The organism is Bacteroides cellulolyticus, assembly GCF_025567135.1.
GTDB lineage: Bacteria > Bacteroidota > Bacteroidia > Bacteroidales > Bacteroidaceae > Phocaeicola > Phocaeicola cellulolyticus.
In genome coordinates, this window is record NZ_JAOQJJ010000004.1 from 1 (window position 1) to 57,671 (window position 57,671).

Genomic DNA, 57,671 nt, shown 5'->3' on the forward strand with positions numbered 1-57,671 from the left:
TTCAGAGACAAGTCGAAATTTTTAATAGACAATCTATGCCGGCTTTACCAGTTCTAATCATACGGGGTTTACTGAATGCTTACTCAATAACAAAGTTGGGTCTAATACTACAGAGACTGATTTCTGGCAAAGGTTTACTATATATTTAGCACCAGTGGGTTCTCTAACGCTTATTGCATCGTATTTTTTCAATAAATCTGAAATTTTAGAAATATCTCCATGAGTTTGCATACTTAAATCCGGTCCTAAGCTCGGAGCGTATGCAATGCGCTTCTTACCTGATTTTACGAAAGGTAAAAAATAGGCATAGTTAAAATCATAACATCGTACATTCCAAATTTGGTCGCTTCCTGATATATAATAATCATAATTGAAGTCTGCATTTTTAAGATCTTCAAAAGTTGTATATTCTTTTGAAGATAATTTCAATTCTTTTTTTAGGAACTCTTCAAATAACCTTTGTTTTTTGATTATTCCCAATACATATCTTGACTGTATAATGAAACGTACACATCTACCGTAAAGCGTCCCTTTCATAAAGATAGGCTTATACATTTCTTTTTGGGATAAACTTCTAAAATTAATAATTTCACAATCGTAGCCTAAATTTTGAACTATATGCTGCAAGGCATAAGCCTGAAGCATAGAACCGTAATTATGGGAAGCGTGAAAAGTTATTATTCCAACTTTTTTCATATAATTAACGTTTGATATGAATAAAATCTTTCAATTTTGGTAATATAGCATTAACAATAAATGAACGTTCTGTTAATGTAAGACCAATAAAATATGTAAAGATTGCTACTGAAATGATAGTAACGAATGTTGAGAGTAAAAATCTAGTCCACCCTTCTATCATATTATAATGGATGAAAAATGGTAAAACTGATGACAGAATCGTTACTGCTGTGATAGGGAAAACAACGCTCGTTACATATTTCCGTAATGACAATCCAATCTGTTTCTTGCAAAATATTAGTCGAAGTACGTCACCCAACAGTATAAACAGAGCTGATACTATTAATGCTGTGACTATTGGATATCCTATTTTTAACAACAAATATGCAACTGGAACAATAAAAAGTAAAGATGAACCGACAATAATCTGATACCATTTTATATTACCAGTAGCCATAAGTGAAGTAATCATAGGCGTTCCAAGAACTCCAAATAAAGCCTCAATAATAATAATGCAAGTAAATAAAGATGCCATTGGAGGTACTTCTACAAGCCATAACTCTAGAATAAAATCAATTTCCATCATTACGGGTAAAGCTATAAATAACAGCAGTAAATATGAAATCTTAGAACTTTCACATAAAAGTTTACACATCGCTCCAGATTCGCAAGCTGCATATCTTTTGGTAATTTGTGGATTCACTGCACTTTGAAATCCACCAGTAAGTCCATTAATTGCCCCTGCAATCTGATTGGCTACTCCCCTAGCAGCATTAGCTACAGGACCACCAAAGATATTCATCAATATATTTACACCTTGGTCCTTTAACAACCATGCTATAGTTCCAAACATATTCCAACCTGTAAATTTAGCCATGGAATTGAAAATTGTCTTGTCCCACTTTAAATGTATTTTACATTCAGGAAACTTTCTGCCACAATAAACTCTATATATTATTGCAATCAGAAACTGGAAAGCAAACATTACAAATCCCCAGAATATAAGACGGTCATAAGGATAAACAATTAGCAATAATACAAGAAATAGTTTCCCGAATGACTCTCCAAGACCAACATAAGCATAAATGTACATATGTTCATGTGATACAATAGATGCGTGATACGGGGTCTGCACTATACCCAATATTGTGGAAAGTACAGATGCTTGATAAACCCAATTTGCAGCGATCATGCGCCAATCCGGTATATTCAAGTAGGTATTTACAAACCAAAGACCTATTGTTTCAGCAGCAATAAGAACTATTGTAGCAAGGCCCAAATGTATAATTAAAGACATATTGAAAGTCCGGTTATAACTTTTCTTATCGTTTCTCCCTAACTCAAAAGTAAGAAAACGTTGAGTGGCTACTGACATAGAGCCATTCAAAAAAGTTAACATAGAAATAACTCCACCTACAACATTGAGAATACCGAAATCAGAAATTCCTAACGCTTCCAGAATTTTTCGCGAAGTATATAACGAAATCAACATAGATACGAAGGTCCTTATATATAAAAATATCGTATTCTTGGCAATCCTTTTATTCGTTTCTGATATCATGAAAAAAGTTTTTCTATCGATTTTGGAGCATCCACTTTATTTTTTGATCTACCACAACTAAATTAAGCGCTATATCAAATGGCAATATATTATAGAGCATACTAAACAAACGGGCTCTTCGGCTCTGAATTGATGGGAACCGCAATTGAGAGTTTCCATTTACTGCTTCATCGACACTACGTTCCAAAATATGCATTTTAGACTCCACCGAATAAATCAAGTTTAGACCTTTTTCTGTCATTGGCAACAATACACTTACACCATCTTGGATTTCTTTAGGTAAAGATTCTCTATTATGCAATCCCCAAAAATCACCAATAGTAATATCAGATAGTCGGTCAGAGCATGCAAAAGGACATTCATAACAACTAGATCTATAAATCATACCTTGCATAAAGCCATTTATATACATATCTCTGTACGGGAATTTCCATAAATTTACTTCATAGTCAAAATCGGTTGACTGCAAAGATAGTATTATATCATTTCCTTTACGAAAAGCAATTTTCTGTATTTCCCGTCCTTTAGCTATATATTTTATATGCTCATGCAGCATTTTTTGTGATGGTACACCATGACAAATCAAATCGATAAGATATAAGTTTTTAACACTTCTTCCAATATAGTTTTTCAATCCTGCTACCTGACATGGCGTCCCGATAAATAATACAGACTTTCCGTTTTTTAAATCTTCTTTTACATTCTTGAATAAACCACGAACATCACTTTGAACATACTTTGACCCTTGGAGTTTATACAGTTCCGATTTATTTTCTATTCTGATATGTCGAACATCAATCCCATTAGCTGTACAACCGTAAACAACACCTTCTGAATCTAGTATATGTGATGATAAAACATAAGCTGCTCCACCAGAAGAACTCAATAAATGTTCCTTTCTATTTTTATTCCAAGCTGCAAATGCTTTCAAAGGAACCAACAATGACTTTTTTGCTGTATCAATGGGACATACTTTTTCGCAGGCATAACACTCTACACAAATAGAGCTATCAACTTGCGGATATAAAAACCCTTTAGCATCTTCAATCATACTAATGCAATGTTTAGGACAAATTTCCGCACAAGCATTACATCCACAACAATCTTTTTTCTTTTTATTTGCAACAGACATTCCTATTAATCTCCTGACAATCAAAAATACAACAAATATATTTATAAAATCACTAAAAATCATTAAACAAGGAATATCTCTCAACATCATTATTATCCTCAAATTCTACCCCTATGACATCCATTATAGTATAAATCATATCATCAGTTCTAAATTTTTTATTAACAGCTTTCTTAATACGTTCGCAATCATCAGGAAAATTAGCTTGATATTTAGGACTTACATACAAAATAAAAGGTATATTACTTCCTGCTTCTACTGATTTTATATCATTATGTCTAGCATGACCTATATAATCTTCTCTACTTTCAAAAATATCTAATGCATGATCGGAAAAATAAAATATCAAAGCCTCCTCTTTTTTAAATATCTTAATTATTTCATTTACAATATAATCATTATACAAAACAGAGTTATCATATTCAGCAATTTTTTTTCTTTTATGTTCTTTTTCATTCAAATAGTCTTGTTCTTTAAAGACATCAAATGATTGAGGATATCTTTTATTAAATTCATGATGAGAACCCATCAAATGAATAAAATAAAAATTATTCTTGCTATTTGATTTATGATTATATTTTTCAATAGGTTCTAATAATAATTCGTCATAATCATTTCTCGTCCATTTAAAACTACCAGAATAACAATCTCCAACAAAAACAACAGTATCACACAATTCTGAATATTTTGTTACAACATTATCATACAAACCCGTTTTACTTTGGTTTGAAATCCAAATTTGATTATAATCATTTCTTCTTAAAATTTCTTGAATAGTCAAACATTTATACCATTTAATACTATCTTTATATTCTTGTTTATAAGTACTCATCAATCCTTGAAAAGCCTCAATCGTATAAAGTCCTGAAGATTTGACATTACTGAATACATAAAGTTCACTATTATTTTCAAGAATAGACAATCGTGGATTTGTATTTTTTTCATAGCCATATAAAGAGCTGTGCGACTTTGAAAATGATTCACCAATTATCATTATAATATTTTTAGGTTTGTGTTTTTTTATTATCTTCAAACTAGGATTAACATAATAGTCTTTAAGGTTAGGTGGTACATCCACATTTAATATTGTATATAACTTAGTAACAGATACTATTCCAAAATTCTTACTGCTTACAAAAATAAAAGACAATATACTGATAAATACTACAGATAACAATATTATATTTACCTTTGTATTTATTACAATTTTTACTTTTAATAATATATTGTATAATGTATAGAAGAAAATAAATACCAACAAAACAACTAATATAAAATCAATAGATATATATGTTTTAATGAATTCATAAACTTCCTCCTTATTTGTTCCTAATATTATACCAAAAACATCAGAATTAAATACAAAATGAAATTTAAAAACACAAACAGAATCAATCAACAGATTAATAGCTAACAACGAATAAACAAAAATTTTATAGAAACATCTTATATATTTAGGCAAAACCAACAATATTATAGTTAAAATATAACATATAAAATAATGATGTAATGCTATAAAAATAGCTTTCGGAAAAGAAACTAATTGTGTATAACCTATAAAATCCACTATAGAAGACATAAAAAATACTGTTATAAAAAAACTTATATACTCAGTAAATGGTTTACACAAAAAAGTAAATATTTTTTCTAAACTTCTTCCTATTTTATCCATAATCATTTTTACCAATCTAATTCATCTTATCCATTTTAATGAATTTAAGCATGTAGTTTTACTTATATATAAAATAATTTTTCTATAAAGAAAAGCTATTACAAAGCATAATAACAAATCTATTATTCCGGTTATAATAATCAACCATACAGGTTGAATATATTCAGGTTTACATATAAAAGTATTAAAAAATGTACGCACAAAAGTATTTGTTACAAATAGATATGCTGACAATTCACCTGTTTTAATAAAGATTTTTTTCAGTATTGTATTTTTCGTTATATATAACAATAATAAGAATGTAAAAACGAACAGACTATATCCTAAAATCCATGTAATGAAAGAATAGTCTATTATAAAACAAACCACAGATAACAATATCATTACAAACACTGAAAGTTTTATTTCATGTTTAGCGAATATTATTCCTAAAATAAATGCAGGAATCCAAGCCGGAGCGTTATAACGTATCAAACTAATATCAGGATTATTCAAATAATAAAACAATTGTATTCCAACCATCAATAAAGCTATTGCAAAAAGCCAAACTGTCGATGATACCTTTGAAAAAAGAAATTTATATAACACATACATCTGAAATATAGCTGAAAAGAACCACCAAGGACCACTTACCCAAAAGACTGTTTCACCATAAAAATTACTTATAAACAATATTCTTGACAAAGCCTTACATAGTACTACTCCTATATGTTCTGATGCTGATGAAAAATCCTCAGTAATAAAAGCTTTTATTATTGCAAGACCGACAAAACAAATCAATATAGGAACAAAAAGTTTCCACAACTTGATTGCATTTTTGAGAATAAAATCATGCTCTAACTCTATACCTTTATATTTTTTAGCTAATCCATAACCACTGACAAAGAAAAAAGCTACTACACCATAATGTCCGTACATGGATATGAAGTTAACGAAAAAATGTAAAAAAGAATTCTGTAATGATGACCATAACATAAGAAAATTGTCTGGACTATATCCAAATTCATTTTCACGTACAACACCATTAAATATATGGAAATAATTATGCAATACTATCGCTATTATTGCAATACCTTTAATAATCAGGGTATCCTCTTTTGTCAAATTAACAGTAAATGACTTCATAATAATTTACCTTTTTCCTCCAAACACCCTCTTCCAGAACGAAGGCTTTTCCTCAACATAATCCTGATACATCTCACGGTAATAACGACGGCTGCTTATTTTGCGCTTTACCATTTCGTAAATGGCTCCCCAGTCGGGAAGATAACCTACATTACGGTCGTCGATAAACAAATCGGCACGCAGCTTGCGGCACGGGCAGGAAGGGTTTTCCTGCGGCAGCTCATCAGGATGGTTGGCATTTACGGCATAGAACTCAAGTCCACGGCTGCGACAATATTCCACCGCATCGTCGAGCAATTTGCCCTCACGCACTGTCCACAGAATCAGGATATGGCGCTCCGCCTGTAACTGTTTCAATGTAGCTATGGCAAAGGGAATCTCCTTACCGATCTCAGGATATCTGTGTTCTACTATTGTTCCATCAAAATCGACCGCTATTATCATAGTATGCTATAATTATTATGATTCTTCTTTTATAGAGTCTAATGACCGGATAATATCAGAATACTCATCTATATTCTCAAAATTTTCCTTACTGATTCCTCCGATAGCTATGGTAAGACCTCCAATAGTGGTAACGAGACATTTATCGCGGGATATACGTATCTGATAGCCTTCAACACCATCAAGTATCCCTGAAGTTATCTTTACCAAAGGATGACCTGTAGAATAATAGTCTATTGGATGCTGCATAAACCTGATGCGATATGGTGACACACGCGACATACGAATAAATGTCTGCATTGATTTATCACGAATAACGGCAGGAAGTCCGGTTCTACGGTCTTTCATCAAATATACACCCGGACATTTACTATTTAAATATGTTTGAATATCGGATACTTCACCCTGAATAAATACTAGTCCTGATATAGTCGGGACTTCTTCTTTTACTACGTGTTTTTTTACTTGTTTGTATTTTACTGTCTTATGAACAAATACATTGAATTTTTGTTCTAATATATGGAGGATATCTTTTACCCTGTAATTCCTCACATAAATGTAACACCAAGACAACATTTTCATTTCCATTTAATATACAATCTCTCTTCCGCACCAGTTTACTGATTCGTTATTAATACGCCATTTGCCCGGCAACAGAAAGAGAATCTGTACTATACAGTGACTTCGATACTCAGTCTATTATATATGTACATCCAAGAAACATCCCCTACATTAATTCATCATAATTTCTTAGAATAAATTTGCTATAATAACATACATTTATCAATAGCACAAAAACATCTTTTAAAAGTTTCTTTTTTTTACATTTATACAAAAAACTTTAAAAAAACAATGTTTTTTATGGGACAAAGATAAGGATTGATATTTATATATCAATACTTTTGGTAACAAAAAATCAAAACGTGCGCATATCTTATCCAAAACGTGCGCACGTTTTACTTAAAACGAGCGTCCGTTTTACTTTAAACGACAGTTCATTTTTTTTAATGTATCAGCATCATGATTTACCGGAGTTTTATCTTATGTTTTCTGAGTCTTTCTTCCATCATATAGTCCGGAATTATTGATTTCATTGTTTCCAACACGGCATTTACGGCACGTTCCCTTATGAAATCGTCTTTTATAAGTATGGATACACACCTTTGAGCAGGAGGAGTGACATTCAGGTGTACAACATTTTCTTTCTGACTGTCTGACAGGAAAGGGATGTGAAGTTCCGGAATAATGGTATAACCGCCGTTGCGGTCAACTATCCTGACCAGTGTTTCTATACTGCCGGCCTCGTAGATGTGGTTCCCTATATCCTTGTTCTTGCAGAAGTTCATCGAACCGTTAGGTACGCAATGTCCTTCCTTCAGTATCCACATCTGTTCGGCAGGCAGGCTTCCGCTTGCTATTATCTTCTGTGCCTGGCTGCACTCCGGAGAGAAATACGCTACAAACTTCTCTATATAGACCGGTATTTCCAATATTCCTTCCCTATCCTCCGGCATGGTGGAGATGGCTATATCGATATTTCCGAAACGAAGTTCACGTACAAGTGAGGCATTTTCTTTCTCGTCGATAGACAGATCTACATCGGGATGCATGTCACGAAATTTATGAATGAAGTCAGGCACCAAGTACGGGGCTATTGTAGGGAGTATTCCTATCCTCAGACTACCAGTCATAGTACTGGTCTCGTCGGATACAAGTTCCTTTATTCTCTGCGATTCGTTCAGTGCTATCTGTGCCTGGCGTATTATCTTCTGCCCTATGGCTGTGGGGGCTACATTCCTTCTGTCGCGGCTGAAAATCTTAACGTCAAGTTCTTCTTCAAGTTTCTGAATCATGGCACTCAGTGTTGGCTGAGTAACACCGCATGCCTCGGCAGCAAGTACGAAATGACGGTACTTGTCGAGTGCCACAATATATTCCATCTGTTGTAAATTCATGATTCTATAGATTTTGTCTATACAAAGATAGAAATAATCTGTTGTCTGCGTAGCGTAAGTAGCGTACTTTTGCATCAGAAACTTAAAACAATTACTACCATGAACGAATTATTAAGAATATGGTAAAGACATACGATCCTAATAAATAATGAAGTAATAACCTAAATAATGATTGATTATGAAAGCAAAACATTTGACTAAAGAAGAATTCCTGAATAAAGTAGCCAATTATGAAACTAACCCTAACGAATGGAAGTTCCTTGGTGAGCGTCCCGCTCTGATAGACTTCTATGCCACATGGTGCGGACCTTGCAAGATGCTGGCTCCGGTACTGGATGAACTGGCAGAGGAATATGACGGAAAGATAGACATATATAAGATAGATGTTGACCAGGAAGAGGAACTGGCAGGACTATTTGCTATACGCAGCGTACCTACACTACTCTTCGTACCTATGACCGGCGCTCCACAGATGGCTCAGGGAGCTATGCCTAAACCTGCATTGAAGGATGCTATACAGAAGGTACTCTTGGGATAATATATTTTAACACAAAACGAAATGTGCCGGAAACAGCTAAAAGGAAAAGCTGCTATCCGGCACATTCTGTTATGTGTTTATCTGAATCAAGCATCAATATGCATGGTCATCATTTTTTATCTCATCCGCAGTAATAGATTTGCGGTCTATAGCACGCCATGCATAAATTATATAAGCCAAAACAAACGGAACAAGAATTGACACATATGCCATGGTCTTGAGAGTGAAGAGGCTGGAGCAGCTGTTTGATATCGTGAGCGAACTCTGCAAATCAGTCAACGACGGATAATATGCCGTATTGTTATATCCTGCAACAAGTAACAAAGAAAGGACTGTCAATACTGTTCCTATACCGGAAAACCATATACCTTTCTTATATGTTGAAATCAGGATGCTCTTGCCAAGACCGTACAACACGCATACTACACCTGCAAGGAACAATACAAGAAGATATGGCATATCAACGAAATTGTTGAAATACTTATAAGGTTCCATCACTATCGTCTGGGTTTCCGGATTTACGGCAAATCCGTCTTTCAGCAATGTGCGTATCACGTATGCCAGGAAAAACAGAAGGAAAGGCACCGCATCGGAAATCAGCTGTCGGCGGCAGCGGTTATTTATCGGTTCATTATCTATATTATTGATGAAATACATTCCTCCAAGAAGTCTTGCCAGGAAGAACACTGCCATTCCGAGCACCAGATTCCATGGCTCGGCAAAGGCGTCAAGCCCGTGCCATCCGTTTGACCATGTGCTGATGACAGGCATACCAAGTTCGGTAAGATTATCCTTTGTTACTTCGAAGTTTGAGCCATAGAAGAATGTTGACACAGCCATTCCGAGTAGCAAAGGTCCCATCACACCGTTCAGCATAAGGAAGTATCTGTATGTACGCTGCCCCAGCAGATTGCCCAGCTTGGACTGAAACTCATATGATACCGCCTGAAGCACGAAAGTGAAAAGTATTATCATCCAAAGCCAGTATGCTCCTCCGAAACTTGTACTATAGAATAATGGGAAGGATGCAAAGAATGCCCCTCCGAAGGTTACAAGCGTAGTAAACGTGAACTCCCACTTTCTGCCTGTAGAGTTTACAAGCATCTTTCTCTCTTCTTCGGTCTGCCCTATACGGTAAATCAAAGAATTGCCTCCCTGCACGAACAGCAGGAACACCAGTATTGCACCCAGCAGTGACACGATGAACCACCAATAGTGCTGTAAGAATATATATGTAGATTCCATATCAAATGTAAATAATATTTATCAAAACAATATAGTGTTATTTCTCCTCCGGACCGTGTTTAATAGCCTTGAGCATTATTCCTATCTCTGCTATCAGAAGAACGGTGAACATGATTAGGAATATGAAGAATGTGGTCTGTACAGAACCGGTCTCTAGTTTGGATATTGCCGCATCAACAGGAAGCATATCCTGAATAGTCCATGGCTGACGTCCCACTTCGGCAACTATCCATCCTGCCTGACTGGCGATATATGCCAGAGGAATACTCCACACTCCCAGCCACAGCAGCCAGTTGTGATAATCCACATTGCATGTCTTCTTCCATGTGAGGAACATCATGACAGCAAACAGAACAATGAAGTACATTCCCAAACCTACCATCACACGGAATGACCAGAACATAAGATCGACGTCTGGCACCAGTGTGGATGTGTCCTTGATATATCCGTAACCGAAATATGGCATATTCTCGTTAAGCAGACTAAGCGATGTTTCCATCTCCTCGGAATTGCCTTCTTTTTTAGCTTTTCTATAATCTGCCAATGCCTTGATTGCCATCTTTCCACGTTCCACCTTTTCATCTACTGAAAGGGCTTTTGTTCCGTCGGCAAGCTGGTATCCGCCTTTCATTATATCGTTTATACCGGGAACAAAGCCGTCTGTACTGTGTGTGGCAAGAACCGAAAGCATTTCAGGTATTTCCACAGGACCCACAACTGTAAGAGGAGCATGCGCACTTCCGTCATAGAGGGCTTCCATTGACGCAAGTTTCATAGGCTGTACCTGAGCCACCTGATATGCCGACTGGTCGCCTGTAGCTGCAGTAACTATAGATGCAAACAGACCTACGGCAGAAGCTACCTTTATGCTTGCCTTGGCAAATTCTTTTTCACGTTTCTTTATAAGATACCAACAGCTTACTCCCACAACAAAAACAGCTCCTAAAATCCAGCTGCTTATAACTGTATGGAAGAACTTTACTACTGCTACAGGCGAGAATGCTACGGACATAAAATCTACCATCTCATTACGCATGGTATCCGGATTGAATTCCATTCCTACAGGATATTGCATCCACGAATTTGCAACCAATATCCACCATGCCGAAATCGTAGCTCCAAGTCCGGTGAGCCATGTAGATGCAAGGTGGAAGCGGCGGCTCACCTTCTCCCATCCGAAGAACATAACGGCAATGAATGTAGCCTCCATAAAGAATGCCAGTATTCCCTCTATCGCCAACGGGGCACCGAATATGTCGCCCACAAACCACGAATAATTACTCCAGTTGGTTCCGAACTGGAACTCAAGAATAAGTCCGGTGGCAACACCGACGGCAAAGTTTATTCCGAAAAGTTTCATCCAGAACTTGGCTGTACGTTTCCAGAACTCATTGCCAGTACGATAATAAACTGTTTCCATTGTTCCCATTATCACGGCCAGACCGAGTGTGAGAGGAACAAACAGCCAGTGATACATGGCCGTCAGGGCAAACTGCGCCCTAGACCAGTCAATCAAAGAAGTGTCAATAGCTTCAATCATAAAATAAAGTTTTATTAAGTTAGTTTGATCAATTATTTCGCATAAGAGTCCGATGCCCGCATAATCAGTTCATTGCCTACATAATCCTGTTTTTCCTCCGCAGTCTTGTCTTTCAGAAAAGAAGGGAAAAAGAACAGTTTGATTATAAAGAACATCACAAACAGTTTCACCAGTATTATGAACCAAAGCACACGCCCTGTAGTCATAGACCTGAAACCGTCTGCATAAAATCTATAAATTCCTATTATATTCATAATTAACAAGCGTATATTTTTATAATGATTACAAAGTAAATGATTTATCGTGAAAAATCAAGGTTTGGTCCACATATTTCTTTGCCAAATCTATCTTTTTTGCCTCTATATTATATAAGGAATAATTTTGCCTCAGAAAAGAATTAAAGATAACAGTAAAAAATGAGACAAAGGGATTTATTCATTATCGCAGTCCTAAGTTCAAGCACAGGACTATATGCTCAGGATAACAAGACCTGGAGCCTGCAAGACTGCATTGACTATGCTCTGGAGAAAAACATACAGCTGCAGCAAAACAAACTTTCGCTGGAAGAGGCTGATGTGGATGTGAAAACTGCAAAGGCATCACTGTTTCCAAGCCTGTCTTTCTCTACAGGACATAATCTGGTAAACCGTCCGTATCAGGAAACAAGTGCAACCGTAAGCGGAACTGAGATTATCACCAGCGACAACAATAACACATACAACGGGAGCTACAGCCTCAGCGCACAATGGACACTGTGGAACGGAGGACAACGACTGAACAACATCAAGCAGCAGAAGACAAACAAAGAAATAGCCGGGTTGTCAGTGGCCGAAACAGAAAACATGCTGCAAGAGGAAATAACGAAACTATTCGTGCAGATTCTATATGCCAACGAATCGGTAGAGATTAACAAAAACACACTGGAAGTGAGCGAAGCTACATACAAGCGTGCAGTAGAGCTGTTTAACGAAGGAAGTCTGTCGAAATCGGATGTAGCCCAACTGGAAGCTCAGGCAAGCAACGACAAGTATCAACTGGTAACAGCGGAAAGCACACTGAGAAATTACAAACTCCAACTAAAACAGCTCTTGGAACTTGACGGTACTACAGAAATGGTTCTTGACATGCCGGAACTGAAAGATGAGGATGTTATGGCTGTTTTGCCCAACCAGATAGACGTTTACAATACAGCACTGACATCAAGACCAGAAATACAGAGCAGCAAGCTGAGTATAGACAATGCCAAGCTTGGTATAAAAACAGCTAAGGCCGGATACCTGCCTACAATAAGCCTGTCGGCCTCAACATCAAGTATGACAAACAATGCCAGCACAAACAACTGGGCAGAACAGATGAAATACGGATGGAACAATATGATTGGTATAAATCTGAGTATTCCTATATTCAACAACAGGCAGACTAAAAGTGCAGTACAGAAAGCGCAGATTACATACAGTTCATCACAATTGGACCTGATAAACAAACAAAAGGAACTTTATTCCACTATAGAAAGTTTATGGCTGGATGCACTGAATGCACAGCAACAATATGAAGCTGCCAACAGCAAGCTACAAAGCTGTCAGACCAGCTTCGATATAGTGAACGAACAGTTTAATCTCGGCATAAAGAATACTGTGGAACTGCTTACTGAAAAAAATAATCTGCTGAGCGCACAGCAGCAGCGTGTTCAGGCCAAATACATGGCTATACTTGACAGAGCGCTACTTGATTTCTATGCAGGAAACGACATAAAGCTTTGACACAGGCAAATTAAATTATAAACAAAAAGAAAATCGGAAAAACAACTAAATATGAAAAAGAAGAAAGTTTTCATCATCGCAGCTGCTATAATAGTGCTGGCTGGAGCAGGACTGTGGATATTCGGTGGAAAAAAATCAAACCAGACAATAAGTTTCGCCACATCAGCTGTACACAAGGGAACCATCAGCAATTCAATTACAGCTACAGGTACTATAGAACCTGTCACTGAAGTAGAAGTTGGTACTCAGGTATCAGGTATCATAGACAAAATTTATGTTGATTATAATTCTGTGGTTAAAGCGGGAGAAGTGATAGCCGAAATGGACCGCGTGACACTTATAAGCGACCTTCAGTCAGCGCAAGCTACATACGACGGTGCAGAAGCAGAATATAATTATCAGGAGAAACTTTACGAAAGAAACAAGACTCTGCACGAGAAACAACTTATCAGCGACACTGAATACGAACAATACGAATATAACTACCGCCGTGCGAAAAGTACATACGACCAGAGTAAGGCAGCACTGGCAAAAGCACAGAGAAATCTGTCATATACTACAATCACATCGCCTATCGACGGTGTAGTGACAAGCCGCGAAGTGGAAGCCGGACAGACTGTGGCTTCAGGTTTCGAGACTCCGACTCTTTTCACAATAGCAGCCGACCTTACAAAGATGCAGGTAGTGGCAGATGTAGATGAAGCTGACATAGCAGGAGTAAAGGACAGTGCAAGAGTTACATTTACGGTAGATGCCTATCCGAATGACGTGTTCGAAGGAAGAGTAAAGCAGATCCGTCTGGGAAGTACAAACAGTACAAGCTCATCTACAAGTACTACATCTGAAACCGTTGTGACATACGAGGTTGTAATCACTGCAGATAATCCTGACCTGAAACTGAAACCAAGACTGACAGCAAACGTGACAATCTTCACAGATACACGCGAGAATGTTCTTGTAGTTCCGAACAAGGCCCTCCGATTTACACCTGACAAGAAGCTGGCAGGAGGAAAGACAATAAATGACTGCAACTCGCCAAAGAAAGTATGGACAATGGATGCTACATCACTGACTGCACACCCTGTCAAGACCGGTATGAGCGACGGTTCTAACACTGAAATAGTTTCAGGTATCAGCGAAGGTACTGAAATCATTACAGAAACAATAGTAAAAGGTGAAATGCCGGAAATGGTAGAGACAGGCGGCGAACAGAATCCATTCATGCCAGGCCCTCCGGGAAGAAACAAGAAAAAATAATCTCAACAATAAAGGATTAATCACCATGAGCAAGACAGTAATCGAATTACAGAACATAAAACGAAACTTCCGTGTGGGAGACGAAACAGTGCATGCGCTCAGGGGAGTATCATTCAGCATAAACGAGGGCGAGTTTGTCACCATCATGGGTACATCAGGCTCGGGTAAATCTACTTTGCTGAACACACTTGGATGTCTGGACACACCTACAAGCGGCGAATATTTTCTGGACGGAGTATCTGTGAGAACAATGAGCAAACCTCAGAGGGCTGTACTGAGAAACAGAAAAATCGGTTTCGTATTCCAGAACTACAACCTTCTGCCTAAAACGACTGCAGTAGAAAACGTAGAGTTGCCACTGATGTATAACCCGTCAGTATCGGCAGCCGAAAGACGCAGAAGAGCCATTGAAGCTCTGATAGCCGTAGGACTGGGCGACAGACTGGAGCACAAGTCGAACCAGATGTCCGGAGGACAGATGCAACGTGTAGCAATAGCCAGAGCATTGGTAAACAACCCGGCAGTAATTCTGGCGGACGAAGCTACCGGTAACCTTGACACACGTACATCGTTTGAAATACTTGTACTCTTCCAGAAACTGCATGCCGAAGGAAGGACTATAATATTCGTTACACACAATCCTGAACTGGCAATGTACAGCAGCCGTAACATTCGCCTGCGCGACGGACATGTGATTGAAGATACCGTAAACAACAATATCCTCTCGGCAGCAGAGGCACTTGCCGCACTGCCAAAGAATGATGAGGACTGATGCGGAACAATAAAACATTTTTACAATGAACGGAACAAATCTTTTTAAAATAGCTATCAGAGCACTGTCCAACAACAAGCTTAGGGCATTCCTTACAATGCTTGGCATAATAATAGGTGTAGCGTCGGTGATAGCCATGCTGGCAATAGGACAAGGCTCAAAACGAAGCATTCAGAAACAAATCTCGGAGATGGGTTCGAACATGATCATGATCCATCCGGGAGGTGAAATGCGAGGAGGAGTAAGACAGGACGCTTCATCCATGCAGACTCTGAAACTTGAAAATTACGAAACACTCAGAGACGAATGTGTTTTCCTATCTGATATCAGTCCTAACGTATCTGCAAGCGGACAACTTATATCAGGAGCCAACAACTATCCGTCGTCTGTAAGCGGCGTCAGCATAGGATACCTAAACATCAGACAGCTGAAAATAGAACAAGGCGAAATGTTTACGGAAGAAGATATACGCACAGCAGCAAAAGTTTGCGTAATAGGTTCAACAATCGTTGAAAATCTGTTTCCGGACGGTGCCGACCCTATAGGTAAAGTAATACGATGCAATCAGGTTCCACTCAGGGTTATAGGTATTCTTGAATCAAAGGGATACAACTCAATGGGTATGGACCAGGACGATGTAGTGCTGGCACCCTACTCTACCGTGATGAAACGTCTTCTGGCACAGACATATCTGAGCGGAGTTTTCGCATCGGCACTGACTGAGGACATGACAGAAGAAGCGGTTGACGAAATAACAAATATACTTCGACGTGAACACAAGCTGAAAGAAACCGACGACGACGATTTCACAATAAGAACGCAACAGGAGTTAAGTTCCATGCTTAATACAACTACAGACCTGATGACGACACTTTTGGCCTGCATTGCAGGGATATCACTAGTAGTGGGTGGTATTGGTATTATGAACATCATGTATGTTTCAGTAACCGAACGTACCAGAGAAATCGGTCTGCGAATGTCCGTAGGGGCAAGAGGAATAGACATTCTGTCGCAATTCCTTATAGAATCAGTACTGATAAGTATCACCGGAGGATTGATTGGTGTAATACTGGGATGCGGTGCATCATACATAATAAAGACAGTGGCCAACTGGCCGGTATATGTTCAACCTTGGAGTGTTCTCCTGTCGTTTGCAGTATGTACATTCACCGGTGTTTTCTTCGGATGGTATCCGGCAAAGAAAGCCGCATGTCTTGACCCAATAGAAGCGTTGAGATACGAATAACTTAGAAACAACTTCATTCTATAAATCAGGAACTTCTTTGTTCTTCATAACTTTGGTTTCCTTTTTAGCAGTGCTGCCGGTACTTCGAGAGAAGTACCCCAGTACTGCTTTGGACTGCTTTGGATTATAGAAAGTTTGCAAGACTAATAACATTCTACTATATTTGTAAGAACACAACATAAATCGTAAAAACCTATGACACACACAAATCGCAACAACAGATTGTTGGAAATATCAATACATGCATTCTGCTGGATATTGTTTTTCGGTTTTCCGATAATAATGACGCAAGGTGATAACGGAAGCATAGACTGGAAAGCTTTTATGCGGTTTATCATTGTTCCGGCATCATTATTTGCCATATTCTATATAAACTATTTTCTGTTGATTCCGAAACTACTTTTCAACGAACATAAGAGAAAGTTTCTGGCATTCAATGCTGTTTTGACAATACTACTATCACTTGCCATCAGATGGTGGAATGACATGCATGTTCCTGGCCCTCCACCTGATATGTTCAGACACAACCCGCCTTCACAGATTGTTTTCATGATTAGGGATATAGCCAGCATGATCTTTTCTGCAGGGCTAAGTGTGGCCATAAGGCTAAGTATAAAATGGAACGAAACCGAACTGGCAAGACGTGAGGCCGTGAAAAGCATGACGGAAGCAGAACTTAAAAATCTGAGAAACCAGCTTAATCCTCATTTTCTGCTTAACACTCTGAACAATATTTATGCCCTTGTTGTAATAGATACAGACAAGGCACAACAAGCGATACAGGAGCTTAGCAAACTGTTGAGATATGTACTATACGACAATCAATCGATGTATGTACCTCTGAAAAAGGAAACAGACTTCATCAAAAACTATATCGAACTGATGAGGATACGTGTTTCGGAAGACGTAAACATAGAGACCAATTTCAGGATAAAGGATAACAGCCAGACTCCGGTTGCTCCACTTATCTTCATATCTCTGATAGAAAATGCATTCAAACATGGGATTTCGCCTACGGGAGAAAGTTTCATTAAAATAACCATAGAGGAAAACGAGGAGTACATTACCTGTACCATACAGAACAGCAATCATCCTAAATCGACAACCGACAAGAGCGGTTCAGGTATAGGACTGGAACAGGTCAGCAAAAGACTTGAACTGTTGTACCCCGACAAGCATGAATGGAAATGCTGGCTTAGCGATAACGACAAAGTTTACAATTCATGCATCAAACTAAAAATATAATAAAACTTATCACACTATATAATTATGACTATAAGGTGCGCAATAATAGACGACGAGCCTTTGGCTTTGGGACTGATAGCAGGCTATGTTAAGAAAACGCCATCGCTTGAGTTGTGTGGGACTTATTCAAGTGCAGTACAGGCAATGAACGAACTGCCTAACAATCCGGTTGATCTTCTATTCCTGGATATACAAATGCCGGACCTCAACGGACTGGAATTTTCAAAGATGGTTCCCGAAAGAACAAGGATAGTATTCACTACAGCTTTCGAACAGTATGCGATAGACGGATACAGAGCAAATGCACTCGACTATCTGCTGAAACCTATCAGCTATGCCGATTTCAGTGAGGCGGTGGGTAAGGCTATGGAATGGTTTAATTTGAAACTAAAAGCAGAAAGCGAAAAAACAAACCTTCAACCGGAAAGTTCTGAATATATTTACGTAAAAAGTGATTATAAGTTAATACAAATTGAGCTGGATAAAATACTATATATCGAAGGGCTGAAAGATTATGTGAAAATATATACAGAAGAAAATTCCCGTCCTATATTGTCGCTTATAAGCATGAAAGCACTGGAAGAAAGGCTTCCTGCTGAGCGTTTTTTACGTGTTCACCGTTCGTTCATAGTGCAAAAATCAAAAATAAAGATCATCGATAAAGGGCGTATTGTTTTCGGTAAAGAATACATTCCAATATCGGAAACTTACAAAACAATGCTACAGGATTATGTTAATAAACATATTATATAATAAATAAGTTTCATTTTCAACTTTTTTATTTATTTGCCTGGGAAAAAAGCTTTTATTTTTTTGTTTTTGCCAATAAAAAACATATATTTGCAAGTGAATAAAGAACAGAAGTTGTGAAACTTCTCATTTAAATAGTTTAGTTAAGTCTAGTTTAGTTTTTGTGTTGTGATACTCCTGACAATAGCGATTGGCGGGAGTATCTTTTTTATAGTCATTCTTTCACACCATAAATATAATCAGCCCATATACGCGCCGCAGTTTCAACCATCTTTGCGCAAGGACGCTTTGCATAATATGCGCTGGTACGAGCTTCAGGAGTAGATACTATAGGTTCTTTTTTTGACAATCCCAACAAATCAGAGCAACGTAAGGATCCGGTCTCTTCCTTGAACTTTGCAGCAAGTTCCTGAACCAGGGCGTATGTGGCAGCCTTACTTTCACGATCGGAACCTTTTGTTGCTCCTTTCTCAAGACCTGCCAGCATGAACAGTCCACAGGCCGCTCCACAAGTTTCACGCATACGGCCTATTCCACCGCCAAATGCCGATGCCATTTTTAATGCCTGCTCCTCTGTAAAGCCATACATATCAGCAAAGGCAGCTACTACAGACTGCGAGCAGTTATATCCTTCCTTAAATAGCGAAACAGCCTTTTCTATTCTTTCTTCTTTAGTCATATTCCTATCTGGCTACATTATTAATTATATTTCCTTCGATAAAACTCTTAAGATTTTTCACGGCCAGATCCATAAGTCTTACTCGTGCCTCGTATGTAGCCCAGGCGATATGAGGAGTGATGAAACAATTCTCCAATCCCAACAACGGATTATCTTCACGCGGTGGTTCGTTTACCATTACATCAAGACCAGCTGCCTTGATACGACGTGCTTTCAGAGCCTCAGCCAGATCGTTTTCGTTTACCAATCCTCCACGACCTGTATTAATAAGTATGGCAGATTCCTTCATCAATGAAAGATGATAAGAATTCACAATTTCCGATGTTTCATTATTCAGAGGACAATGCAGGCTGACAATATCAGAGTTTCTGAATATATCGTCTATGGATTCTGCTTTTTCAATTCCTGCAGGCAACAAAGACTGTGGTTTGCTGGTATAAACAGTAACTTTCATACCAAATGCCAGAGCAATACGTGCAGTAGCCGAACCTGTATTACCGTATCCTACAATACCAATTTTTTTGCCGCACAATTCCATAAGCGGACTATTGGTATATGAGAAATCGTTTTTCCTGCTCCATACACCCGAATGAGCTTCGTAGGCATAACGGCCTACACGATGCGTTATGTTGAGTATGTGCGCGAATACCATTTGTGCAACCGACTCTGTACTATATGCAGGGATATTGGTAACTACAATACCAAGTTCCTTTGCTGCTTTTATATCAACCACGTTATATCCTGTAGCAAGTACCCCTACGTATTTCAGTTTTGGTAAAGAATGTAAAGCTGCAGAATCAACCACTGTCTTATTTGTTAAAATGGCATCCGCATCTGCTGCACGCTCCAACAATTGATCAGCAGACGTTCTTTCATATACTTTCAGAGATCCTAATTTTTCAAGATTATCCCATGACAAATCACCCGGATTCATCGTAAATCCATCTAATACTACTATATTCATATCACTAAAAAATTATTGCATAATTAATCCTTAAATCTATCTCCCCAAAGCTGAGTCATTCTGTCCTTGAGTTTGGCTTCAGAAGGGTTGTCCTGAGAATGCCAGATACGCGTATCTTTCAAATCATCTGGTAAGAACTGTTGTTTTACAAAATTTCCCTTATAGGCATGTGCATATTTGTAATCCTTACCATAACCCAACTGCTTCATCAATTTAGTAGGAGCATTCCTCAGATGCAACGGTACAGGAAGGTTTCCTGTCTGACGTACCAGATCTATGGCGTAATTTATCCCTTCGTAAGCAGAGTTACTTTTCGGACTTGTAGCCAGATATACCGTAGCTTCAGCCAACGGAATACGACCTTCAGGCCAACCTATTTTCATTACGGCATCAAAGGCGGCATTAGCCAGCAACAATGCGTTTGGATTGGCCAGACCGATATCTTCGGAAGCAGATATCACAAGGCGTCTTGCTATGAAAGCCGGATCCTCTCCACCTTCCACCATTCGCGCAAGCCAATAGAGAGCACCATCCGGATCACTTCCGCGTATAGACTTGATGAATGCGGATATTATATCATAATGCATTTCACCTTCCTTGTCGTAAGCAAGCGGATTCTGCTGAAGACGTTCCACTACTTTCTCGTCAGTAATCTCTACCGGAGTATCACTGTCTGCCTCTACTACAAGTTCCAATATGTTAAGCAACTTTCTTGCATCACCGCCTGAGTATCTAAGCATGGCATCAGTTTCCTTGAACACCACTTTTCTCTCCTTCAATATAGTATCTTTCTCCACAGCCTTATGAAGGAGCTCCAGCAAGTCTTCCTTTTCCAACGATTTAAGGACATACAGCTGACACCTTGAAAGCAAAGGACGAATAACCTCAAAGGATGGATTTTCAGTAGTAGCACCAATAAGAGTAACTACTCCCCTTTCCACCGCTCCTAACAAAGAATCCTGCTGTGACTTGCTGAAACGATGTATTTCATCAATAAAAAGTATAGGACTCTGCTGCGAAAAGAAACGGTTGTTGCTTGCTTTTTCTATTACGTCACGCACATCCTTCACTCCGGATGTAACGGCACTCAGTGTATAGAACGGCACCTCCAGCCTGTTTGCGATAATCTGTGCAAGTGTAGTCTTTCCTACTCCCGGAGGTCCCCACAATATAAATGAGGATATCCGCCCTGAGTCAATCATTTTACGGAGTACTGCCCCTTGACCTACCAAATGCTTTTGACCTATGTAATCATCCAATGATTTTGGACGTAAACGTTCTGCTAACGGTTGAGACATATATATTTGATTTTTCTACAAAAATACATAATTAGGTTGAAAGATGACAGGTAACTGCATAAAAAAAGGCCCTTTTCACAAAGAGCCTTTTTCAAGTTTTCAATAGGTATTAGTTTTTTTTTCTTAAGGTAAAAAGATTGTTTTCAGGATAACGTCACAAAGATGGGGGGATTTTTTGGATTGACCAAATAAAAAAAGATGTCATAAAACATATTTTGCATTTTTATTTCTTATTCAGTACTATCCAAGGGCTTCTTACCCCACTTTTGTATAGCGACAAAGATAAGAACATTTAACTATAATACCAAAGATTATTATGTTAATTTTAAGATTTATACATAATATTTCCATAAATCAGTATTAACCATGTAAAACATTTTTACTTTACATAAAATATCATCATAATTACCGTGCCACAGTAAACTTTTTAAGTCGAAATGATAAAATTTCTTTCATTACAGAAGATGAATAAGTCAATAAAACACATTATTATATAAAAAGAAATGATTATTTTTGCGCATTATTATAAATAAGGACTATGACTGAAATAAAAGCTACAGAAGGTTCAGAAAAGAAAAGTCTGAACTTCATCGAACAAATCGTAGAGAAAGACTTGAAAGAAGGAAAGAACGACGGCAGAATACAGACACGTTTTCCGCCTGAGCCAAACGGATATCTTCACATAGGACATGCCAAAGCTATATGCATGGACTTCGGTATAGCAAAAAAATACGGAGGTGTATGTAACCTTCGTTTCGACGACACAAATCCTACAAAGGAAGATGTGGAATATGTAGAAGCTATCAAAGAAGACATCCAGTGGTTAGGATTCCAGTGGGGTAACGAATATTATGCTTCGGACTACTTCCAGCAATTATGGGACTTCGCCATCCAACTTATAAAAGAAGGCAAAGCATATATCGACGAACAATCATCTGAAGAAATAGCTGCACAAAAGGGTACTCCAACCCAACCGGGAACTAACAGTCCATACCGCGACCGTCCTATCGAGGAAAATCTTGACCTGTTCATGAAAATGAATAGCGGCGAAATAGAAGAAGGAAAGATGGTTCTGCGTGCAAAAATTGACATGGCAAACCCTAACATGCACTTCCGCGATCCTATCATTTACCGTGTGGTTAAAACTCCTCACCATCGTACAGGAGACAAGTGGAAGGCATATCCTATGTATGACTTCGCTCACGGACAGAGTGACTACTTCGAAGGTGTGACTCACTCACTGTGTACACTGGAATTCGTTGTACACCGTCCGCTATACGACTTGTTTGTTGACTGGGTGAAAGAAGGCAAAGACCTTGATGACCACCGTCCACACCAGTATGAATTCAACAAGTTGAATCTGAGCTACACTCTTATGAGTAAGCGCAATCTTCTGACTTTGGTTAAGGAAGGTCTTGTAAACGGATGGGATGACCCACGTATGCCGACCATCTGCGGTTTCCGCCGTCGTGGTTACTCACCTGAGTCTATCAGAAACTTCGTTGATAAAATCGGATATACCACATACGATGCATTGAATGATTTCGCATTGCTTGAAAGTGCAGTACGCGAAGACTTGAATGCACGTTCTACACGTGTCTCAGCAGTTATCAACCCTGTGAAACTGATTATCACAAACTATCCTGAAGGCAAGGTAGAAGAGATGGAAGCCATAAACAATCCTGAAGATCCAAACTCAGGAACTCACACTATCGAGTTCAGCCGTGAATTGTGGATGGAACGTGAAGACTTCATGGAAGATGCTCCTAAGAAATATTTCCGTATGACTCCTGGACAGGAAGTGAGACTTAAAAATGCTTACATCGTGAAATGTACAGGATGCAAGAAAGATGAAAACGGAAATATCACTGAGGTTTATGCAGAATATGATCCTAACACAAAGAGCGGAATGCCAGAAGCAAACCGTAAGGTAAAAGGTACACTGCACTGGGTAAGCTGCAACCACTGTCTGAAAGCTGAAGTTCGTCTGTACGACCGCTTATGGAAAGTAGAAAATCCACGTGACGAAATGGCTGCCATCCGTGAAGCCAAGAACTGCTCACCTCTTGAAGCAATGAAGGAAATGATCAATCCTAACTCTCTGACAGTACTGAACGAATGTTATGTAGAGAAGTTCCTGGCAGATGCAAAACCATTGGATTATCTGCAGTTCCAGCGTATCGGCTATTTCAATGTAGATAAGGATTCTACTCCTGAACATCTGGTATTCAACAGAACAGTATCACTGAAAGACACTTGGAGTAAAATCAACAAGTAATAGTCAGTTGAGATAAAAATCAAAGAGTAATATCACCACCAAACAGGTAAATGATATTACTCTTTTTTTTATTTTATGCAATCTGCAATATCCTATTTTTCCTTACCGATCCACGTAAGTCGGTGCCATATAGTTTCCAGAGGTCCACGCTTGAAATTTCTAAACCACCAATGAGCAAACAGAACCTGAAGAGTCAAAAACACAATACCTACAAGCAGGCTACATGTTGTTCCGCACACTTTGTGCAATTCAAGTCCGTAGCCGAAATACAGGAAGCTGCCGACTATAGACTGGGAAACATAATCCGTAAGACTCATCCTTCCATATGGAGCTAAAAGTTTCTGAACCTTTCCATCGCAAGTCCAATAAAGCAAAAGGAATGAAGCTACAATACACAGCATAAAGAAAAGGTTATACCACGAATTAAGAATAGTCTGCAACGAAGAAAGCATAAACTTTATCTCTACCTGAGTATAGATAAACTCTTTCAGATAGTACATCAGCAAAGTTGCAGGCAAAGAAAGGCACAATACCTTAATCCAGAAAGTGCGTGATTTTTCAAGCTTCTCTTCCGACGATGCATCAAAATATCCCAGCCTTCCCAACAAAAGTCCTATCATAAACAAAGCGGCAGTCTGGAATACACGTCCGTAACACCACGCCCAGTTAAGACTAGCCAACTGTCCTGTGACGAGATTAACCTTAACCATCTCGCAAAACGATGTTCCGCCAAGCTGCGGATAAACATCACCTAGTGAGAAAATCATCTGTTCCGGATTTTCCATAGGATTAAATGCAGAATATACCACTTTAATCCATTCCACCGGTTGAAGCATAAGGAATAGCGCCATTGCAAAAAGAACCTTATTATTCCAGTGTCTTACCGGGACCAGAACAAAACCAACAATAGCATAAAGCACTAGAATTTCTCCCGGAAAGAAAGCGGCATTAATAAATCCGAAGCCAAGAAGGAGCAGAAGTCGCCACATGTATCTGTTTCTGAAATCCTCCCCTCTTTTCTCCGTACTTCTACTTTGCAGATAAAAAGTAAATCCGAACAATAATGCAAAAATAGCATACGTCTTACCGGCAAAAGTGAAGAACATCATATCCCACAAACTCGTGTCAAGTGCCTTGATTGTTTCGCCAGAAGCTTCAGGAAACGAATAAAAATTAAAATGTTCGATATTATGCAGCAGCATTATCCCCATTACTGCAAATCCGCGCAATGCATCGATAGCAACATTACGTGTTTTTTCATTCTGTGTTTTCATCATATTATTAAACAAATAAAAAATGCCACCCACAAACTTTATAGGTTTATGAATGACATTATAATCTTAAATACTTGTACTCTGAAAATATTATTTTGCAGAATCACCTGTTGCAGGAGCAGCAGCCGCAGCATCAGTCTGAGGAGCAGCAAAACCGGCAGGTGCATTCAAAGGATTAGTACTCTGTTCTTCTACAGCCTGTTTCATGATTACTGAAGAGTTTTCAGCAGAATGAGGTATTACATAAGCAGCTGCAATACTTACAACTACCATGAAAGCAGCAAGTCCCCAAGTAAGTTTTTCAATGAAATCAGTTGTTTTACGCACACCCATAATCTGGTTAGAAGATGCGAAACTAGAAGCCAAGCCTCCACCCTTAGAATTCTGTATCATTACAACAAAGCATAGTAACAATGCTGCAAGTACAATCAATACAATAAATAATAAATACATTTTCTTTTATTTTGATTTAGCGTTAATAATCAATCTCTCAAGGAATCTCATTTGGTCTGCAAAGTAAGCATTTTTTTTTGGATATTTCAAATTTAATTTTTTAATAATTTCCAATGCTTTATCATATCTTTGCTGTTTAACATAAATTTTAGCCAATGTTTCTGTCAGATAATTATCGTCACCGGTTTCATCGGCAGCTTCAGCATTACCATCCATTGCATCATCCACTTGGCCTGCATTATTATCATCATCAATTACTACCAGGTCTTCTTCACTGAATTCATCCTTTTCATTTCCATTACCGACAGCATCCGTCATATTATTACCCGATGAAAGCATTCCTGATTCAGACTTTTCGATAAAATCATCTATCAAGGCCTGACCTTTTAGCGGAAGAGCTGTATTATCAACTTCCTTTCTGCCATTTTCTGCTGAATTCAGCAACAGCAACGACGAATAATCCATAACAGAATCTACAGGTATGGACAGTTCTGACGACAATCCTTTATCATTAGGAATCTCCGAAAGGAAACGGTTTATCAAATCAAGTGTCCTGTCATTAGCCACCTGCTTTTCGGACTCTTTATACTCAGATTTTGGGAAAGAGAAACTATTTCCTTCTACGAAATAAAACAGCACGCTCAAGTCTGCAACATATAATGCACCGCGTCTTAACTCATCTTTAAAAGAAGGATGTTTTATCAGATAAAGATTCTTAATATATAGCAGCCAGGCTGTCTGGAAATACGGATAACGCAATATTATGGAACGTAACTCTTCCAGAGTATCACTCCCCATCAAATCCGGATTATTTATCCACTCATCCAATCTTTGCATTTCCATAACCAAACGAAATTACCAGTTAGCAACTGTAGCATTGAATATCTGCTCCACTATCTCGTCAATCATCTGATTAACCAATTCTTCCTGAACGGCAGACAACTGCTGTGTGGAATTATATTCACGGCTTGCAGAGAACTGCTGCTCGAAATCTTCCGCATGATTAGTATTGTTCACAAATCTAACATTTACAGTCATCTTAAGCTCAGCCATTGTAGAATAACCGTCCGAACCTACACCCTTATTGTATGCGTCATAGTTGGTTATCTCACCGGCCAGCTGCAAGTCACCGTTCTGTCTCACTTGCTTAAGTCGGGTCTGCTGCATATATCTGTCCTGAAGCTCAGTATTGAACATAGATTCCATAGGGCCCCATACGAATGCGGCAGATCTGTTCGGGAAATTCTCGAACGATATAGTCTTTACCTTATCATAATTGATGGAAGATCCGTTAAATTTATAAGAGACAGTACATGCCGCAAGAAAACATAACGACAGTACCAACACAGATACGATATTAAATCTTGTTATTTTATTCAAGTCCATATTCTTTTATTTTTCTATACAATGTTCTTTCTGAAATCTTCAAGTCGTTGGCAGCATTCTTTCTCTTTCCGTTATGTCGTTCCAGAGCCTTTTTTATCATCTCTTTTTCAACATCATCCAGAGAGAGATTTTCTTCCACATAAACCTCAGTGTCCTGATAATCCGAATCCGTATGTTTTACAGATACGTTAGAAACAGGGGTTATAGAAGAAACCTTATTTACCGGCTGAATCTGGCTCACTGGCTGTATCTGGCTCACCTGCGGATATTGCTGAACCTGCGGCATGACCATCGGCACATCGCTAATGACATCAAGTGTAGGATTCTGAAGGAAATGAGAAGCGTTGTCAACCGGATGAGATACATGATGACCTGCAGCTTCACGTTCTGTCATTATCTCATGTACCAGCTTTTTAAGTTCAGTTACATCACGACGCATATCAAACAGCACCTGATAAAGAATTTCTCTCTCGCTTTCAAAACTCTTGTTTCCGGAATGTGCACCCTTGCCTCCGACAAACGCCGGCAGTCTGGAACTGTTTCCCATATCAGGCAGATAAGTTGAAAGAATTTCAGGAGTAATATCCCTGTTGGTTTCTATGATAGAAATCTGTTCAGTAATATTTTTAAGCTGTCGGATGTTTCCCGGCCATGGATACTCCACAAGCATACGCTTAGCCTGTTCGTTAAGCTGTATGGAAGGCATACGGTATTTCTCTGCAAAGTCGGCTGCAAACTTCCTGAACAACAACGCTATATCATCAGGCCTCTCTCTCAAAGGCGGAACCTTAATAGGAACTGTATTCAATCGGTAATACAAATCCTCACGAAAGCGCCCTTCGGCTATGGCATCCGCAAAGTTTACGTTTGTAGCGGCAACAATTCTTACATCTGTCTTCTGAACCTTGGACGAACCTACCTTGATATATTCACCTGATTCAAGGACACGCAATAGTCTTGCCTGGGTTGACAATGGCAATTCTCCAACCTCATCCAGAAATATTGTTCCTCCGTTAGCTTCGGCAAAATAACCGTTTCTGTCGCTTATGGCACCGGTAAAAGCACCTTTCTCGTGTCCGAACAATTCCGAATCAATTGTACCTTCAGGTATAGCCCCACAGTTGACAGCTATATATGGCCCGTGTTTCCTGCGGCTGAACTGATGTATTATCTGAGGAAAACTTTCCTTACCGACTCCACTCTCACCGGTAACCAGTACCGACAAGTCTGTAGGCGCCACCTGCATAGCAATATCAATAGCCCTGTTAAGCCCCTCGGTATTACCTATAATACCAAAGCGTAACTTTATATTTTGAATATCCGACTTTACCATATTATAAAAAATTATCTGCCAAATTTACAAAATCTTTGGAAAGAATCAGTAAATATGGCAGAAAATTACTTTAGAACACTGTACGTATCATCAATCTCACACCCCACTTGTTGGCTGTAGGAAGATGATTATAGTTAAGACGTCTCACATATTCTATATGCAAAAGCTTGAATATATTGTGAATTCCGGCTGTTACCTCAACATACGGTACTTTAGGATCCATCACATAACTAGAATAATTATAATTACCTGTCCTATCATAATGTCCCGGGAACATCATCAGCATATCATCATTCTTGTTCTGCTCAAGGAAAGGATTGTTTTTATCCGTAAGCGTACCCCATAGGCACTTGACACCGATAAACTCACGCCATTTCAGTTTCTTGATCAAAGGTATGCGGTTGAAAAGTTTTCCCTGCATATTCCATGATACATCAAGCGATGCGTAACGGTCGTTCAGGAACTCCATATTATTGATAAGGTTGAATGTTCCGTCCTGTAAAATGTACGACAAGTTTGCAGCCGGCATTATCAGCAATGGGAAAGGAACCTTGTTCCACTGTATTCCACCTTTCAAATGTACGTCAAGATTACCCCACGAACTTAACCAGAAACGCTTATAAGCTGTAGCTTCTGTCATATTATAAGTATAATCACTACCTAAAACACCTTTCAGTCCTAATGTGTGCTGCAAAGTAAACACCGGCGCATCAAGATTGACAGGCAATCGTCTCTGTTTCGTATTTACGAAAGTCTCGCCCGGAGCGTATCTTAATGTTAAAGACGCCTCTGTAACAGTTATGTCGTGAGTATTGAAAGGCGACTGTACCCATTTCTGTCCGGATAACGAACCGTCTGCTATAGCAGTCTGCAATGCACTTTCGCCAGCCATTGTACGATAGAACAATTCGCCACAAGGCTCGTAATTGGCATATCTCAACATTGCTGTTGTCTTAAAACCGAACTCACGCTCACGCTCATACTTGATAGTGGCCTTGCGTTCGTAGTTATACTGATCCACCTGGCAAACCTTCAAGGCTGTAAACACATTATCCTTGTCTGCATTTATAAACTTATCGGACGGCAGCATATTGTCATACTGATAAGTAAACGTCATGGAATGTTTAGGGAACTCTCTTGGAAGATATTCCTTCTTGTCGAACGAATACTCCAACTCTCCCATATATTTCGACTTCTTATCTTTAAATCCGTATGCATAATATCCTTTCAGGAAGATATTAGGATGCAGATTAGCCGTAGTCTGTGCTGATGCACGCAATCGTAATCCGTCGATATAGTTCGATGTTATCATCGTATTTATCGGACCTATATCCACTTTACTGTCCTTGCTTGTCTCCACATAACTTTCAATCAAGGCCTTCAATCCGAACATTATATATTTGAATCCCTTAATCTTTGCCAAATCGTCAAGGAAGCTGCCCATACGTGTTTCCGATTCCGTAAGTTCCTCCTGTCTGTACTTTTTCCAAAACTCATCATCACGCATCATCGCGTTTACATCCTTTATTTCGGAGCCTTTCTTCTTGAACAACTTGTCAGGCAACGGTTCGAAAGAGAAATCAAAGTTACGTGTAGTCCTTCTCACCATGTACGACCCAAGGATTTTTTTCAGATATGACAATTCACAGAGCATATCATCTTCCATCAACGACCATTCACCGGTAGGCAATTCTCCGAACTTCTGGTTGATGATCATATGATCTACGAAATTTATATCAGTCTTTTTCGGAAGATTCATATTACACTGTTTCACCCTATATGTAGAGTCGGCCAAAATGTACAGATGACCTGTGAAACCGAAATCCTGAGAATTGTTCGGCACAAACGTCAAATGGAAACACCTGTCGCGCTCCACATATACTGTATCCATTATGTAATATTTGTAAAACCTTATACCTGCATCCGACACAGGACTGTCAAACGGATACTGCAAAAAGCGGAACCTGTCCTGATAAATATCAATATCCTGAAAAACATCCTTCAATACAGTAGTAAGCATGTCTCCTGTACTGAACAATTCGTTTATACCTCTTGACTCGATACCTTGTATTATAGTCTTTTCAGAATGTGGTTCCTTTCTATAAATCTTCTGCGAAACTGTTTCATCAACAGAAACCGGCAATATACGTTTCTGTGTCACATCACACATTTCCACCTGATCGCGCAGAAACGGATATTTTTTGAAAAGCCACGATTCTTTCAGCGAATCAGGAGTTATATCATTTACGGCAAGTGTTATTTTCTGGTACTTATTATAAAAATAATAGTCTTTATTCTCCAGATTGGTCTTTTCCTTCGAAGCTATAACCTTCTTCATCAATTCCACCGCCGGATTATTCTTTCTGGAATATTTCTCTTTTTTAGGCTTGACCACAACTTCGTCAAGAACCAGATCAGACTTCATGCTTACATTAAGCTCTGTCGTTTTTGACGAAACGGTTATATCCTGCCTGGTGTAGCCGACCATAGAGAATGTCAATTTGTTCCATCCGGAATGATATGGAATTGAATACTTACCGTCAATGTCGGTTATAGTTCCCACCCCCTTGCCATCATAGTATATGTTCAAATATGGGATAGGCTCACCGGTATCTGAATCTATAACAACCCCATGAATCTGAGCATATAATCCCAAAGCCCAAACCCACAAAGCTATCACAACGAGTAATCTTTTTACCATATTAATAAATATATTTTTGTATCTTATAAAACATAATCCGTAAATTATCGGAACAATAATGACCTATAAAGTCAGCCCAGTTATTTTTGTATCTAAAAAAACAGATATTCCAATTACTGTTTTTTATAAGGCTTTATAGGATCTTGTTCGGATAATATCTTCCTATCTTTACTGAACTGTATAAAGTAAGCAACAAACAGGAATACTGCTATAGCCAAACCTACAATATCGTAAACGCCCAAATGCTGACCGTAAACATCTACATAAATATCGGCCCAAGGAGTGTACATACATATTGTGTTGATTAAAATAATGACCAGTCTGAACTCTGTCGGACCAAAAGAGCTGTATGTCAGACGGAACTCACCCTTTATTATAGTAACAATATATGTATATACTGACAGCACCAGATAGCCAGCCAAAACCAACAATGCCACATCAAGTCTGAACATAGGAGACAATCCTGCTCCCACACACATTATACATATTGTTATGGCATCCAAAGAATGGTCAATAAAAAATCCATAAACAGGACGTTGCAAATTACGTACACGTGCCAATGTTCCATCCAAGCTATCACCATACCAGTTTAATACCATACCAAACGAAGCCAGCCACAAATACATTATATTACTTGCTGCAAGCACGCATCCCAAGGCATAAACCAAGGCACCTATGACACCCATATAAGTTAAAAAATCCGATGTTACCCAACGTGGTTGACGCTGTGCCAACCATACCAATGCTACTTTTTCAGCCCTGTTAAGTATTGATGTCTGAATTCTTTTTGACTCTTCTTTTCCCATACCACTCTCTTTTAAATAAAATCTTACGTATTTTCTTATATTTTCATTTTTCTAACATCTTCTGTCAAAAGTATCTCGAATATCTTCAAGTCTTCGGGATACGTCAGTTTCAAATTAAATCTGTCTCCATCAACCATATACAGCGGGGTATAATCCAATTGAGACATCAATATATAAAGCGATTGCGAAACCAGGCCTTTTTCATTTGCATCATTCAGTGCCTTAGCCACACAACCCAACCTAAATGTTTGAGGGGTCTGTACCATAAACATTTTCTCCCTCAGGAAATGCCTTTCGGAAGAAACTCCGTCTTCACTGTATAAATAAGACTCATTTCCTCTTACTACAGTAACGGCATTACCTCTTTCCATACATGATGTTATATTGTCGGCTATTATCTTGTCTGTAATAAAAGGTCTGACCGACTCATGAACAAGAACTATATCATCTTCACTATAGCCATTGCCAAGCAAATATCCTATACCTTTTGATATTGACTCCTGACTATTGCTACCACCTTCAACTATAGCCTCAAGTTTTGTTATATTATATTTTAAAGCCAGTGCTTTAAGTTTATCAATCCATCCATTCAGACATACTACAATAATAACATCTATATCATTGCTTTGTTCAAATTTCAGCAAAGTATGAATTATGACAGGCATTCCCTGCAACTCCAGAAACTGTTTTGGAGTATCCTTATGCATCCTTCCTCCAGAACCTCCTGCCGTTACAAAAGCTATCTTTTTCATATATTTACATCTAAATGATAATCCTTATACATTTTCTTGCAGAAACTTTCATGTCTGTATCTCATGTAGAAAAACAAGATATTAAGAACCGTTACCTCGAAAACGAAGAAAAACCATGGTTCTTTCACAAGAACAGAAATAAAAAGAACAAAAGCTCTGGTATCGAATGTAAGGATATTGGTATATTTCATCAATGGCTTACTGTTCCTTCTATACTCATCTCTGAAATAAGAAGGTATATCCTCTCCTTTTTCCAACCATTTTCTTTCTACCCCACGCAACAGTTTCTGCAAAGAAGGCGACAAACTTTCCTGACTTTTTGTATATTTTATATAGAATAACAGATAAAGCTTTTCAAACCAGTCGGACTTCCATCTAAGAGACTTCATCTTTTCCACCTGTAGGGATGACTTGTCAAACTCTGAATTTATATTGCCTTTCTGAAAAAACATATGAATGTTTCTATAATAGTCGGCAAGGGCACATTGCTTGCTGTGGCAAATGAAGCCGGAAAAAGCTGCCAACAACCAAATATATATGCCCCATGTATCTGTTAGACGGAGACATATAAAGAAATATATTGAGAAGAACCATAAATCACCTGCAAAACCATCCAAGACACGCCCCAACAAGCTCTTCTTGCCGGTCATTCTGGCCAACTGACCGTCGGCACAGTCATACCAGTTAGCCCAAATAAGCAGAAATATACCCAACAAAGCATGCTTCAGGTCGTCAAAGTAGAACATATATCCCGCCAGCATACCCAATATGATGGATATTATGGTGACTACATTAGGATGTACTCCCAACTTTTTAAAAAACAGAGCCCACAAATACCCACTTGAACGAGTAACGTATATTTCAAAAAATCCCTCTGTATCTTCTGATTTTAATGTTGATTTCAGTCCTTTCTTAAATGAAACTAAATCCATGGTCCTTTTATTTATTACCTATCTTCATCAATGCTATACCAATGATTACACACACCACTTCCCTAATTCTTATAAGAAGCGCCATGAATACGCCATAAGAATACGGGATAGACAGTAACGCAACAGACATCACAAACCCACCTTCGCGAGCACCGAGCTGCATTGGCGAAAAGAACATCAGATTGGCAAACAATGATGTAAACGCTAATATCAATATACTGTCGAAGAAACTTGCGTCTGTAGAGAATATCAACAAGATGATATATACCTCAAGACAAGATACGACTCTTGCTACAAATTCCAGTGACAATGAAGTAAAGAAAGTATATTTATTATTCCTATACAAATCCTTTATCTGATTGTCAATCTGCACAAAAGTTTCTTCTTTTCTCTCTATTAATCTGGTTATCTTGTTCTTTATAAAAGGCATACGCTGCAAAAAACGCATCAGTTTCATTACCATTCCCGAACGATATCCTTTTATAAAAAAGTAAATTCCTATCATACACGCCACAACAAAAATACTCATGATTATCACATAAGTCCTGTTTATCTGGTTATAGTATGACAATATATATATAAGCAGCGAGAACAGCCAAAAACAAAAGTGAGAGAAAATATGCATCATCGCATACAATATCACACTTGAAGATGCCTTTTCAATACCTACGTAGGGTTTCAACTCCATTATACGGTAAGGTTCGCCTCCCATCAGCCCAACCGGCGTAGTAGAGTTCAATGCAAAACCGGTAATGGTATATTTGAAGACTTTCAAAAAAGGAACTTTAACCCCATTCAACCCATTACAAATAATAGCATACCATGCTCCCGCATTTATAGCATATATAAACATCCATAGCAACAACAATACAGGAAACCATATACCGGCTTTTCTCAAGCATGACACTACATCCTCGTATGTCATGTCCATTCCAAAAAGCATTATTACTATGGCTACAACTCCTACTATGAAAAATATATTCCTAAACTTACTCTTCATATTCAGCGTCAAGTTTCAATTTATCGCTATCATCGCGTTTCTCGTAATACTGTTTGCGAAGCGGATTCGCACTTATCTCTCTCTCCATACATCTGTTACGGAATACGTCAATAGCAATATAAATAGCCTGACGAAACGAATCTTCCGAAGCAACCCCTTGTCCGGCAATATCATACGCCGTACCATGTGCCGGCGATGTCCTTACAATAGGCAAACCTGCTGTATAGTTCACTCCTTCATCCATGGCCAAAGCTTTGAATGGAGCCAATCCCTGGTCATGGTACATAGCCATGATACCATCGAAATGAGTAAAGTTACCCGACCCCATAAAACCATCTGCAGGGTAAGGGCCAAAACACTGTATTCCTTTTGCTTTCAGTTCTTCCATTGCCGGAATAATGACATCCTGTTCATCTGTACCAAGAAGACCATTATCACCGGCATGAGGATTCAGTGAGAACACAGCAATGCGCGGACATCCTATTCCGAAATCCTGTTTCAACGACTTATGGAATATTTCTATTTTTTCTTCTATCAATTCCTTTGTAAGTATAGACGGAATTTCCCTTACAGGTACATGGCCCGTAACCAAAGCCACCCTGAAATCATTCTTCATAAGAATCATCAATGACTTGTTGCCGTCTCCCACACGTTCTTCTATATATTCCGTGTGACCCGGGAAATGAAACGTCTCGGACTGTATGGTATGCTTATTGATAGGGGCTGTTACCAACACATCTATTCCACCCTCACGATAATCCGACAATGCCCTTTCCAAAGCATCAAGTGCAGCCTTTCCTGCTTCTGCTGTAGGCTTGCCAAGTTCAACCTTGAGTTCCTCAGCAGTACAATTCAGAACATTCAGTCTGCCGTCCTGTATTTCCTTTGCAGAATTTATTATGCTGAAATTGGCAGAAATATCCATCGCCTTACGATGATATGCAGCCACTTTAGGCGAGCCGTACACTACCGGCGTACATAATTCCATCATTTCCGGTTCGGCAAAGGTTTTCAGTATAACCTCATAGCCTACTCCATTGATGTCACCGTGGGTGATTCCCACTCTTATTTTACGTCTTTCCATGTCTATACTTATTATGATATATACTTATTTTATAGAGTCGCCGGTTATTGTAATTTCTGTCACACCAGCCCCTATAGGCAATTCGAATACTTCTTTCTGTGCAGGTAATTTCAGAGTGTAAAGACATGCCTCAAGCTTGCGCATCAGGTCACGCTTCAATTTATCCGGTTTAAAGACAAAAGCCTCCACCACTATTACCCTGGCATTAGCTCTGTCAACCCTGACATGCGATACGAAAGGACCTCCCATAGCATCGTTTCTCATTTCCCATAATCCTCTCGCCTCAAAAGCATAATCACCTTTAACAGCTATGTTCTTTACATCCACAAAGATTGAGTCTGCTGTCTCCATATACATACCTTCCATTGACCCCGGTATGTTGATTTTCATTACAGAATCACGTTTGTTGATAAAATACTCCTTTGTAAACGTATTATTGTCCCTGAACGGATAAGAATACATCACGAAATTCATATCATTAAGATTGGTTGAAGCCCAGAAGAAATCCTTGCCCGTCTTGAACGAGTTCAGTTCATTAGGCATCCAGATATCACAGTCGAACAGGCTTCCCACCTTTGCCGAAATGGCAGCATTATGTTTCTCACGCAAAAGGTTTATCTGACGGTTCATTTCAGCACGTGTAAAGAAATCCACAATCACCTGTCCGTGCTTACTTACGTATTCATCAAATTCCTTCTGATTTGGCGACTGTATAGTCATTATCATCTGTGGAGAAGCGTATGCATCGCGCGTATACTTAAATTTGGTTTGAGTGTAAATATCCTGAATATCAGCTATTATGATATTTCTGAAAATACGCATCACACGGTCAAAATTCGCAGGACGGATACGTGAGATTCTGAACGAACGTTCCGCCTGAGGCAAGCCCGGCACATCTGTATCAAGCACATGATAGAGCGCACTGTCCGGACTCATCCAGCAATTATCGTCCGCTACAACCATCACTTCGTATGGTCTTCCGCTTGAAACCGGAGTAATAATACTTTTACCATCATTACGGCATGATGCCAACACGACAGCCAACATCACGAAGCTAAAATAAAAAGCAATACGTTTCATATTATCAATTTCTTATTGGTTTACACATTATTTTTCTCAGCCTGCTGCTTGGCAGTGGAAAGCATCCCACAAGCCGCAAATATATCCTCACCTCTTGAAGCCCTGATTGTAGCAAATACTCCATGTTGTGTCAGATAATCGCGGAACTGCACCATAGAGTCCATATCAGTACCTTCAAGATCCACATTCGGTATGGCATGAAAACGTATAAGATTCATTCTGCAATCCAGTCCCTTCAATATCTTGACAAGCTCCTTGGCGTATATCAGACTGTCATTTACCCCCTTGAACACTATATATTCAAACGAAAGACGTCTCTGCTTGCTGAAATCATACCGTTTCAATATCTCTATAATCTCCATTATGGAGAAAGCTTTCTCAGCAGGCATAAGCTCGCGTCTTTGTGCCGGAAAAGGAGAATGCAGGCTCACAGCCAGATGGCAGTCACTTTCTTCGAGGAATCTTTCAAGACCTTTCTTCAAGCCAACGGTAGAAACGGTTATTCTCTTCGGACTCCACGCATATCCATAATCAGCAGTGAGAATTTCCAAAGCCCTAAGTACTTCATTCAGATTATCAAAAGGCTCACCCATACCCATGAACACTACATTTGTCAATGTATCCCTCTCAGGAATGGAATAAATCTGATTAAGAATCTGTGCGGCTGTCAGGCTGTTGGTATATCCCTGCTTGCCTGTCATACAGAACTTACAGTTCATCTTACATCCCACTTGCGACGACACACACAATGTCGCCCTGTCATCGTCAGGTATATATACAGCCTCAATATAATCATTTTCCGTGGTACGGAATAAATATTTCACAGTTCCATCTACAGAACGCATTTCGTGTACCGGAGGAATCGCCCCAACCTCATATTTATGCGACAAAAGTTCACGGTTTTTCAGTGACAGGTTTGTCATTTCATCTATTGAGGAAACTTTCTTTTCATACAGCCACGAAGCAATCTGTTTTGCGGTAAACTTTGGCATACCCAAATCCAAAACTACAGATTGAAGTTCGTTCAAAGTTTTACCCAAAAGTGGTGATTTTATATCAGTCATCATTCAGTTATATACAGTTAGCGCACAAAGGTAGCTAAAAAATAGGACAAACCATCTATAATTATCCTAATAATGACTAATAACCGACATAATGAACAATATTATCCGACGAATTGACCAGTAAACCGGATATAATACATGCAATAATAAAGCAAAGGCATTTTGCTACAATATCCAAACCGATAGAAGATATTTTAAACAGTTCACTAACCGTTCGTTAAGCGTCAGCTGAGCGGTATTTCAAATCTTTTGCAAAAGGTTTTAAACAGGTTTGCAAAGCATACACAAGAATCTATAGATTATTCCCCGATGCATTCTCTATCAAAGCCTTTCCAATCTCCATTTGTAAATGTTTAGGCAGTCGAAATAGCTTATCCATCAGCTCGTCATACGTCAAATCCATACAGACATTAAATACAGGTTCTTCCTTTATGTTACCATCAATCCTGTCAACAACCATAGCACCATCAATGAATTCAGAAAAATCAGGAACATCCGGCCAATTTTCTATCGTTCCATTACTCTTGATTCTCAACCTTATGTAATCCCCACATCCGTCAGCATCCGGAATAAGCCTGTTGGGAACATAACCCGAAATTCTACATAACGCTTTATTGTCTTTTCCGAGAAGGAAATAAGTGCCACTATTACTCACCTTAGCCTGAAAAAGAATATTTCCATATTCCTCAGGCCAGTTTAAAAGATTGTGCGACCTTAGTTCTATTATACCGGTCCACATTCCCTTCGAAACCAAAGGATATTTATCCTCACACAATTCTCCAAATAAAGAATCGGTATATTTACACATTTCTTCATGAAAAGGAAAACTTATAACCAGGTAGTATGCTTGTTCCAGCAACTCCCTTTCGTTCATTCTTCTAAGGATCTGTTTTGATGTCATGAAAACTTTGTTTTTGAATTAAACATTAATGATTTCACTGAATAGCTATAATTTACTCAATTTGACATAATAAATACTAATTAATGCATTTATAATTTAGCAATTAGCATCTTCTCATCTACAATAGATACACTATTAGTTGGGAAAAAGCGCACTTTATGTTTCTGGTGTAATCTTTTGTATTCAGTTGCGTCATCAAAAATAGTTTGATTGAATGACACCTTATTCTTTCTTGGAAACGATATTACACCATAAACACGTTGATTTTCAATAATACCTTTATCCCTAAATATTTGCACTGCAGAAATAATCTGATTCTTTACAATAGCCTTATATTCTGAAATATTTTTAGGTTTACAGTCTTTTATTTCCACAAAAGCCACACCTATATCTTTTCGCTTACTTTCAGGGAATAATACACATTCGCAATGTGGTAGATCTTTTCCTTTCTTATCTTTAAACTGATGATCATCAAAAATATTACATATAACGGACAATTGTGAAAAGTTTTCAAAAACCAAACAGTCCATATCTGATGTATTATCCGGCGCTTTCGGTATAATTTCATGAAATTCCACTTTTCTCTCTTTGTTTGTTCTTTCTGAAAAATCAGCGATATACAGTTTAGAGGCTGTGCTACTACAAAAGACAGATTGCGGATAAACGGCCTGTATCTTATTCTTCATCCTCATAGTAATTTAAAAGTTCCAAATACTCTTCTGAATTCTTCTTATATGCCGTATTTAAATAATTGTCCTCTATTATGCCATCTTCATCTTGTACTCGACGAAGGGTTCCATTATCCAATTCAAAGACAGACACCAATTTTGGGTTAATCCATGCCGAATGAGATGCAAAATCAGAGACCTCTTCTTTTGGAATATTATCTTTTACCAACCCTCCCATCATACAATTATTAAGAGCAAACAATATATATGGACTATGTGTGGTAATAATAGCAGCATGTTTTTTATCATTCTGCATAATTTCCAATAACCAATAAACAAATTCTTGTTGCGTATCAGGAAAAAGATTTTGCTCCGGTTCTTCTATAAACAACTGAGTATAATGATAATTAAATAACCGATACATAACATGAACAGCCTCATATATATTATGAGACAATTCTTTCGGTAGTAAATCCGAGAGCTTGTTTATCGCCTTTACATCATAACTCTCAAGCATTTTAAACATGGAAATCAATATATTTGAATATTTCTTGAAGTTACTGATATTTTCTCCATCAGCAATTCTATTAGCCACCATAATCATTTCATTAGCGAAATCCTTTCTTGCCATTTCTTTAGACGGAGACAAAGCCCTTTGCTTCTTATACAGATTTGATAACATATATATTATCGTCTGGTACAATGGTAATACAGATTGTACACCACTTGATGCATTCGTAAGCAATAACTTTGATCCATTGTCAAAAATATAGTCCTTGTCATTAATATTTTCATAAGAGACTTCCCTGCTAAGAAGATTTGAGATATCAAGTTTCTTAATATCTTCTTTAGCTTCTGACCAGTCATAAGCAAAATAAAGTAACACATTGTTTCCCTCATTATACTTACTAAAATTCGGTACTCCAGCCACAAAGTTACGTTCCGAAGGAATATAACATATTTTTGGATAAGAGAATATCATTTTATCATTTAACTTAATGGTAGTCTTCTTTGAACTATGAGTATAAGTAATAGTCATAGCCTCCCCCTCATACTTTATACTGGCATTTTTGTGAAAATATCCATCAAGTTTATGATATTCTATAAGTGAATCATAAAACACCCCCTGTTTTTGGTAATTTTCCATCTGTTTATCATTCAAGAAGCAAGTTTTCTCTACCCACTGACAGTGGCAAAGTATTTTTGATATAGTACTTTTTCCTGACGATTGAGGTCCCATAAAAACATTTATTCTATTCACCTCAAATTCTACAAGCTTTATCGCTCCAATATTCTTTATTGTAAGTTTTTGCATAACTATTTTCTTTTTTAATGTGTATATAATATTTGAGACTTTTCTATAAACATCTGGAATATATCATTTAGCTCTTTATCCTAAAGTTGTTCTTTAAAATCCGTTATATCACATTCTATTTTCTCGAGGAGTTAATAAAACCAACCGATACTCAATTTTATCATCTTCTTCTCACTTGCAAAGATAACATTTCTTTCTGAAAAGGTCATATACACAGACCGTATGTTTGGCTGTCGGAAGAATTGTGATAACGGTAGCGAACAACTATACAATAAACATAAGGCACGGTTCTTTCCTTCTGTATTTATCTGTTCCATCTGTTTTTCATCTATTTTCAATATTGTTGTCCTGGCTTGAGCCTTAGCTATTACCCGTTCAAAGTTCCAATATTTTACGTACCCCATAACACGTGCCAACTTACGCGAATTCCATCATTCCTTACCATCTGTCTTTTCCTGATTTTGGTTAACTGTTATAATAAAATCTGTTCACTCTATGTTCACTAACCGTTCGTTATGCGTTCACCGAGCGTATTGCAAACCTTTTGCAAAAGGTTTTAAAAGGCTTTGCAAAAACAAGTACATTATTTTATTCCTAATGCTTTAAAAGCCGCATCAACAGGATCAGAATATACATCCAGACTGAACTTAGAAATTAAATCTGCTGGTACTTTAGAATACTGCATCATGTCAGCCACCGGTATCAGAATACGTTTGGCCCCGGCATCATGCGCAATTTGTAATGCACCAGCCAAGTCACTCGTCGGAATTATTGTGCCGCCAATACTCATAGATCCCAGTACACACATCTGGCTTTGAATACTCCTTCCTGTTATTCCTGAAACAAGTGATATAAATACAGCCAATTCCAGTCCTGACAAAACACCAAGACCATTAATATCAGTAGCCTTTATATGCATTTCGCAATCTGCAAACCTTGCATTCTGGCTTATTCGGTTAAGATTGGAACGACAATAGTTTACGGCCTCTTTCAGTTCATCACTTATCTTTGTTCCAGAGCCAAATCCTGTATGCGTAAACTTACCATTACCAGGCATAATCTGCAAGTCAAGACGAACAAGGCCAAGATTACCTTCATCCGGCTGATTCGCTATACTGTAAAGTGCACCCGGCTGCAAGTCTCCCTCAGGAATAAGAGCAGAGCCACCATTCTCAGGCGTACTTACATACCGCTCTTCCCCATCCTCCAAATCTATATAACTGAAATGTACATCATAAAATTCCAAACCACCTATTTTCTTTAACTGCTCCTTTATACGTCTGCGCCCTACCAAGGCATATTCCAAACAAAGACGCACATCCTCCTTATCATACACTCCATCCGGGAAAAGGAGTTTCATCAGTCCGCTTACAGTCTTCTTGACAGCTATTACATCTCTTTGGTTAAGATCTTTTCCCAATCTGAAATACTTCTGAATGGCATCACTGAAATTCCGCTTTCTCATTTCCCTAAGACACTCAGAAAAATAATCAGAGATAAATCCGTATGAGTCTGTAAAAAATTCCGGTCTCATCTTAGGGATTTCCCATCCAGGAAGATAATGATGAAAACGGTCAAAGAAAGCAGTGTCAATCATATCTTTAGGGAATGGAGATAATAAATGACTGACTTTTACAAGATTCTCAATGCTTCCATTGATATTTCCAACAAAAACCATTGAAGCATTGGCATTTATACTTTCCTTTCCACGGCTGAAAGAACCGTTAGCCATATACCCCTTCATTATCTGAATACCATCCTTATCTTTCATATTGATACCAGCCACCTCATCGAAAGCAACTACATCCCATGTACCTACAAGCCCTACAGTATGGCGTCCCATATTATAGAAAAGATTTGCAACTGTAGTCTGTCCGCCAGATATCAAAATAGAATATGGAGACAGTTCATCATATACATACGATTTACCAGTACCGCGAGGTCCAAGTTCACATATATTGTAATTATTCTCCACAAAAGGAATCATTCTTGCCACAAGATGCCATCTTGTCTGCTTATCAAGATTTGAAGGTTCCATACCAACACTACGACATATCACCTCTATCCATTCCTCCAGAGTAAAGAATTTCCTGTTACCGATATATTCCTCCACATCGGTAGCCGGCATCTGGATAGGTTTAAGATTCGCTATTCTGAATGGAGAAGTCCTTGAATTCTCGTCATAGACATATTCCATATCAATAATACACCAAATACCACCGCACAACAGTTTCTCATACTTTCTGATATAACTGTCATCTACAGTAATCTTGTTGATATTTATATTGAATATATGTCCCTCATAGCTGTCGGTATTCTCATTCAGTCTTGCTGATACTTTGTCTATAATCTTATAACGTCCCTTTTCGCGAATTTTTGATTTTATTTTTTCGGCCTCATCCGGACGAACAAAATTATCGGCAAGCACATGCTTGACCATTCCTATTCCCTGTTTTATATCATCTTCATTATCTGTAGCACAATACATTCCCAACAGGTATTCCAGAACATAGCTAGGAACATTTGCACCTTCCTTTATATTCTTTGTAAGGTCTTTTCGTACCACCTTACCCGCATAATACTGATTAAGCTTTATATCAAGTTCATCCATAATTACCATTCAGCTTCAAACATAACCTTTACTTTATAAATTTCTTCCTTATAAGGAACAAATTGACTTGTGTTTTCTACCTGTCTCTCCATTCTCAACACCACTTCCTGACCATTAAGTTGTGATATTATATTTTTGAATCGGAATGTATGTTTCTGCTCTCTTGATACCGATTCATTATTTCTGCTGTCAAAAGTCATAATAACAGAATCTGATATCATATCATTATCGGCATTATAGAAAGCCATTCGTAAAGTCACACCCTTGACTTTCTCCGTAGCCACATCAATCTGATAGAATTTAACAGACAAATTAGCGGTAGTAATGTTCGACTGTTTTCCCAATATATCCACATCCACATTCCTCACATCACCTGTTTTCTTTATATTGACACGCATAACAGGCACCACCACCTCCTGAGGCATACATCCACCATGAATAAAACGACTTCCCGAACCTTGTTTTCTGATACGGTTTATTCCCTTACAAATCTGAATATCAACACCCTCTTTCACTCCTACTTGCTCACTTTTCCAAGTCCTTACACCATTGCCCTCCCAAAGACCAGTACCAATCACGAATCTACGGTTTTCAATAAAGCAATTTCCACCTTGAGCCTTAAAATCAGTAAAGTCAGTTTCATCCAGATTCTCATTCTGGTAAATATACCCATGATCTGAAGTTATAATGATATTACTTCCGTTGGCAGTTCTGATAAATTTTACAAGACGCAGAATCTTATCCATCTCATCCTCAGTAGCCTTGAACACATTTTTTTCAGTTGCCAGAGAATCACCAACTTTATCAATCGTATTGCTATAAATATATACCAGGTCATAATCTTTCACCCATTCCTTACCATTACTTATGGCAAGCAATTCATCTGCCTTGATGGCAATACTTCTCTGTACAGCTGACTGCAATATTTTCGACCTGTTATCAGTTCCTTTAGTGCCTCTACCGTCGGCATAAACTTCATCGATATGTTTTTCAAACGAAAGTTCCTTATGAGGCAGAAGGGCAGCCATACCCAATTGCGTATATGATGGCTGCACGCACAGCATTGGAGGATTCATTATCGTCTCCATCCTGTTTTCGTGGGCTATACGATATTCCAACTCTTTCATTGTCTCGTATCTGAGAGCATCACTTATGATTACAAAGAGTCTTTTGCCCTTTGAAACAAACTGACTGACATGAATATCAAAGAAACTCCTTTGCGATACCACATCTTCAATATTCCATGAAGGCATCTCATCAACTAAAGGCTGCCATTTCTTTGCAAGTTCCGATAAATACGCATTGGTATATGCCTGTTCTAACTTACTTGTAACATCCGCCAACAAGTTATAGCTCTCAGCCTGATTTGCCTCTCTGAAATAATGACGGTAATGCAAATCAATGGTATATAAATCATTGACATATAGCCCAAAGCCCTCTTCAGGAGTAGATATAATCAGACCTGGCATCTTTTTCTCTATATCCTCAAAAAGTCTTCTCGCTTCGAGTAAAGCCAACATTGTATGTTGCGCCACATCAAAAAACAGCTTGTTACGCCTCAATTCCACTACAGAATCCACCATTTCGGCTGTAATTCCACCGTTAATAACCTCATTATGCAAATTTAAGGATATAACCTTATCCACACATGGGAAAGTATCAATCTGCACCAGTTTCTTCAGCGGTTCACACTTAATAAGCTGCATAACACCTAATTCATTTTCAAGCACCTCAGCCCACTTGCGATAAAGACTTCCCCACAGACGGCTATCCCTCCAGTCGCGCATGAAAATATGAGCCTCATTAGAAAGTACGGAATGGTTGAGTACACAGTTCAGTTCATCCTGAAACAGAACTATGATAAGACTTTTTATATTACGCTCTCTGTCATAACCAAAAGCCTCTTCCACCTTATCCCAGTAATATCCATAAAGATTATATTTCTCAAGACGTTCAGCAATATCAGACGATTCGTTAATACACTCATCAGCCAAAACGTACGTCAGTTGCTCATAACCAGACGTATTACTACCAGATGCAATGGAAATCATCACTTCGGTTATCTCACTGACATTCATACCATTCTCCAGTAATTCAGAACATTTCTTTCTGTTTCTTGCCGATTTGAAGAACTCATAATGTCTGTCAATAATGGCAGATTTCAACTCAAAAGGTATTCCACATTCCGCAGCATATATAGAAGACATATCAGCTGCAAAAATCTCCCCTTCCTCCTGGATGTCCAGCAACCAGTTGTCTTCATCATCCGGTTTCTCGTCCTTGCTATATATAAGAAACCCCTTTACAGGTTGTTCACCGCATTCAATACGATACTTTACACCAAAAGGATTGCCATCAAGTACGACAGTTTCAACCCCATCTATATTTATATCAGAAGCAAATCCCTCCATTTCTCCTCCTGCATCATACCAAAATATGTAACGATGTTTTGTAAAGAGATTTTCTAAAATCTGCTGTATCTTTATTTTATTGGAATCACTCATCGCTTAATCTTTATTATACACCACCTTTACTCTTGAGCATCAAAGATTTATATATTTCCAAAAGACTTGGAAAAAACTTGGAAAAAACTTGGAAAAAACTTGACCTATTCCATAACCAAACAATATTTCTGCTTACTGCTTTTAGGTTTATCCGGTATTGTCATAGCTACAACTCCGGCCTTAACCATCTTTTCCATATATTTAATTTTAAAATTACGTGTCTCATAACCAAGTTCTTTAGCCAGAAAACTTGCAGAAGCAGGCTCCTTAAGAAGGGTTATAATGCGCATCAGCTCGTCCTTCTCTTCTGCATTGAAGAATTCCGGAATCAACTTGGCTTCTATCCGATGGAACGTCATAGTTAAATCCTCTTTGTAATCCTGTAAATCAGAGTGATTTATTGCCGAATGACAAATAACTTCAAAAGCCGTAATTTTATCTACATTGAATATCGGTTCTTTTCCTCCATTCTCAACCATCATATTCTTTACACGGCTTATTCCTCTATTGAACATATTCACATAACCCAAAATTTTCAATGCCTGAGCAATGATAGGGTTCCTATAATCGTTCACTTCAGGAAAGTTCTCCGGACGTGCTTTGCCATACAGACCTCCGGGGTTCATTATCTCTATACGGTTTGAAAACTGATAAAAGCGAGTAGGCATATTCGACTGGTAATCCCTATGCATGCAAGCGTTCAGAATCAATTCCCTTAAAGCATCTGCAGGATAGTTTGACTGATTCTTTTCCCTTAATGTACTAATTGCTACAGGACGTGTTTTCATCACACCAAAATCAATGAAAGCCTCCAACTGTGGCATCATTTTGGCAAGACAGTAGCAGAATGGCTTTTCATTATCAATCTCCGCCCCCTTGTCCAACCCGTTAAAACGTACATATTGCAAATAAGCCCCATATAAGAACCGTTTCGGATTTTTTCCAAATAATACAATACAGGCATTTGTAGGGCAATTGTTCTCTACATCATACAGTCCTAATGCCGCCATTTGTTGCTCTATCGTCCTGTCATCATTTACAAGTTCTTCTGAACTGACAGCTTTAGGTATATATTCATTTTTTATTATATCAATATATACATCATCAATTGTGGCGTTATAGCAAGGAGAAGCATCAAAAGTAGCCATATTGCTCATACGCTTTTCCGTCAGGATTCTCTCTTCATCAATAGTAGCGATATCCCTTCGTGGACCTATACGAATAAAAGTTCTACCCCTGTATCTCACCGGAGTAGAAAAAGACGGTTGTACCTCAACTACAAGAATATCTCCCCCCTCCAGTTCATATCTTTCACAAGTCATCATAGGGATAGGCAAAATATTTCCATCACTACGAATTCCGGATATCTTCTTAAAAAGATTATCATCCACTTTCAGTCCTGACAGTTCACCATTGTCTTTGGCACCAATAATAAGATATCCATTCTGTCGTGAATTGGACATGTCATTGCTGAAGGCACAAATAGCTTCCTGAAATTTGTCCATATCACCGGTACTCACAGTACGTTCTACACGCGAGGTTTCAGTACTTTTCAACAATCTATATATCTCTTCCTTTGTCATAGCCATTATATTTTTATTCTTCCTTATCCAATCCCTTGATAGGCTCTACCAAAGGATAGAACTTCGGATAATTGACACGTACACCATCATCCAAATCGATGCCCAGTCTTTGACTTGCCATTTGCACGAGTTGCTGTTCAAATTCTTTCACTTCCTTAATTTTGTCCATAAACTCATCGGCTGTTTTACGGGCCTTATTGCGCTGCGCCTGGCTCAGGTCGTCACGCATCATCATGTCCTGCGCTTCGTTATACTGTTGCTCTATCTTGTCTATGTAAGGCACTACATAGTCTGCATGAAGTTTCGACAATGTATCACTCTCCAAGCGGTGCATATACACCAAAGCCTTGAAATATCCTTTTTTCTTTTTGTCTCCCATCTTCGATGAGAAAAGCCAGTATATAGGACGTTTCTGATACATTTTTCCGTCTATATGGTCGGCATAGAAATCCTTGAAAAGATATTCACGCAGCGACTTACATTTACCAAGATTATTATTTATATAAGAAAGATTCTCCTGATAACTTTCTTCACCAAATATAGTTTTTACCGCCTGCTCTATACGTACGGTCATATCGTCGGCAAAATATTCCACATCTAAGATAGGAATAATTCCGTCATCATCTATCTGCAATCTGCCTTCTGCTCCATTGTCAAGTCCTTCAACTTTCAGTCCTACTTCGTTCAAATCCTGATGCTGGCTGGCGATAATCAAGCCCGGCTTATCTATGCTGTAACGCCCCATAAAGCAGCCTACAAGATAACTGATGAATTGCTTCACTATAATATCATCATGCCATACTAATTTGTTATCTTCTATACTGATTTCTCCCTTCTGAAGAATGGTTACTTCATCAAGAGGAACATCAGGAGTAAGCTCATCCTGCAAACCGTATATTTCTATAAACTGACGGTTGAGTTCTTCTTCATTGGCATGGAGCTGATAGAATTTTTCTTCCCAAAATGCTTTATATTCAAGTACAAGAGCATATAATGAAAAATATCTCAATACCTTAACATCTTCTAATCTAACAGATATTTCACCTAAACCTTCTTTTTGAAGACGAATAATTTCGTTTTCTTTAAAGTCCCATGAGGTTTCATGAGCATCCCAGTCAAGTTTAGAAATAGTAATACAATCCTCTGATAATTTTGTAATATTATCACCTTTACATAAATCTTGAAGAAATGGAATTTGTCCAATATCACCAGGATTTGCATTTACAGTTGGATTAATAGCCTTCAATAAACTTTTCGAAACCTTTGAGTTTAAAAAACCCAACATATATTTTGTGTTGTTTCCAAACCATGCATTGGAGGCAGAACTAAATAAAGAGCCTTTACACATTAATCTCATTGAGGTATCAGCTATCGTAACTGATGACCAAACAATACCTTGTTTATAGATATATTCAAGATTAAAACATCCAGCTCGTAATTTCCCAGCTTCATTTTTTTCAGTTCTAAGTTGTTTCCCATTATGTTTCCATAATACAACATCGTCATAATTTCCGAACCATTTTCTAAAATCTCCACCATTAGCATATGGATACCACATTTGATTGTTAATTTCAGATTGTTCCTTATCAAATTCAAATGCTATATTATTATATGAAACTTCTTTCCAATTTCGTACAAACTTTTCATTCAAACCTGTATACATTCCTTTTCTAGTTGTACCAATAGTTCCAATAGATTTACCTTGTTTAAAAGAATTAAGCATATTATGGGAAACCCAATAACCTATATTATACCCAGGAATATTTAAAAAGCCTAATTGTTTTGTTACAAACAAGACATACTTTTTAGACAGGTATATAGACTCTATTTGTGTAACTGTTCTTACCGATGACATTCTATCAAAAAGGCAATAATAATTACCACTTTTATATGGAATTGTTTTTTGTAAAACAAAAGTAACAGAGCCAAAATCTGCACCAAATATACCACGACCTAAATGCAACATATTATGTATTTGGCTATTCTTTATGAGTATTTTTCTAAAATCTGTATAATTATAAACAAACATCCAAGATTGAAAATTAATCATTGCTGAAAAGCCGTTTGGCACTGACATATTTAGACATTGCTCCATAAACATAACCATTGTATCATATTTGGTTAAACTATACTTTTGCGCTGCATAATCTCGTAATGCAATACCAAATCCCTTACCCAAATACGGCGGATTAGTCACCACACAATGATATTTACGTGATAAAAACTCAGCCTGTTTCTTAAGCAAATCCAAGTTAGCTCCAAAAAGTCCACCTGCGACTTTTATTCTATCATACTCCTCAGCTTCAATCTGTAGAAGAGAACCTATAGTGTCAACATTCTCAAACTGCCACATTCCGGATTTCTTGTCCCAGTTTCCTGCAGCTTCAATAGTATCACGGTCTATATTCTGCAATGCAATCACATTAGGCACTACGGCCTTGCGCAGATAGCGGCTGTGATAGGCACGCGCTTTCATAGTAAGGGCAAAGGCTGCCAACTGATAACAGCGGCTGTCAATATCGATACCAAACAAATTGTTGGTAAGCACCATAGAAGGAATCTCCCTAGTCTGATAACCTTCTTCCTCATACATCTTACAGAATAAGTCGAAAGCATAAACCAAAACATGTCCGCTACCCATGCACGGGTCGATAAATGTGATGTCACTTACCGAATTTATTCCTTCCGGTATACTGTCTGTCTGCCCAGCAGGAGTAGGAATATAATAAGGCATATCCTCTTTCAACCGGCTTTCGGGATGAAGAGTCATCCATATACGGCCCAAGGAATTTTCCACCATATAGCGAACCACCCAATGCGGAGTGAACAGCTGTGTGGCAGCGGCCTGCTCGTCACTCTTCAGTCCACCTTTCCTGCTCTTCTTTGCCTCGGCATCCGCTTTACGGTCTGTTATATAGAACTGATACAGCCAGCCCATAACTTCAACGTTCAGACAGTCATCGTCTGTCATTCCATTACGAATGTCAGTCACGAAACTCTGATCCGAAAGCAGATTTTCGGGTAATAACAACTCTGTATAATCACTGATATGTTCGAACAGGAATGGCATTGTTTCACCCAGCACATTACATTTTGCAACCAACAGACGGCGATACAGTACAGCTTCAGGCAACAGCAGTTCTTCCTTCTTTATGTTAAGTTCCTCATCCACAGCTCCGCTCATGGCATCCTGCAATATTTCAGGACGCATCTGCCCCGGAGCAGGAGTAACCACCATAGGAGAATTATAGCCGTTGGCATCCATAAAGCGCAGAGCCATCACACGGTTGAACCATGTGTAAGCCACTTCTTCTATCACTCCGTCCTTACCTTTAACATCAATCCTCTCTTTCAGCTTGGTAATCTGTGCTTCATATCCACGCAATTCTGCAGTATCCTGAGTAAGTACAAACTCCAGGCGTGTTCCTATCAACTGCAGAAGTTTTATTCTTGTCTGCTGTGCAAATGTCTTTAATGCTGATGTATTTGTTGCCATAAAAGTCTTATTCAAAATCAAGAGCCAGATTTTTAGACTGACTGTTTTTTAAACTGTAATATACTCTGTTTTTTATTTTATTCTTTTCTACCTGCGACATAGTCTCAAGAAATTTTTTCATTTTTGTATCAGACCAGTCTATATTAAGTCGAATAAGAATATCTTTAGAAGAACAAGAATCTACTGATGATAATATCTTTACAATCTTATCATTCAGTATTTCTGTTTCTTTCTGTTCCTCTGTCTTCAAATCTTCTGCATTAGGCTTGATAGTATTACCATTTATATCTACAGCCATAGCCCCTTTTTGGATAAGCTGCACATTAGCATTCTTTTCTCCCGTCTCAGGCCATCGAACATAAATGGCTCTGTTTTTCCTTAATCCATCCAACACACCAGACCACGTTCCTCCTTTATCATCACTCTGTGCCACATAAATATGCGAAGCCATACCATATATAATAGGATTTCTTGCCATAGCAAACTCTTTACTCCATGGTGCTTTAGGAGCAAACGAACTCATAACAAGAACATGTCCCTGAATGATATGTTTATAATATTGTTTAAATCCCGATGCAAACGTCATAATTCCCTGTGGAAGAACGATTATACTTTTACCGCCCGCTTCGAGTGCCGAGTCAAGCGCCTGTCTGTCCACTCCTTTTGCAAACCCACTTACAACAACTCCATTTGAAGCTGAAATACGTTTTGCTACATTATCTGTAAACTGTAATGATATTTTATCTGCATTTCTGGAACCCACTATTGCTATTGATGATTGATTGAGAAGTTCCTTGTTGCCCTTGGTGAATATTACAGTTGGAGCAGCTTTACCAAGATTCTTCTTTAATATTTTAGGATATTCATCACAATGGATAGGCAAGATTTCATATCCTTGCGACAACATGTCTTCCACCATAAATGAATTGTTTGGCAATTGTTCATAAGCTGCACTGAAAAGTTCTTTTTCTTCGTCCGTCAACAATAATTCATCCCAACATGATCTGTCCTCAAATAAATCAATTACCGATATTTGAGGATTATGTTCAAAACATTTTACATATATTTCATTTTTTCTTCGAGTCCATATTTTCGGCATAAGTGCCAGAGTAACCCAATATGTCAATTCCTGATTTGTCATAACGTACCTCCTACTGTTTTTGCTATTACTATTGGAACAATCCATTTGGCGCCTCTTTCTGCCAATGTTTTTCCAATCTCTTTCAATGTAGCGCCACTATCATAAATGTCATCTATAAGAAGAATTGTTTTACCTCTCACCAATTCAGATTCTATAGTAAAAGCATCTTTCACATTATCTTGTTTACTATACGAATTCTGAAATATTTTCTGTTCCTCTGTTTCTCTTGTTTTAATTAAGCTATGCGAAATAGGAACTTTTATAGTATTTGCAAACTTTATCGCAAAGTTTTTTACAAGATCACCGGAATGTGTCGGAGGAACATATAATACGAGATCGAACTTTATTTCTCTATATTTCTTACCAAAAACAGAAAGAGTCTTTTTCAATAAGAAATCGGGGAAATCGCCACCTCCTTCGTATTTCGATCTGTGCAGGGCTGCTCCTATGTTCGATACTCCATAATAAGATGCAGCATATCCGTCAGTCAGTCTTGACGCGTTATGCTGATGCCTGTCAGACAAATCACGTAAAACACACGCTTCTTCCTCACTGAATTCACTGTAATTAATTTTATTGATATATGTACCCACAACTTCATTATTCCTCAATACCTCTACTACATTGGGATATGGCATTCTAATCTTCAATCCTGTTCCGGATTTCAGAGTATGAGCGGCCAATTCAAGTTTTGGGAAATAGGAATCTCTGAAATCTTCTAATTTTGCGGATATTTCTTCATCATATTCTACTTCTAACTTCTTTAGATTAGTATTGTCACAATTAGTATATACACTGTTTTCATCACTATCAAGAAACTTACACAAGTATTCCATCCTTGGCATATCAGTATAAACATAATTCACCATAGAGTCTAAGTCCTTAATTTTAGCCTTTCGTAACTCCTCAAACTTAGACACATCGAGTTCATTAGCTTTATATTGATATTCATACTTCTTCTGCTTTGTTCCATACTGAGCATCCTTAATGATTCCCTGGTCTATAAGATCTGCTTTAATCACTCTTATCTGGTTTTGTTTAAGATTTGCCCTCTTCATAATCTCTCTTTCCGAAAGAGGTTCTTGTTTCAACAAATCAATCACCCTTTCATATTTCTTTATTCCAGGACGTGAACTTTCAATAAACGAATATGGCAATGAATAATCAGCCGGAACACCATCTTCCTTACCTTTATTCTCGTTAAAAAATAAGATAATCCTTGTAGGCAAACCATCTCTTCCTGCCCTTCCTATCTCCTGATAATAATGTATTGGTGAAGCGGGAATCTGAGTATGAATGATAAAACGTATATCAGGCTTGTCAATACCCATACCTAAAGCATTAGTAGATACTATACATTTCCACCTGTTCTCCATCAAACCTTTTTCGACTTCCTTACGTGTGTCAGCGTCATAACCTGCATTATAATCAATGGCATCAATACCGCAATACTGCAACCAATGTGCATATATTTCTGTATCAACTCTGGTACCTGTATATATCAATCCTGTTCCATCAAGATTGACAATATTTGATGCAAGCCAAATCATTTTCTCATCTTCAGAGTTTACTCTTATCACCTGAAGATAGAGATTCTCCCTTGAAAGGTTTCCTCTGATGGTTGTAAGACGACCACCTATTTGCTCCTCTATATCTCTCTGAACCCTCTTTGTTGCGGTTGCAGTAGTTGCCAATACAGGAAGATTTTTCGGAAGCAACTGTACCAAATTTATTATTCTTCTGAAAGCCGGACGAAAATCATGTCCCCATGTAGAAATGGTATGAGCTTCATCAATGACTACCATTGAAAGGTTCATGTTTCTTGTAGCTTCAATCCACTCCTGATTTTCCTGTCTTTCTGGAGCGATATAAAGTATTTTTATTTCCCCTTTCAATGCTTTCTCTATAACAAGTGTATTATCTTCCTGCGACTGTTCAGAATTAATATATGCTGCTGATATTCCTTTTTTGTTCAAACTGCGTACCTGGTCACGCATTAAAGCAATCAATGGAGAAAATATTACAGTTATCCCAGGAAACTGAGTAGCAGGAAACTGGTAGCACAATGACTTGCCAAATCCTGTACGCTCAATCATGAGGATACGTTCTCCTCGAAGTATCCTGTCAATAGCTTTCCACTGTTCGTCATAGAAATGTTCTATTCCGAATATAGTCTTCAGTCTTTTTTCTGCTTCTACTCTTGTCATTGCCTCCATATTTATAATCAATTTAGTTCAATAAACATATAATTTCAGGACGAATCACACTCTCACTGATTTATAAGCATACCTGAATAAGGGGTATCAATCGATTTATATTGATTTATTGATTCTGTAGAGGATAGAATAATTTCATTGATTGAATCACGTAATTCATCTGTTAAAACAGGAGATTCAAGTAGTTTCTGCATTTTCTCCAAATTATCCTTTTCTCTAATATACAACTCATATAACTGTGTCCTGTCATTAACTAAAACGGCCCTGTCATTAAGCTTAAACATATCTATAGTATTCTTCCCTTCATCTGTTATGCCAACCAACATATAACGGTTAAACCGTATATGTTCCGTTGGCTCCTCAAATGCCGGATTAATGACAAGAGGCTCTTCAACATCTGTACTTCCCGGAACTGTTACCCTATTGGCCTCATTTTTTAAAGGGAAATTGGTCTTTTTATAGGTTCTGTTACATAAATCACAGGAATAAAGAAGATTATTCCAATCATGCCCCAACCAATAATAGACAGACTTAGGACGATAATGTTCTACATCATTATACTCTCTTGTAATACGGCTTTCACAATAAGCACATTTATAATGCTGATCCTCTAAAAGTTGATCACGTACATCATCCGCTTTATAAATAGACTCCTTTACCTCATCAGGACCGGTTGGAACAGGTGCATTCCGTAATGTCAAGGGTATTACGTTTGACTTAGTTATCTTCCTCATAACTCAATGTTTAATTGTTTTGCCAGTTTTTCAATCAATTGAGCAGAACGAATTGCATCGGAATTAGGAATGGAAGTCAATCCTTTCATTTCTTCATCCAACTCAGCCAGACGATTCTTCTCTTCAGCAGTAAGTTCAGCTTTTGAAAGTAAATTATTGCGTTCTTCAATCCTGTCATCCCATTCAGGAGAATGAAGATAATTCAAACCAAACAAATCACTGAGCAGCACTTGTCCTACGTTAGATATCTGTACATCTTCATGTATCAGATTTTCATCGTCATTAATATTATTCAGATTAACTATCTGTGCAATCTCTGCTGCGCCAACCACTATTACAGGACTGTGGGTAGAGACAATGAACTGTATATTCGGAAATACCCTTGTCAGTTGCAACAGAATTTCACGCTGCCAGCGTGGATGAAGATGCAAATCCACTTCATCTATCAAAACTATTCCGGTTGTATTCAAAGGATTGTCCATGCCCGGATTAGCCTCAGCCATGCGTGCTGCAAGATCAGCCACCATTGCTATGACTATCTTATAGCCTTCGCTTAACTGTTCTATGCGAAGTTCATGAGTAGAGCCATCATCATCTATCCTGTCCATAATAAAGCGGAGTGGTCTTGTCTCGATTCGCGGATTACGGTAACAATCAACTACTTCGGACAAGGCTCGCCTCACAGCATTAAGTACTGGAGAACTATAATTGAAATCTCTACGTTTCTCCCTGTCTCTTCTTTCCTGGTCTTCCATCAAATCGAACCAGCCGAAAAAACGTTTGAAATCTGTTTCCGGGTTGATTGCACTCTTATAACAGTCCCATCTCTCAAAAGCCTGCTGGAAGCCTCTACGGCGTTCAGGCACCTGGAACTGTCCTCTTCCTGTGCCGTAATATGCAAATATTGGTAGTTCTACATTGGCATCCCCAGCCAGAATTGCATCTTTCTTTGATATAGCAGCCTGCTTCAATTGTTCATAATTGGCCTTGGGTGTATTTTGTGTTCCCTTACGGAATCGTATCGAACTCATCGCAATTCCATTGTCTGATAATTCTGCGGAAACGGTGAGATATTTGCTTCTTCTTCCTCTACGATCAATATGAACGTCCAAATCTGACAGCTGAATATTAGAAATACCAGGAAATTGAGCAGAATATGGTGCCATAACTGTTGCTATGGCATCCAATATTGTAGTTTTTCCAAAACCATTGTCGCCTAAAAGAATCACAACATTCTTTGTAGAATCTAAAACCAACTCTTTCGTCTGTTCACCAATCAGACGCATATTTGTTATTGAAATTCTGTCTAACCGCATAATGATATGATTTTTCAGTTCAACATTATATTCTTGTTCTGATGTATATATTCCAGCATCTTATTCTTTACTTCATTAAGATATGCCTCTACATCGGCCTCTGTTTCAAGCATAACCTTGTCAAAGTGTACATTCATTGCTACAGACTTCTGTACAAATGTCTTGACAGGTTTCTTGACCTTTACAGGTTTATCATCCTTTGTTTCCTCTTCCGGATCCGGATTTGTTGTAATCTTTTTGGCAGCCTGTTCCTCCAACCATTCGTTTATGGATTTCAAACTATTTTCGTAAGCTTTGCTGATATCAGAATTCATGGCCTTAAGGTTTCCAATATACCTTTCTTCCTTAGCCTTCTGACTTAAAATATCGAAAATCAGGACTATCTGATGTCGCAGATTATCACTCACTTCATCAAACGACGGAATAGCCTTAACAGCAGATAGTTTCTGCTCTATCAGCATTAGAACTTCTGATTGTGATTCAGCCTGAAGTTTCTGAATCTCACTGCTTATTTCATTCAGAAGTTCATTAGCCTTAGTCATATCCTTCCACGGCTGTCTGCTTTCATATATTCTGCCAAGTCTGTCTGTCTTTTCCTTAGATACATAAGCCAAATTAGCCTGATTACCTGTACGGAAAACTTCTATACGCTTATATATGGCAAACTGAGCACTGTTGATAAATGAGCTTATTTCGTCAGCAATATCCAGTTTATCATCCAAAGCATTATCAATTTTCTTGGTATTCTGATACAATCCCGGATAAGCATACGATGCTATGTTTTTTAATTCTGATATTACCGGTTCCAACGGCTTCACAAATTCATAATGATTTCTCTCGGATACAGTTCTAAGATAGTCCACTTCCTTATTCATACGTTCGATAAAAGCAGAGTGAACATCCTTCGCACTTGTAGCTATACAACCTTCATTATTGAAGAACTCTTTGTAAAGGTCCTTCAGTTTCTTGATTTGTGAAGCGGTTATTGTTTCTTCTATATCAACAACAGTATTAGCCTGCTGAGTTGAATTGGTAAGTGCAGTATATATATCACGGTCGGCTATAGGTGCTCCATTATTTCGGAAAGAGATTTTCTCCATCTTGAATAATTTTGCCAGAATACAGAGAGTAGCTGTTTCGTACCAACCGTATGTACCACCTTTGAACTTATCTACAATATCC

At 38.2% G+C, this 57,671-nt stretch carries 47 protein-coding genes (1 of these 47 running past the window's edge); 8 read left to right on the forward strand and 39 right to left on the reverse strand.

What is annotated here, in order from left to right:
- Window positions 1-57 precede the first annotated feature (57 nt).
- The 8 genes from OCV82_RS05750 to OCV82_RS05785 form a co-directional block, all read right to left on the reverse strand.
- Window positions 58-696 carry a polysaccharide pyruvyl transferase family protein gene (locus OCV82_RS05750; protein WP_154043569.1) on the reverse strand — a complete coding sequence of 213 codons (639 nt, stop codon included), beginning with the start codon at window positions 694-696 and terminating at the stop codon, window positions 58-60.
- Between the two features lie 4 nt (window positions 697-700).
- Window positions 701-2,239, reverse strand: coding sequence for a lipopolysaccharide biosynthesis protein (locus tag OCV82_RS05755; RefSeq protein ID WP_262543095.1), 1,539 nt, complete (start codon window positions 2,237-2,239; stop codon window positions 701-703).
- Between the two features lie 13 nt (window positions 2,240-2,252).
- Window positions 2,253-3,434 (reverse strand): Coenzyme F420 hydrogenase/dehydrogenase, beta subunit C-terminal domain, encoded by a 1,182-nt coding sequence (locus OCV82_RS05760; protein WP_262543097.1) that lies wholly within the window; start codon window positions 3,432-3,434, stop codon window positions 2,253-2,255.
- Entirely contained in the window at window positions 3,424-5,043 is a 1,620-nt protein-coding gene (locus OCV82_RS05765; RefSeq protein ID WP_262543098.1) for a phosphoethanolamine transferase, read from the reverse strand. Before OCV82_RS05765 ends, OCV82_RS05760 begins: the two co-directional genes overlap by 11 nt.
- A gap of 21 nt (window positions 5,044-5,064) precedes the next feature.
- Entirely contained in the window at window positions 5,065-6,168 is a 1,104-nt protein-coding gene (locus OCV82_RS05770; RefSeq protein ID WP_154043571.1) for an acyltransferase family protein, read from the reverse strand.
- Window positions 6,169-6,174: 6 nt separating this feature from the next.
- Complete coding sequence (locus OCV82_RS05775; protein ID WP_154043572.1) at window positions 6,175-6,612, reverse strand: BT0820 family HAD-type phosphatase; 438 nt, start codon at window positions 6,610-6,612, stop codon at window positions 6,175-6,177.
- 15 nt (window positions 6,613-6,627) lie between these two features.
- Window positions 6,628-6,960 (reverse strand): hypothetical protein, encoded by a 333-nt coding sequence (locus OCV82_RS05780; protein ID WP_154043573.1) that lies wholly within the window; start codon window positions 6,958-6,960, stop codon window positions 6,628-6,630.
- A gap of 677 nt (window positions 6,961-7,637) precedes the next feature.
- Complete coding sequence (locus tag OCV82_RS05785) at window positions 7,638-8,567, reverse strand: LysR substrate-binding domain-containing protein (RefSeq protein WP_154043574.1); 930 nt, start codon at window positions 8,565-8,567, stop codon at window positions 7,638-7,640.
- A gap of 178 nt (window positions 8,568-8,745) precedes the next feature.
- Here OCV82_RS05785 and trxA point away from each other — a divergent pair, with 178 nt between their 5' ends.
- Window positions 8,746-9,105, forward strand: coding sequence for a thioredoxin (trxA, locus tag OCV82_RS05790; RefSeq protein WP_154043575.1), 360 nt, complete (start codon window positions 8,746-8,748; stop codon window positions 9,103-9,105).
- A 93-nt stretch (window positions 9,106-9,198) separates the two neighbouring features.
- Here trxA and cydB read toward each other — a convergent pair whose 3' ends face one another.
- Genes cydB through OCV82_RS05805 form a run of 3 tightly spaced genes read right to left on the reverse strand, consistent with a single transcriptional unit; the run spans window position 9,199 to window position 12,144 of the window.
- Window positions 9,199-10,350, reverse strand: coding sequence for a cytochrome d ubiquinol oxidase subunit II (gene cydB, locus OCV82_RS05795; RefSeq protein ID WP_154043576.1), 1,152 nt, complete (start codon window positions 10,348-10,350; stop codon window positions 9,199-9,201).
- 37 nt (window positions 10,351-10,387) lie between these two features.
- Entirely contained in the window at window positions 10,388-11,890 is a 1,503-nt protein-coding gene (locus OCV82_RS05800) for a cytochrome ubiquinol oxidase subunit I (RefSeq protein WP_154043577.1), read from the reverse strand.
- Between the two features lie 32 nt (window positions 11,891-11,922).
- The gene (locus OCV82_RS05805; RefSeq protein WP_235340220.1) at window positions 11,923-12,144 is read right to left on the reverse strand and encodes a DUF4492 domain-containing protein; all 222 of its coding nucleotides are present in this window, start codon (window positions 12,142-12,144) and stop codon (window positions 11,923-11,925) included.
- Between the two features lie 162 nt (window positions 12,145-12,306).
- Between OCV82_RS05805 and OCV82_RS05810 the strand changes: the two genes are divergently transcribed.
- From OCV82_RS05810 to OCV82_RS05835, 6 genes are all read left to right on the forward strand, one after another.
- Complete coding sequence (locus tag OCV82_RS05810) at window positions 12,307-13,650, forward strand: TolC family protein (protein ID WP_154043579.1); 1,344 nt, start codon at window positions 12,307-12,309, stop codon at window positions 13,648-13,650.
- 51 nt (window positions 13,651-13,701) lie between these two features.
- Window positions 13,702-14,907: an efflux RND transporter periplasmic adaptor subunit gene (locus OCV82_RS05815; protein WP_154043580.1), complete on the forward strand. Its 1,206-nt coding sequence runs from the start codon at window positions 13,702-13,704 to the stop codon at window positions 14,905-14,907.
- 25 nt (window positions 14,908-14,932) lie between these two features.
- Window positions 14,933-15,679, forward strand: a complete 747-nt coding sequence (locus tag OCV82_RS05820; protein WP_154043581.1) for an ABC transporter ATP-binding protein — start codon at window positions 14,933-14,935, stop codon at window positions 15,677-15,679.
- 25 nt (window positions 15,680-15,704) lie between these two features.
- A complete protein-coding gene (locus OCV82_RS05825) occupies window positions 15,705-16,925 on the forward strand; it encodes an ABC transporter permease (protein WP_154043582.1) in 1,221 nt (406 codons plus the stop codon).
- Window positions 16,926-17,120: 195 nt separating this feature from the next.
- Window positions 17,121-18,170, forward strand: coding sequence for a sensor histidine kinase (locus tag OCV82_RS05830; protein ID WP_154043583.1), 1,050 nt, complete (start codon window positions 17,121-17,123; stop codon window positions 18,168-18,170).
- Window positions 18,171-18,194: 24 nt separating this feature from the next.
- Window positions 18,195-18,923 carry a LytR/AlgR family response regulator transcription factor gene (locus tag OCV82_RS05835; protein ID WP_154043584.1) on the forward strand — a complete coding sequence of 243 codons (729 nt, stop codon included), beginning with the start codon at window positions 18,195-18,197 and terminating at the stop codon, window positions 18,921-18,923.
- Window positions 18,924-19,134: 211 nt separating this feature from the next.
- Here the strand turns inward: OCV82_RS05835 and OCV82_RS05840 are convergent, their stop codons facing one another.
- From OCV82_RS05840 to OCV82_RS05850, 3 genes are read right to left on the reverse strand one after another with little or no spacing between them, the layout of a single operon-like run.
- On the reverse strand, window positions 19,135-19,599 hold the full coding sequence (locus OCV82_RS05840) for a C-GCAxxG-C-C family protein (RefSeq protein WP_154043585.1): 465 nt from the start codon (window positions 19,597-19,599) through the stop codon (window positions 19,135-19,137).
- Between the two features lie 4 nt (window positions 19,600-19,603).
- Entirely contained in the window at window positions 19,604-20,563 is a 960-nt protein-coding gene (locus tag OCV82_RS05845) for a D-2-hydroxyacid dehydrogenase (RefSeq protein ID WP_154043586.1), read from the reverse strand.
- Between the two features lie 23 nt (window positions 20,564-20,586).
- On the reverse strand, window positions 20,587-21,861 hold the full coding sequence (locus OCV82_RS05850) for a replication-associated recombination protein A (RefSeq protein WP_154043587.1): 1,275 nt from the start codon (window positions 21,859-21,861) through the stop codon (window positions 20,587-20,589).
- A 538-nt stretch (window positions 21,862-22,399) separates the two neighbouring features.
- Here OCV82_RS05850 and OCV82_RS05855 point away from each other — a divergent pair.
- Window positions 22,400-24,139 (forward strand): glutamine--tRNA ligase/YqeY domain fusion protein, encoded by a 1,740-nt coding sequence (locus tag OCV82_RS05855; protein WP_154043588.1) that lies wholly within the window; start codon window positions 22,400-22,402, stop codon window positions 24,137-24,139.
- Window positions 24,140-24,231: 92 nt separating this feature from the next.
- Here OCV82_RS05855 and OCV82_RS05860 read toward each other — a convergent pair whose 3' ends face one another.
- The 25 genes from OCV82_RS05860 to brxC form a co-directional block, all read right to left on the reverse strand.
- On the reverse strand, window positions 24,232-25,416 hold the full coding sequence (locus OCV82_RS05860) for a DUF418 domain-containing protein (RefSeq protein WP_262543104.1): 1,185 nt from the start codon (window positions 25,414-25,416) through the stop codon (window positions 24,232-24,234).
- An 87-nt stretch (window positions 25,417-25,503) separates the two neighbouring features.
- Window positions 25,504-25,866: a preprotein translocase subunit SecG gene (gene secG / locus OCV82_RS05865; protein WP_154043589.1), complete on the reverse strand. Its 363-nt coding sequence runs from the start codon at window positions 25,864-25,866 to the stop codon at window positions 25,504-25,506.
- A gap of 6 nt (window positions 25,867-25,872) precedes the next feature.
- The gene (locus OCV82_RS05870; protein ID WP_154043590.1) at window positions 25,873-26,709 is read right to left on the reverse strand and encodes a tetratricopeptide repeat protein; all 837 of its coding nucleotides are present in this window, start codon (window positions 26,707-26,709) and stop codon (window positions 25,873-25,875) included.
- Window positions 26,710-26,721: 12 nt separating this feature from the next.
- Window positions 26,722-27,252: an LPS assembly lipoprotein LptE gene (gene lptE / locus OCV82_RS05875; protein ID WP_154043591.1), complete on the reverse strand. Its 531-nt coding sequence runs from the start codon at window positions 27,250-27,252 to the stop codon at window positions 26,722-26,724.
- Window positions 27,239-28,585 (reverse strand): sigma-54 interaction domain-containing protein, encoded by a 1,347-nt coding sequence (locus OCV82_RS05880; protein ID WP_154043592.1) that lies wholly within the window; start codon window positions 28,583-28,585, stop codon window positions 27,239-27,241. Before OCV82_RS05880 ends, lptE begins: the two co-directional genes overlap by 14 nt.
- A gap of 70 nt (window positions 28,586-28,655) precedes the next feature.
- Entirely contained in the window at window positions 28,656-31,286 is a 2,631-nt protein-coding gene (locus OCV82_RS05885) for a DUF5686 and carboxypeptidase-like regulatory domain-containing protein (RefSeq protein WP_154043593.1), read from the reverse strand.
- Between the two features lie 113 nt (window positions 31,287-31,399).
- A complete protein-coding gene (locus tag OCV82_RS05890) occupies window positions 31,400-32,092 on the reverse strand; it encodes a CDP-alcohol phosphatidyltransferase family protein (RefSeq protein WP_154043594.1) in 693 nt (230 codons plus the stop codon).
- Between the two features lie 35 nt (window positions 32,093-32,127).
- On the reverse strand, window positions 32,128-32,844 hold the full coding sequence (locus tag OCV82_RS05895) for an IspD/TarI family cytidylyltransferase (RefSeq protein ID WP_154043595.1): 717 nt from the start codon (window positions 32,842-32,844) through the stop codon (window positions 32,128-32,130).
- The gene (locus OCV82_RS05900; protein WP_154043596.1) at window positions 32,841-33,776 is read right to left on the reverse strand and encodes a CDP-alcohol phosphatidyltransferase family protein; all 936 of its coding nucleotides are present in this window, start codon (window positions 33,774-33,776) and stop codon (window positions 32,841-32,843) included. Before OCV82_RS05900 ends, OCV82_RS05895 begins: the two co-directional genes overlap by 4 nt.
- A 7-nt stretch (window positions 33,777-33,783) precedes the next feature.
- Entirely contained in the window at window positions 33,784-34,776 is a 993-nt protein-coding gene (locus tag OCV82_RS05905; RefSeq protein ID WP_154043597.1) for a lysylphosphatidylglycerol synthase transmembrane domain-containing protein, read from the reverse strand.
- A complete protein-coding gene (gene pdxA, locus OCV82_RS05910) occupies window positions 34,766-35,860 on the reverse strand; it encodes a 4-hydroxythreonine-4-phosphate dehydrogenase PdxA (RefSeq protein WP_154043598.1) in 1,095 nt (364 codons plus the stop codon). Before pdxA ends, OCV82_RS05905 begins: the two co-directional genes overlap by 11 nt.
- 24 nt (window positions 35,861-35,884) lie before the next feature.
- Window positions 35,885-36,940, reverse strand: coding sequence for a DUF4837 family protein (locus tag OCV82_RS05915; protein WP_154043599.1), 1,056 nt, complete (start codon window positions 36,938-36,940; stop codon window positions 35,885-35,887).
- A gap of 20 nt (window positions 36,941-36,960) precedes the next feature.
- Window positions 36,961-38,004, reverse strand: coding sequence for a 23S rRNA (adenine(2503)-C(2))-methyltransferase RlmN (gene rlmN, locus OCV82_RS05920; protein ID WP_154043705.1), 1,044 nt, complete (start codon window positions 38,002-38,004; stop codon window positions 36,961-36,963).
- Window positions 38,005-38,296: 292 nt separating this feature from the next.
- Window positions 38,297-38,905, reverse strand: a complete 609-nt coding sequence (locus tag OCV82_RS05925) for a hypothetical protein (protein ID WP_262543106.1) — start codon at window positions 38,903-38,905, stop codon at window positions 38,297-38,299.
- Window positions 38,906-38,994: 89 nt separating this feature from the next.
- On the reverse strand, window positions 38,995-39,591 hold the full coding sequence (locus OCV82_RS05930; RefSeq protein WP_154043600.1) for a hypothetical protein: 597 nt from the start codon (window positions 39,589-39,591) through the stop codon (window positions 38,995-38,997).
- Window positions 39,581-40,888 (reverse strand): AAA family ATPase, encoded by a 1,308-nt coding sequence (locus tag OCV82_RS05935; protein ID WP_154043601.1) that lies wholly within the window; start codon window positions 40,886-40,888, stop codon window positions 39,581-39,583. Before OCV82_RS05935 ends, OCV82_RS05930 begins: the two co-directional genes overlap by 11 nt.
- 583 nt (window positions 40,889-41,471) lie before the next feature.
- Window positions 41,472-43,499, reverse strand: coding sequence for a protease Lon-related BREX system protein BrxL (gene brxL / locus OCV82_RS05940; RefSeq protein WP_262543107.1), 2,028 nt, complete (start codon window positions 43,497-43,499; stop codon window positions 41,472-41,474).
- A 2-nt stretch (window positions 43,500-43,501) separates the two neighbouring features.
- Window positions 43,502-46,003 (reverse strand): BREX-1 system phosphatase PglZ type A, encoded by a 2,502-nt coding sequence (pglZ, locus tag OCV82_RS05945; protein ID WP_154043602.1) that lies wholly within the window; start codon window positions 46,001-46,003, stop codon window positions 43,502-43,504.
- A gap of 104 nt (window positions 46,004-46,107) precedes the next feature.
- Complete coding sequence (locus tag OCV82_RS05950) at window positions 46,108-47,586, reverse strand: RNA-binding domain-containing protein (RefSeq protein WP_154043603.1); 1,479 nt, start codon at window positions 47,584-47,586, stop codon at window positions 46,108-46,110.
- Window positions 47,587-47,599: 13 nt separating this feature from the next.
- On the reverse strand, window positions 47,600-51,082 hold the full coding sequence (gene pglX, locus OCV82_RS05955) for a BREX-1 system adenine-specific DNA-methyltransferase PglX (protein WP_154043604.1): 3,483 nt from the start codon (window positions 51,080-51,082) through the stop codon (window positions 47,600-47,602).
- A 7-nt stretch (window positions 51,083-51,089) separates the two neighbouring features.
- On the reverse strand, window positions 51,090-52,223 hold the full coding sequence (locus OCV82_RS05960; RefSeq protein ID WP_262543110.1) for a DNA-processing protein DprA: 1,134 nt from the start codon (window positions 52,221-52,223) through the stop codon (window positions 51,090-51,092).
- Window positions 52,220-54,430, reverse strand: a complete 2,211-nt coding sequence (locus tag OCV82_RS05965; protein ID WP_262543112.1) for a RecQ family ATP-dependent DNA helicase — start codon at window positions 54,428-54,430, stop codon at window positions 52,220-52,222. The genes OCV82_RS05960 and OCV82_RS05965 overlap by 4 nt, the downstream gene beginning before the upstream one ends.
- A 62-nt stretch (window positions 54,431-54,492) precedes the next feature.
- A complete protein-coding gene (locus tag OCV82_RS05970) occupies window positions 54,493-55,173 on the reverse strand; it encodes a retron system putative HNH endonuclease (RefSeq protein ID WP_154043606.1) in 681 nt (226 codons plus the stop codon).
- Window positions 55,170-56,489, reverse strand: coding sequence for an AAA family ATPase (locus OCV82_RS05975; RefSeq protein WP_154043607.1), 1,320 nt, complete (start codon window positions 56,487-56,489; stop codon window positions 55,170-55,172). Before OCV82_RS05975 ends, OCV82_RS05970 begins: the two co-directional genes overlap by 4 nt.
- 14 nt (window positions 56,490-56,503) lie before the next feature.
- A protein-coding gene (gene brxC, locus OCV82_RS05980) for a BREX system P-loop protein BrxC (protein ID WP_154043608.1) crosses the window boundary here: on the reverse strand, window positions 56,504-57,671 show its 3' end. 2,372 nt of this gene lie beyond the right edge of the window; the window shows 1,168 of its 3,540 coding nt (coding positions 2,373-3,540); the start codon falls outside the window, past its right edge; it ends in the stop codon at window positions 56,504-56,506.

What these genes read in the sequence shown, in the direction of transcription:
- OCV82_RS05750 (WP_154043569.1), bottom strand. Translation starts at nt 696, where the DNA reads ATGAAAAAAGTTGGAATAATAACTTTTCACGCTTCCCATAATTACGGT.
- OCV82_RS05755 (WP_262543095.1), bottom strand. Translation starts at nt 2,239, where the DNA reads ATGATATCAGAAACGAATAAAAGGATTGCCAAGAATACGATATTTTTA.
- OCV82_RS05760 (WP_262543097.1), bottom strand. Translation starts at nt 3,434, where the DNA reads ATGATTTTTAGTGATTTTATAAATATATTTGTTGTATTTTTGATTGTC.
- OCV82_RS05765 (WP_262543098.1), bottom strand. Translation starts at nt 5,043, where the DNA reads ATGGATAAAATAGGAAGAAGTTTAGAAAAAATATTTACTTTTTTGTGT.
- OCV82_RS05770 (WP_154043571.1), bottom strand. Translation starts at nt 6,168, where the DNA reads ATGAAGTCATTTACTGTTAATTTGACAAAAGAGGATACCCTGATTATT.
- OCV82_RS05775 (WP_154043572.1), bottom strand. Translation starts at nt 6,612, where the DNA reads ATGATAATAGCGGTCGATTTTGATGGAACAATAGTAGAACACAGATAT.
- OCV82_RS05780 (WP_154043573.1), bottom strand. Translation starts at nt 6,960, where the DNA reads ATGAAAGACCGTAGAACCGGACTTCCTGCCGTTATTCGTGATAAATCA.
- OCV82_RS05785 (WP_154043574.1), bottom strand. Translation starts at nt 8,567, where the DNA reads ATGAATTTACAACAGATGGAATATATTGTGGCACTCGACAAGTACCGT.
- trxA (WP_154043575.1), top strand. Translation starts at nt 8,746, where the DNA reads ATGAAAGCAAAACATTTGACTAAAGAAGAATTCCTGAATAAAGTAGCC.
- cydB (WP_154043576.1), bottom strand. Translation starts at nt 10,350, where the DNA reads ATGGAATCTACATATATATTCTTACAGCACTATTGGTGGTTCATCGTG.
- OCV82_RS05800 (WP_154043577.1), bottom strand. Translation starts at nt 11,890, where the DNA reads ATGATTGAAGCTATTGACACTTCTTTGATTGACTGGTCTAGGGCGCAG.
- OCV82_RS05805 (WP_235340220.1), bottom strand. Translation starts at nt 12,144, where the DNA reads ATGAATATAATAGGAATTTATAGATTTTATGCAGACGGTTTCAGGTCT.
- OCV82_RS05810 (WP_154043579.1), top strand. Translation starts at nt 12,307, where the DNA reads ATGAGACAAAGGGATTTATTCATTATCGCAGTCCTAAGTTCAAGCACA.
- OCV82_RS05815 (WP_154043580.1), top strand. Translation starts at nt 13,702, where the DNA reads ATGAAAAAGAAGAAAGTTTTCATCATCGCAGCTGCTATAATAGTGCTG.
- OCV82_RS05820 (WP_154043581.1), top strand. Translation starts at nt 14,933, where the DNA reads ATGAGCAAGACAGTAATCGAATTACAGAACATAAAACGAAACTTCCGT.
- OCV82_RS05825 (WP_154043582.1), top strand. Translation starts at nt 15,705, where the DNA reads ATGAACGGAACAAATCTTTTTAAAATAGCTATCAGAGCACTGTCCAAC.
- OCV82_RS05830 (WP_154043583.1), top strand. Translation starts at nt 17,121, where the DNA reads ATGACACACACAAATCGCAACAACAGATTGTTGGAAATATCAATACAT.
- OCV82_RS05835 (WP_154043584.1), top strand. Translation starts at nt 18,195, where the DNA reads ATGACTATAAGGTGCGCAATAATAGACGACGAGCCTTTGGCTTTGGGA.
- OCV82_RS05840 (WP_154043585.1), bottom strand. Translation starts at nt 19,599, where the DNA reads ATGACTAAAGAAGAAAGAATAGAAAAGGCTGTTTCGCTATTTAAGGAA.
- OCV82_RS05845 (WP_154043586.1), bottom strand. Translation starts at nt 20,563, where the DNA reads ATGAATATAGTAGTATTAGATGGATTTACGATGAATCCGGGTGATTTG.
- OCV82_RS05850 (WP_154043587.1), bottom strand. Translation starts at nt 21,861, where the DNA reads ATGTCTCAACCGTTAGCAGAACGTTTACGTCCAAAATCATTGGATGAT.
- OCV82_RS05855 (WP_154043588.1), top strand. Translation starts at nt 22,400, where the DNA reads ATGACTGAAATAAAAGCTACAGAAGGTTCAGAAAAGAAAAGTCTGAAC.
- OCV82_RS05860 (WP_262543104.1), bottom strand. Translation starts at nt 25,416, where the DNA reads ATGATGAAAACACAGAATGAAAAAACACGTAATGTTGCTATCGATGCA.
- secG (WP_154043589.1), bottom strand. Translation starts at nt 25,866, where the DNA reads ATGTATTTATTATTTATTGTATTGATTGTACTTGCAGCATTGTTACTA.
- OCV82_RS05870 (WP_154043590.1), bottom strand. Translation starts at nt 26,709, where the DNA reads ATGGAAATGCAAAGATTGGATGAGTGGATAAATAATCCGGATTTGATG.
- lptE (WP_154043591.1), bottom strand. Translation starts at nt 27,252, where the DNA reads ATGGACTTGAATAAAATAACAAGATTTAATATCGTATCTGTGTTGGTA.
- OCV82_RS05880 (WP_154043592.1), bottom strand. Translation starts at nt 28,585, where the DNA reads ATGGTAAAGTCGGATATTCAAAATATAAAGTTACGCTTTGGTATTATA.
- OCV82_RS05885 (WP_154043593.1), bottom strand. Translation starts at nt 31,286, where the DNA reads ATGGTAAAAAGATTACTCGTTGTGATAGCTTTGTGGGTTTGGGCTTTG.
- OCV82_RS05890 (WP_154043594.1), bottom strand. Translation starts at nt 32,092, where the DNA reads ATGGGAAAAGAAGAGTCAAAAAGAATTCAGACATCAATACTTAACAGG.
- OCV82_RS05895 (WP_154043595.1), bottom strand. Translation starts at nt 32,844, where the DNA reads ATGAAAAAGATAGCTTTTGTAACGGCAGGAGGTTCTGGAGGAAGGATG.
- OCV82_RS05900 (WP_154043596.1), bottom strand. Translation starts at nt 33,776, where the DNA reads ATGGATTTAGTTTCATTTAAGAAAGGACTGAAATCAACATTAAAATCA.
- OCV82_RS05905 (WP_154043597.1), bottom strand. Translation starts at nt 34,776, where the DNA reads ATGAAGAGTAAGTTTAGGAATATATTTTTCATAGTAGGAGTTGTAGCC.
- pdxA (WP_154043598.1), bottom strand. Translation starts at nt 35,860, where the DNA reads ATGGAAAGACGTAAAATAAGAGTGGGAATCACCCACGGTGACATCAAT.
- OCV82_RS05915 (WP_154043599.1), bottom strand. Translation starts at nt 36,940, where the DNA reads ATGAAACGTATTGCTTTTTATTTTAGCTTCGTGATGTTGGCTGTCGTG.
- rlmN (WP_154043705.1), bottom strand. Translation starts at nt 38,004, where the DNA reads ATGACTGATATAAAATCACCACTTTTGGGTAAAACTTTGAACGAACTT.
- OCV82_RS05925 (WP_262543106.1), bottom strand. Translation starts at nt 38,905, where the DNA reads ATGACATCAAAACAGATCCTTAGAAGAATGAACGAAAGGGAGTTGCTG.
- OCV82_RS05930 (WP_154043600.1), bottom strand. Translation starts at nt 39,591, where the DNA reads ATGAAGAATAAGATACAGGCCGTTTATCCGCAATCTGTCTTTTGTAGT.
- OCV82_RS05935 (WP_154043601.1), bottom strand. Translation starts at nt 40,888, where the DNA reads ATGCAAAAACTTACAATAAAGAATATTGGAGCGATAAAGCTTGTAGAA.
- brxL (WP_262543107.1), bottom strand. Translation starts at nt 43,499, where the DNA reads ATGGATGAACTTGATATAAAGCTTAATCAGTATTATGCGGGTAAGGTG.
- pglZ (WP_154043602.1), bottom strand. Translation starts at nt 46,003, where the DNA reads ATGAGTGATTCCAATAAAATAAAGATACAGCAGATTTTAGAAAATCTC.
- OCV82_RS05950 (WP_154043603.1), bottom strand. Translation starts at nt 47,586, where the DNA reads ATGACAAAGGAAGAGATATATAGATTGTTGAAAAGTACTGAAACCTCG.
- pglX (WP_154043604.1), bottom strand. Translation starts at nt 51,082, where the DNA reads ATGGCAACAAATACATCAGCATTAAAGACATTTGCACAGCAGACAAGA.
- OCV82_RS05960 (WP_262543110.1), bottom strand. Translation starts at nt 52,223, where the DNA reads ATGACAAATCAGGAATTGACATATTGGGTTACTCTGGCACTTATGCCG.
- OCV82_RS05965 (WP_262543112.1), bottom strand. Translation starts at nt 54,430, where the DNA reads ATGACAAGAGTAGAAGCAGAAAAAAGACTGAAGACTATATTCGGAATA.
- OCV82_RS05970 (WP_154043606.1), bottom strand. Translation starts at nt 55,173, where the DNA reads ATGAGGAAGATAACTAAGTCAAACGTAATACCCTTGACATTACGGAAT.
- OCV82_RS05975 (WP_154043607.1), bottom strand. Translation starts at nt 56,489, where the DNA reads ATGCGGTTAGACAGAATTTCAATAACAAATATGCGTCTGATTGGTGAA.